42 protein-coding genes, 1 tRNA gene, 1 other RNA gene and 1 pseudogene (1 of these 45 running past the window's edge) are annotated in these 57,671 nt (G+C 59.4%); 24 read left to right on the top strand and 21 right to left on the bottom strand.

What is annotated here, in order from left to right:
- The 11 genes from BGE01nite_RS10330 to BGE01nite_RS10280 form a co-directional block, all read left to right on the top strand.
- A protein-coding gene (locus tag BGE01nite_RS10330) for an FdhF/YdeP family oxidoreductase (RefSeq protein ID WP_146850373.1) crosses the window boundary here: on the top strand, positions 1-1,923 show its 3' portion. Its footprint begins 363 nt before the window's first position; the window shows 1,923 of its 2,286 coding nt (coding positions 364-2,286); the start codon falls outside the window, past its left edge; its stop codon occupies positions 1,921-1,923.
- A 59-nt stretch (positions 1,924-1,982) separates the two neighbouring features.
- Positions 1,983-2,504 (top strand): glutathione peroxidase, encoded by a 522-nt coding sequence (locus tag BGE01nite_RS10325; protein ID WP_281292045.1) that lies wholly within the window; start codon positions 1,983-1,985, stop codon positions 2,502-2,504.
- Positions 2,505-2,571: 67 nt separating this feature from the next.
- Entirely contained in the window at positions 2,572-3,810 is a 1,239-nt protein-coding gene (locus BGE01nite_RS10320) for a phenylacetate--CoA ligase family protein (RefSeq protein ID WP_246145698.1), read from the top strand.
- A 40-nt stretch (positions 3,811-3,850) separates the two neighbouring features.
- Positions 3,851-4,528: an ABC transporter ATP-binding protein gene (locus BGE01nite_RS10315; protein ID WP_146850372.1), complete on the top strand. Its 678-nt coding sequence runs from the start codon at positions 3,851-3,853 to the stop codon at positions 4,526-4,528.
- Between the two features lie 123 nt (positions 4,529-4,651).
- Positions 4,652-5,896 carry an NAD(P)/FAD-dependent oxidoreductase gene (locus BGE01nite_RS10310; RefSeq protein ID WP_146850371.1) on the top strand — a complete coding sequence of 415 codons (1,245 nt, stop codon included), beginning with the start codon at positions 4,652-4,654 and terminating at the stop codon, positions 5,894-5,896.
- Between the two features lie 79 nt (positions 5,897-5,975).
- A complete protein-coding gene (locus BGE01nite_RS10305) occupies positions 5,976-7,109 on the top strand; it encodes a hypothetical protein (protein WP_146850370.1) in 1,134 nt (377 codons plus the stop codon).
- 6 nt (positions 7,110-7,115) lie between these two features.
- Entirely contained in the window at positions 7,116-8,222 is a 1,107-nt protein-coding gene (locus tag BGE01nite_RS10300; protein WP_146850369.1) for a tetratricopeptide repeat protein, read from the top strand.
- Positions 8,223-8,352: 130 nt separating this feature from the next.
- Positions 8,353-10,638, top strand: a complete 2,286-nt coding sequence (locus BGE01nite_RS10295; protein ID WP_146850368.1) for a TonB-dependent receptor — start codon at positions 8,353-8,355, stop codon at positions 10,636-10,638.
- A gap of 151 nt (positions 10,639-10,789) precedes the next feature.
- Positions 10,790-12,025: an LL-diaminopimelate aminotransferase gene (locus BGE01nite_RS10290; protein ID WP_146850367.1), complete on the top strand. Its 1,236-nt coding sequence runs from the start codon at positions 10,790-10,792 to the stop codon at positions 12,023-12,025.
- A 190-nt stretch (positions 12,026-12,215) separates the two neighbouring features.
- Positions 12,216-16,856 carry a M57 family metalloprotease gene (locus BGE01nite_RS10285; RefSeq protein WP_146850366.1) on the top strand — a complete coding sequence of 1,547 codons (4,641 nt, stop codon included), beginning with the start codon at positions 12,216-12,218 and terminating at the stop codon, positions 16,854-16,856.
- Positions 16,857-17,000: 144 nt separating this feature from the next.
- Positions 17,001-17,357: a glutaredoxin family protein gene (locus BGE01nite_RS10280; protein ID WP_146850365.1), complete on the top strand. Its 357-nt coding sequence runs from the start codon at positions 17,001-17,003 to the stop codon at positions 17,355-17,357.
- Positions 17,358-17,470: 113 nt separating this feature from the next.
- Here BGE01nite_RS10280 and BGE01nite_RS10275 read toward each other — a convergent pair whose 3' ends face one another.
- The 4 genes from BGE01nite_RS10275 to BGE01nite_RS10260 all read right to left on the bottom strand — a co-directional run bounded on the left by BGE01nite_RS10275 (position 17,471) and on the right by BGE01nite_RS10260 (position 19,865).
- Positions 17,471-17,857, bottom strand: a complete 387-nt coding sequence (locus tag BGE01nite_RS10275) for an ApaG domain-containing protein (protein WP_146850364.1) — start codon at positions 17,855-17,857, stop codon at positions 17,471-17,473.
- A gap of 130 nt (positions 17,858-17,987) precedes the next feature.
- Complete coding sequence (locus tag BGE01nite_RS10270) at positions 17,988-18,644, bottom strand: HAD family hydrolase (RefSeq protein WP_146850363.1); 657 nt, start codon at positions 18,642-18,644, stop codon at positions 17,988-17,990.
- 229 nt (positions 18,645-18,873) lie between these two features.
- Positions 18,874-18,963 (bottom strand) — tRNA-Ser (locus BGE01nite_RS10265).
- 248 nt (positions 18,964-19,211) lie between these two features.
- A complete protein-coding gene (locus BGE01nite_RS10260; RefSeq protein ID WP_146850362.1) occupies positions 19,212-19,865 on the bottom strand; it encodes a DUF4412 domain-containing protein in 654 nt (217 codons plus the stop codon).
- A gap of 203 nt (positions 19,866-20,068) precedes the next feature.
- Here BGE01nite_RS10260 and BGE01nite_RS10255 point away from each other — a divergent pair, with 203 nt between their 5' ends.
- The 4 genes from BGE01nite_RS10255 to BGE01nite_RS10240 all read left to right on the top strand — a co-directional run bounded on the left by BGE01nite_RS10255 (position 20,069) and on the right by BGE01nite_RS10240 (position 26,079).
- Positions 20,069-20,506 carry a SufE family protein gene (locus BGE01nite_RS10255; protein ID WP_146850361.1) on the top strand — a complete coding sequence of 146 codons (438 nt, stop codon included), beginning with the start codon at positions 20,069-20,071 and terminating at the stop codon, positions 20,504-20,506.
- Between the two features lie 103 nt (positions 20,507-20,609).
- Positions 20,610-23,666 carry a PSD1 and planctomycete cytochrome C domain-containing protein gene (locus BGE01nite_RS10250; protein WP_146850360.1) on the top strand — a complete coding sequence of 1,019 codons (3,057 nt, stop codon included), beginning with the start codon at positions 20,610-20,612 and terminating at the stop codon, positions 23,664-23,666.
- 3 nt (positions 23,667-23,669) lie between these two features.
- Positions 23,670-25,082 (top strand): DUF1501 domain-containing protein, encoded by a 1,413-nt coding sequence (locus tag BGE01nite_RS10245; RefSeq protein ID WP_146850359.1) that lies wholly within the window; start codon positions 23,670-23,672, stop codon positions 25,080-25,082.
- A 67-nt stretch (positions 25,083-25,149) separates the two neighbouring features.
- A complete protein-coding gene (locus BGE01nite_RS10240) occupies positions 25,150-26,079 on the top strand; it encodes a DUF6807 family protein (protein ID WP_170266715.1) in 930 nt (309 codons plus the stop codon).
- Positions 26,080-26,119: 40 nt separating this feature from the next.
- Here BGE01nite_RS10240 and BGE01nite_RS10235 read toward each other — a convergent pair whose 3' ends face one another.
- Together BGE01nite_RS10235 and BGE01nite_RS10230 are read right to left on the bottom strand one after the other, a co-directional pair.
- The gene (locus BGE01nite_RS10235) at positions 26,120-29,071 is read right to left on the bottom strand and encodes a protein kinase domain-containing protein (RefSeq protein ID WP_170266714.1); all 2,952 of its coding nucleotides are present in this window, start codon (positions 29,069-29,071) and stop codon (positions 26,120-26,122) included.
- A 67-nt stretch (positions 29,072-29,138) separates the two neighbouring features.
- On the bottom strand, positions 29,139-29,852 hold the full coding sequence (locus tag BGE01nite_RS10230; RefSeq protein WP_146850356.1) for an RNA polymerase sigma factor: 714 nt from the start codon (positions 29,850-29,852) through the stop codon (positions 29,139-29,141).
- A gap of 224 nt (positions 29,853-30,076) precedes the next feature.
- Between BGE01nite_RS10230 and BGE01nite_RS10225 the strand changes: the two genes are divergently transcribed.
- Entirely contained in the window at positions 30,077-32,602 is a 2,526-nt protein-coding gene (locus BGE01nite_RS10225) for a DUF7133 domain-containing protein (RefSeq protein WP_146850355.1), read from the top strand.
- 53 nt (positions 32,603-32,655) lie between these two features.
- Here the strand turns inward: BGE01nite_RS10225 and BGE01nite_RS10220 are convergent, their stop codons facing one another.
- Complete coding sequence (locus BGE01nite_RS10220) at positions 32,656-32,937, bottom strand: hypothetical protein (protein ID WP_146850354.1); 282 nt, start codon at positions 32,935-32,937, stop codon at positions 32,656-32,658.
- Between the two features lie 48 nt (positions 32,938-32,985).
- Here BGE01nite_RS10220 and BGE01nite_RS10215 point away from each other — a divergent pair, with 48 nt between their 5' ends.
- Positions 32,986-34,392 carry a DUF1501 domain-containing protein gene (locus tag BGE01nite_RS10215; protein WP_146850353.1) on the top strand — a complete coding sequence of 469 codons (1,407 nt, stop codon included), beginning with the start codon at positions 32,986-32,988 and terminating at the stop codon, positions 34,390-34,392.
- Positions 34,393-34,409: 17 nt separating this feature from the next.
- On the opposite strand, the gene BGE01nite_RS10210 is transcribed toward BGE01nite_RS10215, so the two are convergent.
- The 6 genes from BGE01nite_RS10210 to metF form a co-directional block, all read right to left on the bottom strand.
- Positions 34,410-35,153, bottom strand: a complete 744-nt coding sequence (locus tag BGE01nite_RS10210) for an ABC transporter ATP-binding protein (protein ID WP_174770045.1) — start codon at positions 35,151-35,153, stop codon at positions 34,410-34,412.
- A 6-nt stretch (positions 35,154-35,159) separates the two neighbouring features.
- On the bottom strand, positions 35,160-35,570 hold the full coding sequence (locus BGE01nite_RS10205) for a YlbF/YmcA family competence regulator (RefSeq protein WP_170266713.1): 411 nt from the start codon (positions 35,568-35,570) through the stop codon (positions 35,160-35,162).
- A gap of 55 nt (positions 35,571-35,625) precedes the next feature.
- Positions 35,626-36,321, bottom strand: a complete 696-nt coding sequence (locus BGE01nite_RS10200) for a heme-dependent oxidative N-demethylase subunit alpha family protein (protein WP_146850351.1) — start codon at positions 36,319-36,321, stop codon at positions 35,626-35,628.
- Positions 36,322-36,403: 82 nt separating this feature from the next.
- The gene (locus BGE01nite_RS10195) at positions 36,404-37,081 is read right to left on the bottom strand and encodes an ABC transporter ATP-binding protein (protein WP_146850350.1); all 678 of its coding nucleotides are present in this window, start codon (positions 37,079-37,081) and stop codon (positions 36,404-36,406) included.
- Positions 37,078-38,007 carry an ROK family protein gene (locus BGE01nite_RS10190; RefSeq protein WP_146850349.1) on the bottom strand — a complete coding sequence of 310 codons (930 nt, stop codon included), beginning with the start codon at positions 38,005-38,007 and terminating at the stop codon, positions 37,078-37,080. The genes BGE01nite_RS10195 and BGE01nite_RS10190 overlap by 4 nt, the downstream gene beginning before the upstream one ends.
- The gene (metF, locus tag BGE01nite_RS10185) at positions 38,004-38,924 is read right to left on the bottom strand and encodes a methylenetetrahydrofolate reductase [NAD(P)H] (RefSeq protein ID WP_146850348.1); all 921 of its coding nucleotides are present in this window, start codon (positions 38,922-38,924) and stop codon (positions 38,004-38,006) included. Before metF ends, BGE01nite_RS10190 begins: the two co-directional genes overlap by 4 nt.
- A gap of 108 nt (positions 38,925-39,032) precedes the next feature.
- Here metF and BGE01nite_RS10180 point away from each other — a divergent pair, with 108 nt between their 5' ends.
- The gene (locus BGE01nite_RS10180) at positions 39,033-39,899 is read left to right on the top strand and encodes a prephenate dehydrogenase (RefSeq protein WP_146850347.1); all 867 of its coding nucleotides are present in this window, start codon (positions 39,033-39,035) and stop codon (positions 39,897-39,899) included.
- 22 nt (positions 39,900-39,921) lie between these two features.
- Here the strand turns inward: BGE01nite_RS10180 and BGE01nite_RS10175 are convergent, their stop codons facing one another.
- The 5 genes from BGE01nite_RS10175 to BGE01nite_RS10155 all read right to left on the bottom strand — a co-directional run bounded on the left by BGE01nite_RS10175 (position 39,922) and on the right by BGE01nite_RS10155 (position 44,760).
- Positions 39,922-41,376 carry a sulfatase family protein gene (locus tag BGE01nite_RS10175; protein WP_146850346.1) on the bottom strand — a complete coding sequence of 485 codons (1,455 nt, stop codon included), beginning with the start codon at positions 41,374-41,376 and terminating at the stop codon, positions 39,922-39,924.
- Between the two features lie 63 nt (positions 41,377-41,439).
- Positions 41,440-41,888, bottom strand: an RNA gene (gene rnpB, locus BGE01nite_RS10170) — RNase P RNA component class A.
- A gap of 42 nt (positions 41,889-41,930) precedes the next feature.
- Positions 41,931-42,164, bottom strand: a complete 234-nt coding sequence (locus BGE01nite_RS10165) for a hypothetical protein (RefSeq protein WP_146850345.1) — start codon at positions 42,162-42,164, stop codon at positions 41,931-41,933.
- 50 nt (positions 42,165-42,214) lie between these two features.
- Positions 42,215-42,985 carry a DUF3313 family protein gene (locus BGE01nite_RS10160; RefSeq protein ID WP_146850344.1) on the bottom strand — a complete coding sequence of 257 codons (771 nt, stop codon included), beginning with the start codon at positions 42,983-42,985 and terminating at the stop codon, positions 42,215-42,217.
- Positions 42,986-43,107: 122 nt separating this feature from the next.
- The gene (locus BGE01nite_RS10155; RefSeq protein ID WP_146850343.1) at positions 43,108-44,760 is read right to left on the bottom strand and encodes an ABC transporter substrate-binding protein; all 1,653 of its coding nucleotides are present in this window, start codon (positions 44,758-44,760) and stop codon (positions 43,108-43,110) included.
- 634 nt (positions 44,761-45,394) lie between these two features.
- On the opposite strand from BGE01nite_RS10155, the gene infC reads away from it, so the two are divergent.
- The 4 genes from infC to BGE01nite_RS10135 are packed head-to-tail and all read left to right on the top strand — an operon-like array spanning position 45,395 to position 48,429.
- Positions 45,395-46,177 (top strand): translation initiation factor IF-3, encoded by a 783-nt coding sequence (gene infC / locus BGE01nite_RS10150; RefSeq protein WP_246145697.1) that lies wholly within the window; start codon positions 45,395-45,397, stop codon positions 46,175-46,177.
- A gap of 18 nt (positions 46,178-46,195) precedes the next feature.
- Positions 46,196-47,074, top strand: coding sequence for an SDR family oxidoreductase (locus tag BGE01nite_RS10145; RefSeq protein ID WP_146850342.1), 879 nt, complete (start codon positions 46,196-46,198; stop codon positions 47,072-47,074).
- A 31-nt stretch (positions 47,075-47,105) separates the two neighbouring features.
- On the top strand, positions 47,106-47,750 hold the full coding sequence (gene thiE, locus BGE01nite_RS10140; RefSeq protein WP_146850341.1) for a thiamine phosphate synthase: 645 nt from the start codon (positions 47,106-47,108) through the stop codon (positions 47,748-47,750).
- Between the two features lie 37 nt (positions 47,751-47,787).
- A complete protein-coding gene (locus BGE01nite_RS10135) occupies positions 47,788-48,429 on the top strand; it encodes a LolA family protein (protein WP_146850340.1) in 642 nt (213 codons plus the stop codon).
- Between the two features lie 43 nt (positions 48,430-48,472).
- Here BGE01nite_RS10135 and BGE01nite_RS10130 read toward each other — a convergent pair whose 3' ends face one another.
- From BGE01nite_RS10130 to BGE01nite_RS10120, 3 genes are all read right to left on the bottom strand, one after another.
- The gene (locus tag BGE01nite_RS10130; protein WP_170266712.1) at positions 48,473-54,646 is read right to left on the bottom strand and encodes an alpha-2-macroglobulin family protein; all 6,174 of its coding nucleotides are present in this window, start codon (positions 54,644-54,646) and stop codon (positions 48,473-48,475) included.
- Between the two features lie 177 nt (positions 54,647-54,823).
- Positions 54,824-55,606, bottom strand: coding sequence for a metal ABC transporter ATP-binding protein (locus BGE01nite_RS10125; RefSeq protein WP_146850338.1), 783 nt, complete (start codon positions 55,604-55,606; stop codon positions 54,824-54,826).
- Positions 55,607-55,611: 5 nt separating this feature from the next.
- A complete protein-coding gene (locus BGE01nite_RS10120; protein ID WP_146850337.1) occupies positions 55,612-56,103 on the bottom strand; it encodes a hypothetical protein in 492 nt (163 codons plus the stop codon).
- Between the two features lie 136 nt (positions 56,104-56,239).
- Between BGE01nite_RS10120 and BGE01nite_RS10115 the strand changes: the two genes are divergently transcribed.
- Together BGE01nite_RS10115 and BGE01nite_RS28950 are read left to right on the top strand one after the other, a co-directional pair.
- Positions 56,240-56,974 (top strand): DUF3313 family protein, encoded by a 735-nt coding sequence (locus BGE01nite_RS10115; protein ID WP_170266711.1) that lies wholly within the window; start codon positions 56,240-56,242, stop codon positions 56,972-56,974.
- Positions 56,975-57,143: 169 nt separating this feature from the next.
- Positions 57,144-57,671 (top strand): annotated as a pseudogene (locus tag BGE01nite_RS28950) (hypothetical protein); the annotation flags it as partial.

Below are 57,671 nucleotides of genomic sequence, written 5' to 3'. Positions count from 1 at the left end.
GCCGGCCGTCTCACGCATCCCATGATTCTGCGCGAGGGCGATACGCACTACCGCGAGATCTCCTGGGATGATGCTTTCAATCTCATCGGCAAGGAGCTGAATGCACTGGCATCACCGGACGAAGGGGTCTTTTACACCTCGGGACGTGCCACCAACGAGGCGGCCTTCCTTTACCAACTGTTTGTTAGAAATTTCGGCACCAACAATCTGCCGGATTGCTCCAACATGTGTCACGAGTCCAGTGGCGCGGCCATGAATCAAAGCGTGGGCGTGGGGAAGGGGACCGTGACGCTGAAGGATCTCGAAACGGCAGAGACCATCCTCATCATCGGTCAGAATCCAGGTACAAACCATCCGCGCATGCTCAGCAGCCTTCAGAAGGCCGTGGAAGGCGGAGCCACCATCATCGCGGTGAACCCGATGAAGGAAGCTGGCCTCACCGGCTTCATGCATCCGCAGCAGGTGAAAGGAATGATCGGCAAGGCCACGGCACTGGCAAAACAATTCCTCCAGGTGAAGCTCAATGGCGACCAAGCCTTGCTCAAAGGCATCGCCAAGACACTCATCGAGGATAGAACGATCGATGAAGCCTTCCTCAACACACACACCAAGGGCTTCGAGACCTATCGTGAGCATCTGAAGAGCCTCAATTGGAACGAGCTCGAAAGCGTCTCCGGTATCGCCAAAAGCGAGATCCAGAAAGCCGCTCGCCAATGCGCTAGCGGCGAGCGTAAAGTCATCACTTGTTGGGCCATGGGCCTGACCCAGCATAAGAATGCCGTCGCCACCATCCAGGAGGTGGTGAACATCCATCTCATGTTAGGCGCGCTCGGGCGTGACAGTGCGGGTCTCTGTCCTGTTCGCGGTCACAGCAATGTGCAGGGAGATCGCACCATGGGCGTGTTTGAGAAGATGCCTGAGTGGTTCATGGACAATCTCGAAAAGGCCTTCGAGTTCAAAGTCCCACGCCATCATGGCTGGGACGTGGTGAATGCCATCAAGGCCATGCATGAGGGCCCGGGAAAAGTCTTCTATGCACTCGGCGGTAACTTCCTCCAGGCCACGCCGGACACTGAATACACCGCCGAAGCGCTGCGCCGCTGCTCATTGACCGTTCATGTCTGCACAAAGCTGAACCGCAGCCACATCATTACCGGCCGCACGGGCTTGATCCTGCCATGCTTCGGCCGCAGTGAGATGGACTGGCGAAACGGTGGTCCGCAGTTCCTCACGGTCGAAAACAGCATGAGTGTCGTGCATCAGTCACAGGGCCAGCTCGATCCCGCATCTCCTCATCTGCTCAGCGAACCTGAAATCGTGGCACGCACGGCGGCAGCGACTCTGGGAGAGCGTTCTTGTGTCGACTGGCGCTGGCTCGTCGAGGACTATGATCGTGTTCGCGATATCATCGAGCGCGTCGTTCCTGGCTTCCATAATTTCAATGAGCGCGTGCGTCATCAGGGAGGCTTCTACCTGCCGAATGCAGCTCGTGAACTGGACTGGTCAGGCATCGGAGGCAAGGCCATCATCTTCACCCATCCGCTGGCCTGTGTGCAGCCGGAGAAGGATCAGCTTCTGCTCCAGACCTTCCGCAGCCATGATCAGTTCAACACCACCGTCTATGGCTTGAACGACCGTTACCGCGGCATCGGCAATGAGCGCCGTGTCATCTTCATGAATCCACAGGACATGAAGGATCGTGGCATCAGCCCGGTGACGCCGGTGGACATCACCAGCCACTTCAAAGGTGCCACGCGTGAGGCCAAAAAGTTCCTCGCCATCCCCTACGACCTGCCCGCCGGCAGCACCGCCGCCTATTTCCCCGAGGCCAACGTGCTTGTCCCAATCGATAGTTATGCCGATGTCAGTCTCACTCCGACTTCAAAGAGCGTGGTGATCACGGTAAAAGCTTCGGAATCGTGATGCTTTGAAGGGAGCCGTGCTATCGGTTCGTTGTTGGAAGCACCTACTTCACTCTCACCATGAAAATACTCCTCGCCGCGCTTCTCATGATCGCCACATCGCTTCTCTCCGCAGACCTCCAGAGCATCGAGCTCAAGACCATTGACGGCAAAGAGGCCTCCTTGAAGGACTATGCTGGAAAGGTGCTGCTCATCGTCAATGTGGCATCGGAGTGCGGCTACACCGGTCAGTATGCAGGGCTCCAGGCCCTGCATGAAAAGTATAAAGACAAGGGTTTCGCCGTGCTCGGCTTCCCCTGCAATGACTTCGGTGGCCAGGAGCCGGGGAGCGAGTCAGAGATCAAAACTTTCTGCACCAGTCGCTACAACGTGACCTTTCCGATGTTCTCCAAGGTGAAGATCACCGGCGGGGACAAGCACCCCTTGTATGCTGAACTCACGGGCGGCACCGACGTGCAGTGGAACTTTGAAAAGTTCCTGATCGGCAAGGATGGCAAGCTGATCTCCCGCCATGGTTCGGATGCTGAGCCCGAGGGAGGAGACATTGAAACCGCGGTGAAGAAAGCTCTCGGGCTGCCTTGACCCTGCATGCGCCCTCGCCATCGCTGCCCAAGTGGAGTCTGACCGTCCGTTCATCGACCGAGCCCGCTTGCGCGCCAACCAATGGCGCAAGCTGAGGTCCATCGTGCTCCACCTCGCCACCTCGGAAGGCTTTTACGCCCAGAAGTTCCGCCAGCACGGAGTCCGCGTGACTTCCATGAACCGGCTCGAGGACTTCATCCAGCAGGTGCCCTTCACCACAAAGTCCGAGCTTCTGCAGGACCGTCTGGAGCATCCGCCCTTTGGCACGAATCTCACGCGTCCCATTGATCAATACACCCGCTTCTGCCAGACCAGCGGCACCAGCAGCGGCCAGCCCATGGCGTGGCTGGACACGGTAGAGAGCTGGGAAGCCATGCTGGCCTGCTGGCGCAGGGTCTTTGATGGCGCTGATCTGGCACGCGGACGTGACCGCATTTTCTTCGCTTTCTCCTTCGGTCCCTTCCTCGGCTTCTGGACCGCCTTTGAGGCTGCGGCCCGGGACTACATGGTGCTGCCAGGAGGCGGCCTTTCCAGCCAGGCACGATTGGAAATGATGGCTCGTTATGGTGCCACCACCCTGTGCTGCACACCCACCTATGCGCTGCGTCTTGGCGAGATGATTGGCGAGGCCAGCGGTGTTGAGCGCATGGCTCTGCGGGTGAACAAGATCATTGTCGCCGGTGAGCCTGGCGGAAGCATTCCAGAGGTGCGTGCGCGCATTGAGCAGCTCTGGGATGCTCGCGTGTATGATCACCATGGCATGACGGAGGTTGGACCGGTGAGCTATGAGATCACCGACTATCCGCGCGATCTCATCACCATTGAGGAAGCTTATCTTGCTGAAGTCATCCATCCCGAGACTGGCGCCGAAGTCGCGGAAGGTGAGCATGGCGAGCTCGTGCTTTCCACGCTGACTCGTGTCGGCTGCCCGCTGCTGCGCTACCGCACCGGAGACTGGGTGAAGAAGCTCGAACGAGGTGGTCGCCTCATCCTCGAAGGCGGTGTGCTCAGCCGTGTGGATGAGATGGTCGTCGTGCGCGGTGTGAATGTCTATCCCAGCGCTATTGAGGCCGTCGTGCGTCAGTTCACCGAGGTGGTGGAGTTCATGGTCGAGCAAAAAAAGGTCGATGCCATGGATGAGATCGAACTGCTCATCGAGCTTAAACCCGATGCCTCCAAGAGTCTTCTCAAACGTCTCGAGGCCCGCCTTCGCGATACCTTCTCACTGCGCATTCCTGTGCAACTCGTCGAGTGTGACACCTTGCCACGACACGAGTTCAAAGCCCGGCGCTGGCGGCGTGTTTGAAGAGTGCTCCGATGCACGTTAATCCTCTGCCCCTCATCTCATGTCTCTGATCACCCTTTCCCACATCTCGAAATCCTACCGCGAACCCGGGAGCGATCAGGTCGTGCCTGTGCTGCGGGATGTCAGCCTCAGTATTGAAGGTGGAGAGTCCGTGGCGATTGTCGGACCTTCAGGCTGCGGCAAGAGCACGCTGCTGAACATTCTCGGCACGCTGGACACACCCGATTCAGGCAGCTACGCCTTGGATGGCGCGAACATGGAGAAATGCACTCCACAGCAGCTCGCGGCCATCCGCAGTGAGAAGATCGGCTTCATCTTCCAGCTGCATCATTTGATGCCGCAGTGCACGGTTTTGGAAAACGTGCTGCTGCCGACGCTGGCTTTGAAGGCACCTGCAGATGACACGCGCAAACGTGCCGAGTCTCTGCTCGCGTCCGTGGGCCTCCAGGACCGCTTGAATTGGAAACCTGCGCAGCTTTCTGGTGGCGAGCGTCAGCGCGTGGCCGTGGTGCGTGCTCTGATCAATCAACCGAAGCTGATCCTCGCGGATGAGCCCACCGGCGCGCTCGATGAGAAGAATGCCGAAGCACTGACCACTCTGCTGCTGGATCTGCAAAAGACGACCGGTGTGAGTCTCGTGCTTGTCACGCATCATCCTGCGCAGGCCGCCCGCATGAGCCGCGTGCTGAAGATTCACGAAGGCATGCTGACGAATTGAGGCGCAATCTACGCCTCCAAAATGACCTTGGATGTTCGAGCTTTGTGACATCATCACCCGAGAGTGTGATGCCTTGTTTCACATGGTCGTTGTGGCGTGAAGTCTGCTCGTTAAAGTGAGCTTATGAAACCCCTCGAAGTTGTAGTGCTGGGCGGCGGATTCGCCGGCCTCACCTGTGCCAAGGCGCTGAATGATGAGCGTGTCCATGTGACGCTGGTGGACCGCTGGAATCATCATCTCTTCCAGCCCTTGCTTTATCAGGTGGCTAGCGCGGGGCTTTCCACCACGGAGATCGCACAGCCACTGCGTGCCATTCTTTCCGACCACAAAAACGTGACCACCTTGATGGATGAGGTCACGCATATCGACCTCGCGACTAAGCAGGTGCTCATGAAGGAGCACACGCTGGGTTATGACTATCTCGTCATCGCTCTTGGAGCCAAGACGGGCTTCTTCGGTCACAATGAGTGGGAAGCTCATACCATGGGCCTGAAGAGCCTGGACGATGCCATGCGCATCCGGCGTGAAGTCTTGCTCGCCTTTGAAAAAGCTGAGTCCGCCAACGATCCCGCGGAGACGAAGAAACTGCTGAACATGGTCATTGTAGGCGGCGGCCCCACAGGTGTGGAAATGGCGGGCGCTCTCGCCGAACTCGCTCAGGTGGTGTTGCGAGATGACTTCCGTCGCATCGATCCTACTCAGGCCCGTGTGCACCTCATCGAGGCCGGTCCGCGCTTGCTGCCCATGTTCTCAGAGGACCTCTCGGAATACACACGCCGGCGTTTGGAAAAGATGGGCGTGCAGGTGCATCTCAATTGTCCCGTGAAGGATGTAGGTGACGGCTATGTGCTCACCGCCGAGGAGCGCATGGAGTCCAGGCTGGTCATCTGGGCCGCCGGTGTGGAGGCCAGTGAAGTGACCCGGACCCTGGCGGGCATTCCGCTGGATCGAGGCGGCCGCATTCAGGTGCAGCCAGACCTCAGTCTTCCTGGGCATCCAGAGGTGTTCGCGGCAGGAGATCTTGTGAGCCTCACGGATAAAAATGGCGTGAAGGTTCCTGGTGTCTCACCCGCCGCCATTCAAATGGGGCAGCACATCGCCAAACTCATTCTCGACGAACCTTCCAGAGAGGCTCGTCCAGCGTATGGCTACTGGGACAAAGGCAGCATGGCCACCATCGGTCGCAAGGCTGCCGTGGCCATGTTCCAGGGCATGCATGTGAAAGGTTTCCTCGCCTGGCTCATGTGGCTTTTCGTGCACCTCATCTTCCTCGTGGGCATGAGAAACCGCGCCTCCGTGTTCCTGCACTGGGTGTGGTCTTACTTCACCTGGCAGCGCGGTGCGCGCATCATTCTGAACAAGGACTGATCGGCGCCCAAAAGGAGTAGGGAAGGGGGCTTGCATCTTGGAGGCGCTTGGCCACAATGGCGCCCCTTTTACCAACCTCATGCCCCCCAATGAAGAAAGCCCTCTCGAGGGCAAAACCACGTTGTCTGCCAGCGAAGAGAACTCTGGTTCGGACGCACTCCTGAAGGCCGCGCAGACCCACATGCAGCAAGGTATCGACCTGCTGTCCACCGGCAAAGAAGGCGCTGCCCAGGAAGCACTTGAAAATTTTGACAAGGCCATCGCCGCAGCCCAGCAGCTCCCATGGCAGACTAACGAAAAGTATCGCTGGTTGCTGGCAGCCTGCTGGATGAACCGCGGCGAGCTGCTCAGCAACGCGGACGATGGTGCAGCACTGGCCGAGGCTGTGCGCAGCTTTGACGAGGCGATCCCTCATCTGGAAAGCCTGCCGCATGACAAGGAAGCGCAGTATCATGGCACACTGGTGATGGCCTGGATGAGCCGTTCCCACGTGCTGCGCACTCTGGCCAACCCTGATGCCTTGACAGAAGCGCTGCTGTCCCTGGGACGCGCGGAGGAGGTCCGCAAGACAGGACCTGCCTCAAATGACGTGGGCCTGCGTGCTTCCATCATGATCAATCGCGCGGCGCTGCAACTCGAGTTCACACCACCCAATGCGCTGGAGTCTCTGCAGGAGGCCGATGCATTGATCGAGCTGACCTCTCCTGATGAAGACAAGCAGCCGATGGCCGCGGAACTAGGATTGAAAGCCCGGCATCTGTTCTGCCGCGCTGTGGATACGCTGATGCAGGCAGGACCGGAAGATCCTGCTCAGGCTGAGGAATGGCTGATGCGCACCACGGACCGTATTGAGGAAGCACTGCAACTCGCCGCACGCTGGCGTGAGCAAAACGAGACGCCGGCCTTTGAGAAACTCCAGGTCGAGTTCTTCCGCTTCGGCTGCCATCTCTACCTGGTTTCCCAGCCGCACTTCCTGGCGGAGTTTGTGCTGGATGTGCTGGATGCGGAGCGGGCCTCGCCCATGCATGCAGACTCCAAGGAACTTCGGCAGGCCGGACTGGAGATGCTGGCGGGGGCCAACCAGGCTCTGAAACAGCGCGGCCCTGCCACCTTCGGAGCGCAGAGGATGGACCGCCTGGTTGAGATCATCCAGTCCTTGGACGCTGCCGCCGAGAAAGTTCAAAATCTGCCTGGGCAGGTTCTGGTGGCCTGAAGACGCATGGCCGACAACCTTCCAGCAGACTCTCCTGTCGATCAGGCCAACGATGAGCTGGCCGTGACGGCCAAGACATGGATGCAGCGCGGCATCGCGCTGCTCTCCGCCGGCAGGCAGGAGGTGCTGAAGGAGGCTTTGCATTGTTTTGATCAAGCGCTGGAACGGCGCCGCCAGCTCCCCTGGCAGACTAACGAAAAGTATCGCTGGCTCCTCACGGCCTGCTGGATGAACCGTGGTGATGTGCTCACGCGTCTGGGCGAGCCTTCAATGCTTGTCGATGCCGTGCACAGCTTTGACGAGGCCATCACGCTTCTTGAGGGCCTGCCGTTGGATGCCGATCCGCAGTATCGCGGACGCTTGGTGCTCGGCTGGATGAACCGCTCGCTCGCCCTGCGCTACCAGGGAGGCCCGGAGAGCCTGGACGAGGCATTGTTTTCGTTGTCTCGTGCGGAGGATGCCTTGTTGCAGGGGACTCGGGCACCGGACCTCTCCTTGCTTGCGTCCATCATCATGAATCGCGCCGCTCTGCTGCTCGAGTTCACACCTCCACGTGCGCTGGAAGCGCTGCAGAGCGCAGACACCTTGATCGAGCTCTGCGGCCCCACGGAGGAAACAGATGAACTGGCTTCTGAACTGGGTCTGAAGGCGCGGCATGTGTTCTGCCGCGCCGTGGCCATCCTGCTGGAGACTCCGCCCGTGGATCCCGCTCATGCGGACGAATGGCTCATGCGCGCCACGGATCGTGTGGATGAGGCCATGACGCTCACTGCCATCTGGAGCAAGCACAACACGGCTCCTGGATTCCATGTCCTGCAGTTTGAGCTCTTCCGCTTTGGCTGCCACATGTACCTCGCCTGGCAGCCGCACTTCCTCGCGGAGTTCATTTTGGATGTACTGGATTGCGAACGCGCATCGCCCCTGTTTTCCCATTCGAAGCAGCTTCACGCCGCGGGCATGGAAGCTCTGACCATGGCTGCTGAAGTATTGAAGCGCCGCGGGCCTCTCGACCTTGGATTGAAAAAGGTGGATCGATTGATCGAGATCATCGCTGAATTAAATGCTGCTGCTGAGCGGATCAAAACCAGCCAGGGCATGTTGGAGGCGGGTTAAAATGTGTCCAGGGCAAGCCTTTGTGAGGCCTGCGGATTGACCTTTGTCGCGTGTGCCAGAAAACGAAGCGCGTCGTCGGAAATCGACACTCTCAGATTTCCTGCGGCACCACCACCCGCTCACACTCCCCATGTTGAAGAAGTCCACGCCCTCGTCTCCACGTCGTGCCCGCAAGCCAGCCGCAGAAGCCCTTTCTGTCGCCTCTTTGCTTTGCGCGGCTGGCAGCGTCACCGCCCAGACCGCCCCCACTCCCGTCCCTGATCAGAAGAAGACCGAGAACACCACGGAGATCAATGAGATCATCGTGGAGGGCCGCAAGGACGTCTACAATCCACAGCGCGTGCAGTCGCCCAAGTTCACGGAGCCGGTGCGCAACATCCCGCAGGTGATCACCGTGATCCCGAAATCCGTGATCGAAGACCGTGGAGCCTTCAGCCTTCGTGACGTGTTGAAAAACACCCCAGGCATCTCCATGCAGGCAGGTGAAGGTGTGAGCGGTGCTGGCACCGGTGACAACCTCGCCATCCGTGGCTTCAGTTCCCGCAGTGACTGGTTTGTCGATGGCATCCGTGATCTCGGAACCTATAACCGCGATCCCTTCAACCTTGAGCAGGTGGAGGTCGCCAAAGGCCCAGCCTCCACCACGACCGGCCGCGGCACCACGGGTGGCTCGATCAACCTCGCCACGAAAATGGCGACGCTGGATTCCTTCAACTTTAACACGGTCTCCGGTGGCACGAATGATCTCGTCCGCGGCACCTTTGACGTGAATGAGAAGCTGAGTGACCACAGTGCGATCCGTCTCAATGGCATGTATCACGAGTCTGAAGTCGCCGGCCGCGATGTGGTCCAGCAGAAGCGCTACGGCCTTGCAGCCTCGCTCGCTTTCGGCCTTGGCACAGACACGCGCTTTACCTTGAACTATCAGCGCATCGAGGAAGACAACATCCCTGATTTCGGCATCCCATGGATCCCGCTCACCGGGAATTTCATTGGTGCCGCAAGCAGCCTTGGGAATCATCGCAACAGCCCTGCACCTGTCGATTACGACAACTTCTACGGCCGCGAAGATGTCGATTTCCAGAAGACTCAGGGCGACATGATCACGGCGATCATCGAGCATGATTTCTCCGATCACCTGCACATTCGCAATACCACCCGCTACTCGCGCGTGCACACCAACAGCTTGCTGACCGCACCACGTTTCCGCGACCAGACTCCGGGAGGTGCGGTCAACTACGATGGTACTCTGTCTCGTGAAGAGCAGCGCCGTCAGATCACGAACGAGTTCTTCACGAACCAGACCCTGATCACGGCAGACTTCAAGACCGGCGCTCTCAAGCATGATCTGGTGACGGGTTTCGAGTTCATGGCTGAGCGCCAGCTCCTGGCCACACGTGCGGGCATCACTTCCTTCACCAACATCTTCGATCCGGATGTGGATCTGCCTCTCCCCAACGGGCAGACTAACGCCGGCCGTGACAACCGGACACAATTGCCGGGTGCTGCTGAAGCCCACCTGGACACGGTTTCCGCTTATGTCTTCGACACCATCTCCATCGGTGATCATTGGCAGCTCAGCGGTGGTCTTCGCTACGACCACATTGAGGCCGAGGCACGCGGACGCGGCACCGGTGACTTCTTCGGTGGATCGTCCGAAGGCCCCACCAACACGGATGATCTGTTCAGTTGGAAAGCCGCCATCATCTACAAGCCCGTGGAATACGGCAGTATCTACTTCGGCTACGGCACCTCCTTCAATGCCACGGTCGATGGTACCACGCCTGGTGGCTTGGGGCTGAATACTCCGACGAACCTCACCAGCGCCCAGCTGGACCCTGAGGAAAGTCGCAGCTATGAGCTGGGCACGAAGTGGGACTTGCTCAAGGAGCGTCTGTCTCTTTCGGCCGCCCTTTTCCGCACTGAGAAGACCAATGCCCGCACCACCTTTGCCGGCATCACCAGCCTGGCGGGTGATTTCGTGGTGGATGGCGTCGAGATTGGTGCGTCCGGACAGATCACCAAAAACTGGCAGATCTTCGCCGGAGCTGCCCACCTGGACAGCAAGATCAAGGACTCGTCCAACGCCATCGAAAACGGCGCGGCACTGCCGAGCACTCCTGATTACACCTTCAACCTCTGGACCACCTACAACATCATCGAGCCACTGCAGGTTGGTTTCGGATTCCAATACATGGGTGAGGTGATCGGTTCCTCCACCAATACCACCCGCGTGGTGCCAGATTTCTGGACGATGGACGCCATGGTCTCTTACCGGATCAACGACCACATCAGCCTGCGTCTGAACATCTACAACCTCGCGGATCAGCGCTACATCGAGACCAGCGGCAGCACCGGCCACTTCATCCCTGGCCCCGGACGCTCCGCCGCACTCACCGCCAGCATTAAGTTCTGATCCTGCCGGCAGAGATCAAGAACCACGGCCGGGAGGGATTTTCCCTCCCGGCTTTTTTATGCTCCGAAGTCCACGAAAAGCAGGTCGGCGGGCAGTCACGGGCGCTTGCATCCCCCGGCTGCCTCGCCACTGTGGCGGCCTTTTTCCCGTCATGGCCTACATCAACGAAAACTACAACAAGCTCAAAGCTGGTTACCTCTTCCCCGAAATCGCCCGCCGCGTGAAAGCCTTCACCGAGGCCAATGCTGAGGCCGCCAAGCGCCTGATCCGCTGTGGCATTGGCGATGTGACCGAGGCCCTTCCTCAGGCCGTGCGTGATGCCATGCACAAGGCGGTGGATGAGATGGGTGACCGCTCCACCTTCCGTGGTTACGGCCCGGAGCAAGGTTATGACTTCCTGCGCAATGCCGTGGCCGAGCACGATTTCAAGGCCCGTGGCATTCAGATCGAAGCGGACGAGATCTTCATCTCCGATGGCAGCAAGTGCGATACTGGCAACATCCTGGACATCTTCGGCGCAGGCAACAAGATCGCCATCACCGATCCGGTGTATCCCGTGTATGTCGACACTAACGTCATGGCCGGAAACACCGGTGATGCGGATGAAAGCGGCGCCTATGCCGGCCTGCACTACCTGAAGTGCAATCCTGCCAACGGCTTCGTGCCAGACATCCCGAACGAGCCCGTGGATCTGGCCTATCTCTGCTACCCGAACAATCCGACCGGCGCAGTGGCCACACGCGCCCAGCTTGAGGCCTGGGTGAAGTATGCCCTGGCCAACGGCACCACCCTCCTTTACGACGCGGCCTACGAGGCCTTCATCCGTGATCCCGAGCTGCCACGCTCCATCTATGAGATCGAAGGTGCCCGCGACTGCGCCATCGAGTTCCGCAGCTTCTCCAAGAACGGCGGCTTCACCGGCGTGCGCTGCGGCATCGTGGTCATTCCAAAGGGCCTCATGGGCAAGACCAAGGCCGGTGGCAAGCAGGCCATCCATCCGCTCTGGAGCCGTCGTCACAGCACCAAGTTCAACGGCACCAGCTACATCGTGCAGCGCGGTGCCGAGGCCGTCTACAGTCCCGAAGGCAAGAAGCAGGTCGCGACCCTGATCGAGCACTACATGGGCAATGCCGCCCTCCTGGTGGAAGCCTGCAAAAAGGCCGGTCTGTCCGTCTACGGCGGTGTGAACGCCCCTTACGTCTGGGTCGGCTGCCCGAACGGCATCACCAGCTGGCAGATGTTCGACAAGATGCTCAATGAGGCAAATGTGGTCATCACTCCTGGCAGCGGCTTCGGCAGCGCTGGCGAGGGCTACTTCCGCATCAGTGCCTTCAACAGCCGCGCGAATGTGGAGGAAGTCTGCCGCCGCATCGCCGCCCTGGTTTGATCTTCTGAAAGTCTCATGAAAAACGGCTGCCTCTCCGTGAGGCAGCCGTTTTTTTGTTGGGCATGTCTCACCTTCTCAGAAAGGGGATCCGGCAACAGCATCCGCCCCTCCTCCAGATTGTCTTGATCGTTTGAGGCAAAATTGCTTAAATCGCCTGAGTCTTAGGTGATTGGCCTCATTCTGACCTTCCATGAAACCCCGTCGGTCTCCCTCATTGCTCATGGCTTTGACGACGCTGCTCGTGGGGGTCACCGTGTCTGTTTGGAATGACCAGAAAGCTCCCTCTGACTCGATTCGCCAGCCGTCCCGGCAGACGACCTACAGCGAGGGCAGTCTTTCCGACACTTCATCACTCAAACCCGAACTAAGCGCGAATGAGAAGCAGACAGCGCTTGCAGAACGGCACCAAGTCACCAAGACCAAACTCGCACAACGGATCGAGCCCCCCGTTCCCGCCTTCCGGCTCATTTCTCGACTCACCCATCCGGTGGTCGTGAAGTCTCCGTTCCCAGACGATCCCGTTCCATGGGGTGACCAGGTGGTGACGAGTTCCAGTCTGATCGATCCCGCCTCCATCCGCTCTGAGGCGCTGCTGCAAAAGGGCACGAGCTTAAGTTTTCCAGTTCCTGAAGGTGGCTGGATTTCGGGAAAGATCACCTATCGTGAAATGGAGTCCACCACGGGCCGCTTGAGCATTGCCGGCCAGTTGGCTGACAGGCCCGGCCACTATTTCAGTCTGTTCCGAAAGGGTGCTGAAATCTCTGCCATGATCCTGCTCCCAGACGAGCGGCGTGCTCTCTTGATCCAGCAAGACGAAGCCGGACGTTTGCTTTTGCAGGAGAAGCCGATCGATACCGTCATCTGTCAAAACATGCCGGCAGAGAGCCAGGAGATGGATTCAGGAAGCGACAGCGCTGCCACCCCCGCTTCCATTGCTGTCCCCCTGCTGGACAGCCGTCCGTCCGCCACGGAAGTCCTCTATCTTGATTTCGATGGCGAGGCCGTGACGGATGCGCTGTGGGCGGGCGGCAACACCATCCTGGCAGCGCCAGCAACGATCGCAGGCAGTCCGATCACTCAGGACCAGATCAGACGTGTTTGGAGCATGGTCTCTGAAAACTTTCGACCGTTCAACGTGTCGGTGACCACGGACGCCAGTCGATACTCGGGCGCGCTGGCGGGCAGACGCATGAGATGCATCATCACACCCACAAGAACCGCAAACCCCGGCTCAGGCGGCGTCGCTTATCGAAACAGTTTCTCCAGCGCCGGAATTTCGTTCTCAGCCACCATCTCATGCTGGTCGTTCAATGACTATACCGTTTCTGACATGGCGCTGACGATCACCCATGAGCTCGGACACACGCTGGGCCTCAGTCATGATGGCATTGAGGCCACGAGGAACGAGCCCGCCTACGCCTACTACACGGGACATGGCAGCGGCATCACAAGCTGGGGGCCTTTGATGGGATCCCCTTTTGGCAAGGCACTGACACAGTGGTCACGCGGGGAGTATCTCGGTGCTGATAATAACGAGGATGACGTGGCTTTGATCGCGCGCACCGCCAACAGGTTCGGCTACGCTTCCGATGACATCGGAAACACCAAGGCAACGGCCAGGTTTTTGGACCTCAGCATGACGGGCACCTTTGAGGAAGAAGGACTGGTCCATCAGGAGAACGATGTGGACTTCTTCCGCTTCCACAGCGTCGGCGGCATTTTCACCGTCGCTTGCGCGCCAAGCGCCGACAAACCCAATCTGAATACCAGTCTGGAGCTGTATGATAGCTCCGACTCCCTCGTGGAGCAGTCGAGTCCAGCAGGTGATCTCAGCAGCAACATCAGCATTCGCCTGGCACCTGGAGACTACTTTTTAAAAGTCACCGCCCAGGGCGAGGGCAGCCCAACCAACGATCCACCCACGGGATACAGCCGCTATGGTTCGCTGGGAACCTACAAGCTCCGCCGCTCGCATGCCACCCTTCTGGACCTCAGTTCGGCTAACCAACATTTCGGCATCACGGGAGGCGAGCGAAGTTTTGAAGTGTCCTCGCTCAGTGGATGGAATTGGAGCCTTGATGAAAATGCACCCTGGCTGATCAGCCAGGAAGCCAGCCATCAAAACGGTGATCAGACTTTCACCTTCACGGTTCTGCCAAATTTCACCTCATGGCCTCGCCTGGCCACACTCAAAGTGGCCAGCGGCAGTTTGACCAAGGTTCATACGATCATTCAGGATGCCATGGTGATAGGAGGCAGATGGGAGTGGGGAAGGGTGACTGCCTGGGGGGATGGCGGCCGCGCCCAGGCAAGCATGCCTGACGGATTGGGAGGGATCGTGGCGATCTCCGGCGGACGTCAATTCACCCTGGCACTCAAGGCCAACGGCACGGTGGTTGCCTGGGGGGATGGTGTTTGGTTGTCAGGTCTTGAGATTCCCCAGGGACTCACTGGCGTCATTGCCATTGATGCTGGCGAAAGCCACTGCCTGGCGCTCAAGGCCGATGGCACCGTCATGGCGTGGGGGGAGGACACTGCCGGCCAGACGAATGTTCCCGCTGATCTCAATGAAGTCATGGCCATTGCCACAGGCACCCGCCACAGTCTGGCGCTCAAGAGAGACGGAACCGTCGTTCAATGGGGCCAGGAAATCCCGATGCCAGAGGGCCTTTCAGATGTCGTCGCCATCGCAGCCGGTTCAGGGAACTCCTTGGCTTTGAAAAGAGATGGCACTGTGGTGGCCTGGGGTGACAACAGCAGACTGACGGAGGTGCCCGCAAATCTCCGGGACGTGATCGCCATAGCCATGGGTGAATCTCATGCCGTTGCCTTGAAGGTGGATGGCACGATCGCCCAATGGGGCGCCGAGATGACGCAGCCAAATCTCGACGGCATCATGGAGATCGCCTGTGGACAGAATCACACCCTCGCCTTGAAGAATGACGGCACCGTGGTGGCCTGGGGTTCGAACTTGGCAGGACAGACGAGAGTTCCCACAGGCTTGAAGGGCGTGACCTCCATTGCAGCGGGCGCGGAGCATAGCGTGACCTTGAGCAACTCGCAGCCATTCACCACCTACCCGGCCAGCCGAAGCGTGATGGCCCAGGGAGGTTTGCGCAGTTGTGCATTGACCGCCATCGGTGACTGGTCGTGGAGCATCAGTCCGGGCAGCGATTGGATCACGATCACCAGTCCACCTAACCAATCCGGCAATCAAATCCTGCAGTACACAGTGGCCCCCAATGACCTTCCGGCCCGCCGTTCCGCAGCGATCACTTTTACTAATGGCATCTTCAGCACGCGGCATTTCATCACTCAGGAGGGAAGCGGAGTGGCTGGAGTGGAACGTCCCCTCGTCATTCTCCATCGGGAGGTGCCAGCCTTGCGGACGAGCTTGCCAGACACGGCTGGAATCCTCACATTGATCGGCACGCCAACCAAAAGTGTGACCAAACTCAAGCAGGGGATTGAGGGGCAGTTTTTCGCCATCCAGCCTGGGGCGGCGGTGATCGTGACTGCTGCGGTCAAGACGGGCCATGTCTTCAGTCACTGGCAGGGAGTGCCCGCTGGCGCGCAGGTGCGCGGCAGCACAGTCGCCTTCACCATGCCTGACCACGATGTGCCGGCATTGACGGCCACCTTCGTCACCAATCCCTTTGGTCAGCCTGGCTTCGCTGCCTTTCGGACGAGGCCTCAGTTCCAGGGCTTGCTTCAGCCAGATGAGACGACAGCGCCCGGCAATAGCACAGTGGGTTATTTAGCCGCCACTTTGGTGCCCACCACGGGCAGCCTGAGTGGCAAGATTTCGATGGACGGGCTTGTCACCACCTTCACCGGCTCCCTGTATGGAGATGGATCCGTCTGGTTCAGATCAGGCACCATCATGACTTCACAACTGCCCTTTGCAGGCCGGGAACTGGCGATGACCTGGGATGCAAACGAACTGGCCATGACCGTCACCGGGCCAGACACATCCCGAAGCACCGGGCGGGCGCGGCCTCCGCTCTATTCGGCCAGCCTCCCGGTCCGCCGTGGTCTGCTGGACAGCAAAGGGGTGAAAGGTTACTACACCCTCGCCTTGCCTGCCGTGCCCCAGACTCCGGACATGGCAAACACAGCCTGTCCGCAGGGCACAGGTCAGGCAGGGCTGACGCTCCTCAGCAACGGCACTTTGAATCTGGCGGTCGGTCTGGCTGAAGGAACGAAAGTGACCGCTTCAGGCTATCTGGCCAGCGGGGACGAGATGGACTTGTTTATCATGCTCGCCACTCCCGGAGGCACCACCAAGAAGGGCAGCCTGACGGGAACGCTTATTTTTGACGAGACCCAGGCAGACAGTGATGTCAGCAGTCAGGACATGCGCTGGTTCCGTCCGGCGGCCCAAAGCAAGGCGACGGTCACCCAAGCATACTGCTCAGGATGGCCCGAAGGCATCGCCCTGGGAGCCGTGGGGGCTCTCTATGACAGCACCCTGACGGTGGGAGCGACCCTCGGCTTGGGCTCGCCCGCCCAGGCAGGAAATACCCGGCTTCTGGTGACCGGAGGCAAGCTGGCAGAGGAGATGAGCATCCCCTTCAACCTGGAGGGAAACAAATACCTCAAGCTCAATCCCAAAGACACCACGTGGAGCCTCACTCTGCTGACTGCCACGGGCATGATCAGCGGCACCTTCGTTCCCTCTTCTACCGGCCCCGCAAAGAGAGCCGTCCCCTTCAGCGGGGTGCTGCTGTCCAAGGGCACTAACCGGGGAGGCTGGGGGCATTTTCTGAGCAACCAGGCGGGGGATCTGAACCCTGAAAGCGGCAGCATAGGCCTGCAAAAGCTTCCCTGACCTCCTCACATCTTGTTGATTCTGCCAGATCTGTGGAGCATTGAGTCAGCGGCTGACTCCTGCCAAGCATGAATGGCCATCTTCCACCACGACCATCCGCTGAGTGGTGACGTAACTTCATCGATTTCCAAACAGATCCTTCCTATGAGCCAACCCAAAATCACCGCCTACCTCAAAACCTACTGCGGCTGGAGCGAAGGCGTGCGCGCCATCTTCCGCAAGTATGACCTGCCTTTCGAAGAGAAGGACATCATCAAGAACCCCGCTTTCCGCTGGGAAATGGAGCAGAAGAGCGGCCAGCCCCTCAGCCCCTGTGTTCTCGTCAATGACGTCATGCTCGCCGATATCAGCGGCGAGGAAGTGGAGCGCTACATGATCGAAAACAATCTGCTGACTCCAAGCGATGCCGCCCCGGACGCGCCCATCGACAGCGCCTGCACAGATGCCCAGCACGCCGCCATGGCAGCCGGACAGGTCGGCAAAATCAGCTTCGTGAACTAAGTTTCAGAGCCAGCCGCAAATAAAAAAGCCCGAGGTGCACAATCTCGGGCTTTTTTGCTTCAAATATTCGTCATTCGGGCTTCGTCATTCCGCCGCCGCGAATACGTCCCAGACTACGCCAGCATCGGTGGGTGCATCTCGAAGCGCGGTATGCGCACAAATACCGGCCGCCCCTGCGTGGTCGTTCCAAAAAACGATCCAGTAGCCGTGCTCTCGGCCTTGATCACATGGTAGGAGTTGTAGCTGAAGGTCTGCCCGGGCTCGAGCTTCGGAAACTGGCCCACGACTCCGTCTCCCTCGACCACTAGCGTGTCACCATCCGTGTCCCGCACGATCCATTTGCGGCCAAAAATGTTCACCGTCTCCTCCGAACCATTGTGGATAGACACATGGTAGACGAACGGATGCGGACGGTCCGGCGGGGCAGGGCGGGTGGGGTCGTAAGCGACATCATCCACCGTGGCGGTCAAACCCGGCAGGAGATCAAAAGGAACGGTCATGTGTTAGACTAATATAGTGCCTATCATGTTCCGAACAAGAAGTGGAATGTTTTGTTCAGTTTGGAACCGGGCTAGGAATGAGAGCATTTCAGTTGGGAGGATACCTGGGTGCCCCCTCCTCGGCAGGGAATCACAACTTCTCCTCGGCAAGCTCAAAGCAAATCTGTGCATAGTGGGTGATGGAGGCACAGCCCGGCTCAAAAGGGTGTAGAACGGCACCCAGATTGGCGACCACATCGCAACCAGCCCTCCGGCCGGCTTCCAGGCCTGCAGGCGCATCTTCAAAGACAAGGCATTGGTCAGGGGGCACCCCCAGGCGGCTGGCGGCCAGGAGATATCCAGCCGGATCAGGTTTGCCAATCGCCACGTCTTCCGCTGTGACCAGCACGTCAGGGATGGGCAGACCGGCGGCGGTCAGCCGTCTCCTCGCGAGTTCACGGCCTGCCGAGGTGACCACGGCCCATCGATCTCCGAGCCTCGCCAGAATCTCAGCTGCACCAGGCATGGCAATGATGCCTTCCGTGTCAGCCACCTCCTGGTCTTCAATTTCTTGGGTCTCGGCTTCAATGTCCATGCCGGGAACCGCGAATTCAGTCACTGAATCGATCGTTCTACGCCCATGCGACACCGCCAGGATCCGCGACGCATCAAAACCATGCTTTGCCGCCCACCTGCGCATCACACGGTCCACCACCGCCCGTGAATCCACCAAGGTTCCATCCATGTCGAACAAGACCGCTGCATACTTTCGTTCGAGGGTAAGGACTGAGGAGGTGGGATTTGTCATGGGCTCTTTGATGTGGCGGAGGCGGCTTTGCTGGACCGTCTCCCTCATTCCACGAACACCTCAATGCCTTGGTTTTCCACCAAAAAACTGATGATCGATTCCTCCGAGGCCGAGTCATTTTCCGGAGCATCATGGGCGTGCCATTCGAAGCTAGGCGACCAAGATGCTTTTCATCCTTTGCTCTTTGAACTCCGGAGTTCATTCCTTACCTTTTATCCTGGGCGAAGAATGGCGGACAGGGAGGGATTCGAACCCTCGGAACGTTTTACCGTTCATACGCTTTCCAGGCGTACCCGATCGACCACTCTGGCACCTGTCCTTTTTTCGCTTTCACGCCGCTGCTGGTCGGGGCAACGGGCCGCGATAGTGCTGTGGGCGGTGGGTTCTCGCAAGCTGATTTTCACAAACTTCAAAGCTTCTGTGAACTTTGGGAGCCGCCGGGGTGGTTCAGCTCTGTTTCACTCACTCTTCAGATGTGGAAATGTGGACATAAAAGAACCTTGAACAACAGACTGCGGATCTATCGTTCAAGGTTCGAGTCCTTACGGGGTATGCCTCAGGAGCTGCTTATTTGCCAGGAAGAGCTGGCATCTTCATTTCCTGGTAGCCTTCAGGAGCCTTGAAGGTGTCGTCGGTCACAGGCTCCTGCTTGGCGGAGACGAGTTCGGACACGCTCTTCTTGCCCATGACTTCCATCTCAGACTTCACGACCATGCCGGGAAAATCGCTGTTCTGAGGGACGATGGATGCCATGGGATTGCCGATGGCCTTCATCATCTTGTCCTGCAGTTCATTCAGCGCCTTGGCATCCGGGAAGTCCTTGGCCACCCAGAACTTGCCATTGCCGATCTTGCCAGACCAAGTGTAGATCGTGCACTCGTTCTCGCCGACTTTTTCGGTCTTGTCCGTGGCCACTGGCTTGGCTGCAGGCTCACCACCGAGAGACTGGGCAGCCATGGCCATCATGGCCTTCAGGCTTTCCGGGCTGATCTTCATCATCATCTTCTGCTCATGCATGAACATGCTGGTGTCTCCGCTGGCGGTATCGAGCATGAGGCTCATTTTGTCACCGATGTCCATGCGTGACTTGTCGCCCTTGGCCTTGAGGGTCATGGTGGATTCTGCGCCGTCAGTGACGACTTTCTGAACGACCACCCAGTCGGCCAAAGCGGCCTGGAAGCTAAGGAGGGCGAGAGCGGGGATGAGGAGGAGTTTTTTCATGGGATTATTAGGCTAGCGGGAAATGCCTGAGGAGGTCAAGGCAACGCACTTCCGGGGAGTGTAAAAAGAATGACACGCATAGGAGAGCCACGCCCTATTGGGCTCAGCGCCCACCTATCGCGCTCCACCACTGCTTTCGCTCATCATCTCCACCTTTCCCCTTGTCCCAGCTCGCCACTTCGTGCCATTCAGTCAACTCATTCATGTTGCCCGCCGCCCTTCAAGAGATCATCGACTTCTTCGAGCACCTGCCGGAGCCGGAGCGGCGTGAGAACCTGATCGACATGGCGGACACTGCCGCCGCCTACCAAAGGAAGCACGACCAGGACTACGAATGGTCTGACATTCGCAAGGATCAAGAATGCTCGGACACGGTAGGCGTGTTTGTTCGGCGGGATGATGGCGGCCGAGTGTATTTTTCCATCGAGCTCGGCCCGAAGGTCCAGACCCTGACCCGTGCCATGACCGCCATTCTCTGCCGTGGACTGGCTGGCTGCACACCCGCGGAGATTTTGGCCGTGAAGCCAGACTTTGTCCCACGCATTGTCGGGGCGGAACTGGTGCGTCTGCGCAGCCAGACCATCTACTATGTCCTCCGCCGCATGCAGGAGGCGATGCCCCAACTGGAAGCCAAGGCCTGACGGACCGGGTTGGAATCCCCCATGATCATGCGGCGATCCGCCATGTCTGTCACGCAAGTGGAGGGCGGTGTGAACGTACTATCTTTCGTTGTTACCACCTCGCATGAACCGCCCTTTGCTGCTTCTCGTCACTCTCAGCGCCCAAGCTGTCGCCGCCGAACCACCGGTGCCAGCCAGGATCGAGTTCAATCGAGATGTGCGGCCCATCCTTTCTGACAACTGCTTCTACTGCCACGGACCAGATCCAAAGCATCGTGAGGCTGATCTGCGTCTGGACATGCGTGATGAGGCCGTTGCGGCAAAGGCCCTGGTTCCTGGCAAGGTTCAGGAGAGTGAGGTGATCGCGCGCATCATCACGGATGATGAAGATGATCTCATGCCGCCTCTGGATTCGCACAAGAAACTCACGCAGCGGCAGAAGGACATCCTGAAAAAGTGGATCGAACAAGGCGCGGGTTACCAGCAGCACTGGGCCTATGAAAAGCCCGCCAAAGCCAGCATTCCTGCAGGCAAAAACGGTGTCGACGTCCTGGTGCAGAAACGCCTCGCCGAGATCGGCCTCAAGCCCTCGCCCCAGGCAGACAAGCGCATCCTGATCCGTCGCGTGTACTTCGACTTGTTAGGCCTGCCACCGACACCGGAGGAGGTCGCCGCCTTCGAAAAGGACGCCACACCGGATGCCTATGCGCAGATGGTCAGCCGCGTGCTGAAGAACCCGCACTATGGCGAGCGCATGGCCATCGGCTGGCTGGATGTGGTGCGCTTTGCTGACACCATCGGCTACCATAGCGACAACGCGCACAACGTCTGGCCTTACCGTGACTACGTCATCAAGTCCTTCAACACCAACAAACCCTTTGATCGATTCACTATCGAGCAGATCGCGGGCGATCTCATGCCCGGCGCGAATCAAGAGACGAAAGTGGGCTCAGCATTCAACCGACTCATTCTCACCACGGAGGAAGGCGGAGCCCAGGCCAAGGACTACGAGCAGCGCATGCTCACGGACCGCGTGCGCGCCGTTGGCAATGCCTGGATGGGCCAGACCACCGGCTGCGCCCAGTGCCACGATCACAAGTTTGATCCCATCACCACGCGTGACTTCTATTCGTTAGGCGCCTTCTTCGCGGATATTAAAGAGCCTATCATCGGTCGTCGTGAGGCCGGCATCATGGTGCTGGATGGGGAAGGGGAGAAACGGCAGGCGGATCTGACAAAGCGGCTCGCCGCCCTTCAGTCTGAGTTTGCCAAGCCACGTCCCGATCTTGCGTCAGCTCAAATCACCTGGGAAAAACAAGCCCTGGAGGCCATCACGGCGAACAGCTCCTGGAAGCCTCTGAAACCGCTCTCTGCAGCATCCACGAAGAAGAACATCGGCCTCAAAGCTGGCAAAGACGGCATTGTCCGCGGAGCCATTGATGCCAAGCGCAATGAGCGCAAGCAGAACGACGGCACGGACACCTATGTCATCACGGCCAAGCTGCCCCAAGGCACCACTGGCATCCGGATTGATGCGCTCAAGGACAAGTCTCCAGGCATCGGCCTCGCCTCGAATGGCAACTTTGTGCTCAGCGAGGCAGCCTTGACGATCGGCGACAAAAAACAGTCTGAAGGCAAAGCCCTCAAAGTTTCTCATGCCAGCGCCACCTTTGAACAAGGGGGATTCAAGGCGGCTGACGCCATCGATGGCATCTCGGACAAGAAGGAGAATGGCTGGGCAGTTCAGGGAGGCACCGGCGCCGATCAATCTCTCTACCTCGAACTCGCCGAAGCCGTCACCGAGGCAGAACAGACTCTCACCGTCAGACTTACTTTTGGTTGGGGCGAGAACCATGAGATGGCCAACATCCGTCTCAATGCCACCACCGTTCCGAAGCCTATTCGTGCTCCCGGCGCAGCCCTTCCAGCCAACGACATCGTCGAAGCCCTCCAGGTTGCTCCTGACAAGCGGGATGCTGCCCAGCAGCAGAAGCTAGCGAATGCTTACAAGCAGATCGCTCCCGAGTTGAATGAACTCCGCATGAAGGTCTCCAGCGCCGAGAAGGAGAAGGCAGACTTCGAAACCAGTGCCCCCAAATGCATCGTATCGGTCAGCGACCCCAACAAGCGCACCGTGCGCATCCTCCCGCGTGGCAACTGGATGGATGAAAGCGGCGAGATCGTGAAAGCATCTCTGCCCGGCTATCTCCCCAAGACCAAGATCGAAGGTCGTGATCTCACACGCCTTGACCTCGCTCAGTGGCTCGTCTCCAAAGACAATCCTCTGACGGCACGCACGGTAATGAACCGTTTGTGGAAGCAGTTCTTCGGCACTGGCCTGAGCAAGGTGCTGGATGATCTCGGTGCCCAAGGTGAACCTCCCGTGAATCCTGCCTTGCTCGACTGGCTTGCCTGCGAGTTCATGGATAGCGGCTGGGATCTCCAGCACATGGTCCGCGTTATCGTTACCAGCGATACCTACAAGCAGGTCTCCACCTCCACGAAGGAGCTCACAGCGGCTGATCCTTACAATCGCGAATGCGCACGCCAGAGCGCCTTCCGTCTTGAGGCCGAGCTTGTGCGTGACAATGCGCTCGCCGTGGCCGGTCTTCTGGTGCAAAAGATCGGTGGTCCAAGTGTGAAGCCTTACCAGCCCGAGAAGTATTGGGAGAACCTGAACTTCCCCACCCGTGAGTGGCAGAACGACAGCGGCGAGAGCCTGTATCGCCGTGGCATGTACACCTGGTGGCAGCGCAGCTTCACGCATCCGGCCATGCTCGCCTTTGATGCGCCGAGCCGTGAGGAATGCACCGCCGAACGCAACCGCTCCAACATCCCGCAGCAGGCTCTCGTGCTGCTCAATGATCCCAGCTATGTCGAAGCTGCTCGCGCCTTTGCAGCACGTGTTCTGACTGATTCCAAAGGCGATGCGGCCCAGCGCATCACGTGGGCATGTCAGCAGGCCTTGCAGCGCAGTCCGAATGCTGAGGAGCTCAAGACGCTTGCCACACTTTTGGATAAGCATCTTGCTGATTACAGCAAGGATGCCGCCGCTGCTGAAGCTCTGGTGAAAGTCGGTGCCTCACCTGCACCTGCAAATCTCGACAAGGCCGAGCTTGCCGCGTGGACACACATCGCACGGGTCTTGCTGAACCTGCACGAAACCATCACCCGCTCGTGATTGATGACTACCGCTGAAACACGCCGCGCCTTCCTCCGCCGTGCCTCACAGGGGCTCGGCGGAGTGGCTCTGGCATCGCTCCTGAATCCTCGGTTGACTCAGGCGATGTCAAACGGCGTGTTAGGCAAGCTGCCACTGCCGCAGAAGGCCAAGCGTGTGATCTGGCTCACTATGGCCGGCGGGCCTTCGCAGTTGGAGCTGTTTGATTACAAGCCGAAGCTTGCGGAGATGGATGGCAAGCCGATGCCTGAATCCTTCACCAAAGGACAGCAACTCGCGCAGCTTCAAGGGCAGAAGCTTGTCTGCAAAGGCCCCATGTTTACCTTTCAGAAGTATGGCAAGTGCCAGACAGAGATGTCGGAGCTGCTGCCACACATCGGCAGTATTGCGGATGAGATCTGCCTGACGCGCTCCATGACCACGGACGCGATCAATCATGATCCGGCGCACATGTTCATGAACACCGGCTCGCAGATTGCTGGCCGTCCGAGCATGGGCTCATGGATCACGTATGGTTTGGGCAGTGAGGCTGAGAACCTGCCCGGCTTCGTGGTGCTGACGTCCACGGGCAAGGGACGCAACCCTCAGCCCATCGCTGCCCGCCAATGGAGCAGCGGCTTCCTGCCATCGAAGTATCAGGGAGTGCAACTTCGTTCGCAGGGAGATGCTGTACTGTATCTCACGAGTCCCAACGGCATCACGCGTGATCGCCAGGGAGCCGACGTGGCGGCTATCAATGCGCTTAACCAAAAGCATGCCATACTGTGTGATGATCCGGAGATCGTCACACGCATCGCGCAGTATGAGATGGCCTTTCAAATGCAGGCGAGCGTGCCTGAGCTGATGGACATCCGCCCCGAAGGTCCGAAGACACTCGATCTTTATGGTTGTCAGCCGGGCGATGGCTCCTTCGCCTCGAATTGTCTTCTAGCTCGTCGTCTTGCGGAGCGCGGCACACGCTTCATCCAGCTTTATCATCGTGATTGGGACCATCACAGTTTGCTGCGTGAGGAATTGCCATTGCGAGCCAAGGAAGTTGATCGCGCCTGCATGGCGCTCATCACCGATCTCAAGCAGCGCGGCATGCTGGATGACACGCTGATCGTCTTCAGTGGTGAGTTCGGCCGCACGCCGATGGCGCAGGGAAACAAAGGCCCCATCGGCCGTGATCACCATAACAAGGCCATGTCCATTTGGCTCGCGGGTGCCGGAGTGCAGCGCGGCATCACCTACGGTAGCACAGATGATCTGGGCTATGCGGCCCAGGAAAACATCGTCACCGTGCATGACCTCCATGCCACCATGCTGCAGCAACTCGGCATCCGGCATGATGCCTTTACCTTCAAATTCCAGGGCCTGGATGCCAAGCTCAGTGGCGTCGAAGGTGCCAAGGTTATCAAAGATATTCTTGTTTGATATCGGTGGAAGCTTCCGCGGTTTCGTAACATTTGGTCGGCGAGTTCCGTCATTCCTCGCCCCATTCATGAAAAGCCTCTTCCTGCTCCTCAGTCTCGCCTCCTCCTCACTCGCCTTTGACATCACGGTTGCCGAGAAAGACCATGTCGCCATTGCCAATGAGGGCAAGGTCGTGGCCAAGCTCATGATGGCGAATGATCTCAGCACGCCGGAGAAGCATCACGAAACCTACAAGCCCTATCTGCACGTGTTTGATGCCAGCGGTGCCACGCGTATCACCAAAGGGCCGGGCTTCAACTTCACGCATCATCGTGGCATCTTCCTGGGCTTCAGCAAGATCGCCTACAACGGCAAATCTTATGACCGGTGGCACATGACGAAGGGGGATCAGGTGGTGACCAAGGTCACTCCGGGCGAAAACTCCTTCACCGCCGCCATCGACTGGCAGGGCGATACCACAGCCCCATTCCTTACCGAAGAACGCAAGTTCACCTTCACCACTCCAGCCAAGCCCTTTTATTTGGGCATCGAGATGAACAGCGCCATCAAGACAGTGAGCGGTGAGGCAGCGATCAGTGGGGATCCCGAGCACGCCGGCGCACAGTTCCGTCCGTCCGAGAAGGTGGACACCAAGACCACGACTTACATCTTCCCAGGAGAGAAGATCGATGCTCACAAGGCCAAAGACCTGCCCTGGGCCGCTGAGGTCTTCACGGTCGAGGGCAAGACCTTCACGGTCGTGATCCTCAATCATCCCGACAACCCGAAGGACACCGCTACCTCGGCCTATCGCGACTACGGCCGCTTTGGCATGTTCCCGAAGGGCACAGCCACCGCTGAGTCACCTTTTAAACTGCGCTATCAGTGGCTTGTCGCCGAAGGTGACGTGCGTGACGCAGCCGTTTTCCAAAATGCCTGGAACAACTTTGCGGGGCGCAGCGAGCCAGTGCCAGCGCTGACCATCAAGCTATCGGATCAGCCGAAGCCGAAGAAGTGAGATCAGCGCCGTGCCTTGATTGAAACACACCTCTGCTTCTTCAACGAGCTACAAGCCAAGTTCCGGCCACTCGGTCCATGAGGCTGCGACGTGGGAGAAGCAGGGCGCTGAGGATGAGGATGACCATCGCGGGAACCCAGATCAGGCACGTCTCCTGCAGTGTTCGGATTGGATTATGGCCGGTGAGGCCAACGCACATGCCCATCACAAGGGCGGGTGCGCACAGCAGAGTCCAGCCGATGAGCCAGCGCCAGATCATGCGCAGACGTCCGGCAGGACGTTCGCGGGCAGAAACAACCACGATGCCGCTGAGACCCATGAGCAACGGCGAGCCGCTGATGATGATAGCGAGCAGTTGAAAAAGAGCCGTCATTGCAGCCCCGAGTAGCGAAATCACCGCGACGGTTTTTCTGATCAGAGCGTCATTCACCCAAACATGCGCCAGGGCGCCCGCTTTCGGGAGCGAAGCCAGCCCGGCTCTTACTTTGTCGTCAGCTTGCGCGAGAAGTTCGGCGGAGGGAACGGGTTCGGTTTTGAGGATATCCGCCAGAACTGTGCGCATGGGACGGGCGAAGCGAAAATCCTGCGGCACTCCGGAGAGTTCACCGTCCTGGATGAGGGATGAGTAATGACCGGCCACATGCTGGCGGATGCTCGTTCTCAAGGTCTCGTCCGTTCCAGGCTGGTCGAGCAGCTGAATCACGTCAGGCAGTGCGGGCTGGTCGGGATAAGCTTCGGTCCAGGCCTCACGCTGGACCTCGGGATATGCGACCAAGATGAGTGCCATCAAGAGCAGGCACATCAGCATGGGAGCGAGCACGACCGCTGCGCGCACCACCTGGCTTACGGTGCTGCGCCGCTGCCGGAGGTAGGCGAGATTGCCGCAGACATGGCTGGGGCGCTCAATGCTGCCACCTTGAAGACCGCTGATGAATGCATCCGCGTGAAGCGGTCTGCTGGTGGCGGGTGAGCAGGAGGTGAGGTGATGCAGAAAAGCCTGCGGCTCCGCTGTGCGGAAGCCATCATCCGCAGCACCGGGCCAGGCACGATCCAGCAGCACCGCACGTCCACTTGTGGTGATCCACACCTGGCTCGAGGAGAGCACCAGCGGCAGTGTGCCGTCCTTCTCCGCAGCATCGTGTTCCGCGCCGAGGTCCTTTAGCCAGAAAAGCAGTTGCTGCCATGACGGGGTCTCTTTGGCCAACACGGCGGAAAGCAGCGCGCCTGCCGGTGCCTGCCACACATCCCAAAGGTTGCCCGCTGCATCGGTCACGCTCTGCAGCCAGCGCAGGCGGCCACCACGCTGACAATCACGACGCGCCACCGAAGGACCATCGCCCTCACTTCTCTCCAGAAGCACTGGCCTCCGCAGCACCGGGTCAAAGCCGCAGCGCATGCTCTCCGTGAGAATGGTTCCTGGATGAAACGGCCCCCACATGGCATTGGCTCTCTCTACGGGTGCAGGCAGAATATTTGCCGCTGCGAGCGGCCGCGTGCCCGCATCTCCACGACGCCACACACGCAGTCCGGTGAGCTTGTCATGCCAGGCCAGCTTTTCACGATGACGCAGCGCCCTAATGAAGAGCAGGAGCTGGCCGTTGGAGATGATCATCAGTCCAACCATCCAGGAGATCAGTATGATCATGTGCGCGGTCGTTTCCTCGTCGGCCCCGTAGACATCTTCTGGTGTGAGTCCTTCAAAAAGCATCCCAGGCAGCAGCGAAGCCAGTAGATAAAGGGAAGCGCGGCAGGCGGCCCTGAGAAAGTCCGGCCTCCCGCCAGCCGCAGTGCGCACCACCAGACCGAGCAGCGCTTTTCCTGGCGTCGTGCCAAAACGTGACTCCAGGCCGGCGAAGAAGAGCACGCCGACAGCGAGGCTGATCAGCGAATACCAGCCGAGAGAAATCCAGCCGGTGTCAGCAGAGGCTTCCGATCCGGGCAGTGACAGAATCTTGTCCGCCAAGTAAGTGAGCAGTACAATCAGCACCCCATCAAGGATGCCCGCGAAAAGGCGCAACCGTAGTGGTGCTGGCTCTGGTGTGATGGAGCTGAAAGGCATCAGCGCCTGCCGCATCTCCGCGTGTGAGGCGGGCCGCTTCGCCGCATCAGCAGAGAGGCAGCGCATGACCACAGCGGCAAGATCCGCAGGCACATCCAAGCGCAGCTTGGCCAGCGGCGTGATGCGGCCCTCCAGCACCGCAGCCACTGTTTCGACAGGCGAAGTCGCTTCCACAGGAGCCTTGCCCGTGAGCAGATAATACAGCGTGCCCGCTGTGGAGTAGATGTCCGCCCGTTGATCCAGCGGCTGGCCGCGGAGCTGCTCTGGCGGCGAAAACGCGGGCGTGCCCATGATCATGCCGCTGCGTGTGAGATGACTGCCGTCACCCGCTGGCTGGTTTTGAGAAATGGAGAGCCCGTAGTCGCCCACGATCGTTTTCCCATCGCTTGTGACGAAGCAGTTCGAGGGCTTCATGTCTCGATGCAGAATGCCTTTGGCATGAGCCGCCTCGAGCCCATCGAGAACACCGAGGATGGCATCCACCGCATCACGCACTGGCAGCGGCCCGCGTCGCTTGAATTCATCCCGCAGCGTGCCGCCTTCGGCCAGCTCCATGGCGATCACGGGCACTCCTTCGATCTCCTCGGTGCCGAAAACATACACGCTATGCGGATGATCGATCGTCGCCGCCAGACGCCCTTCGCGCAGGAATCGCTGGCGCTGCTCCTCGTTGTCCAGGCTTTGGTTCAGCACCTTCAGCGCCAGCCTGCGGCCACCCGCGAGTTCCTCCGCCTCATAGACGATGCCCATGCCTCCCGTGCCGAGCTTTTTTAGCAGCCGATAGCCACCGAAAACACAGGGCAGCGTGGTGATGCCGGCGCTTACGGGTTGGACCGGAAGTGTGGCAGTGCCCGCGCTCAGCAGGCAGGCGGGACAAAGCGTGGCTCCGGGTTTGATCGTCGCGCCGCATTCAGGGCAGTTGGAGGAGTTCATGGTGAGGATATGATTGGGGTTCACCAGAGTCCTTTTGAGTTCGCAGCGGCAGGTTACAGAAAAAGATTCACCGCCGCAGGCAGGCCACCAGATAGGCCAGTTCCGCATCCACCTCCGCCTCGCTTTCCACTGTCTCCGCCACCGCCGCACGGAGCAGCTCGCGGTAGCGTTTGCGCAGGCGGTGAATGGTCACTTTGAGCGCGCCCTCATTCATCCCGGTGGATTGCATCAGTGCTGCGCGGTCCTCGCTTCCCGTCAGAGCTGGAGCCAGCAGGTCAAAGCGGGCATCATCCCTTTGTTCAGCGCGGAGCTGCTGCATCGCGCGGTCCAGCATGCTATGCGCCCAGCTTTGGTCGAAGACCTCCTCGTCGCTCGTGCTCATCGCCTCCACTTCCAGGCGATACCTCTCCTCCGCCTCCAGCGCATCCAGATGCACGGCCGCCAGATGCCCACCACGGCGCAGCGCATTCCGCTTCTGCCATTCATTGCCGAGGAAGTGCTTCAAGCAGCCCAGCAGGTAAGAACGAAAGCGCCCGCGCTCCCGCCGAGCCTGAGACATGAGCTCATGCGTGAGCAGATGCTGGAAAAAGCCCTGCGTCGCATCCTCCGCGTCTGCCGCGCTCAGGCCCACCCGCCGCACAAACGCATAAATCGGAAACCAGCACCTCTGGCAAAGCTCCCCCAACGCCACCTGTGCCGCCGCCTCATCCCCGCCTGCTCTCAGCTGGGAAACGAGGCTCCAGCGCGTGGTGTCAAAGCTATGATCAGTGGTTGGGGACATGGTCAATGATTCCAGGACTCTAATGGAACGGGCGCAAATGACAACGCTGGCACCATGATGCGCGCAAGCGCCAGGCCTAACGATCAAGCCTCCGGATCAGCCGAAACCAAAAAAATAAGTCCATCATTTTGGCGGAAGCTGCGCACAAGGATATGCGTTGATCCCCTTGACCGTCAGGCTGCTAGAGCGCAGCCTGCGGTTTCCCCCCCCCCCGCACCACCCCCATGCGTCGTTCCCATCAGATTGCCATCGCCTCGATTGCCGCCCTCTCACTGCCCGTTCTGGCCGTGAACAAGAAAAATGCCGGACCGGACAAGGTCGAGCTGAAGTTCAAGCTGCCTCCACCGGCTCCGCTGAGCCCCGAAGAAGCCATGAAGACCTTCAAGGTCGAGAAAGGCTTCCGCATCGAGCTCGTCGCCTGCGAGCCGATGATCCAGGCGCCGATTGCCATGAGCTTTGACGACCAGGGACGTCTCTACGTGGTCGAGATGCGCGGCTACATGCATGATGTGGAAGGCACCACCGAGAGCCAGCCCACCGGCCGTGTCTCCCTTCTTGAGGACACTGATGGTGATGGCCGCATGGACAAGGCCACAGCCTTCCTCGATGAAGTCGTCATGCCACGCGCCGTCATGGCTGTGAATGGCGGGGCATTGATCGCCGTGCCGCCTAACTTGTTTTTCTGCAAGGACACGGATGGTGACGGCAAGGCGGATGTGAAGGACATCGTGGCCAACGACTACGGCACCTTGGGCGGTCAGCCTGAGCATATGGCGAACACCCCGGTGTGGGCGCTGGACAATGCCATCTGGAGCGCTGGCTACGGCACGCGCTTCAAGCTGCGTGGCGGCGTGTGGCAGAAGGACAGCGGTCTCGGCCGTGGTCAGTGGGGGCTGTGCCAGGACAACTACGGCCGCCTCTACTTCAACTACAACTCGGACATGCTGCGTGCGGATCTGCTGCCCACGGAAGCTTTCACCAAGAATCCTCTGCTGCGCAATGCCACCAGCATCAATGCCAAGCTTGCCGCCGATCAGAACATCTATCCTTCCCATCCGACGCCCGGTGTGAACCGTGGTTATGATCCGAAGACTTTGAGCGCTGATGGCCGCCTAACCAAACCTACCGGAACGTGTGGTGCGCTCATCTATCGCGGCGATGCTTTCCCGGCCGCCTATCGTGGCAATGCCTTTGTGCCCGAACCTTGCGGGAATCTGGTGAAGCGCTTCACCATGAGTGAGAGCGGCGGCATGGTGAAGGCCACGAACACCTACAAGGGCAGCGAATTCCTCACCTCTACCGATGAGCGCTTCCGTCCCGTCACGGCAGCGGATGGTCCTGATGGCGCTGTTTACATCGTGGACATGTATCGCGGTATCATTCAGCACCAGAGCTTCCTCACCCATTATCTGATCGCGAACATCAGGGATCGTAAACTTGAGCAGCCCATCAATCAGGGCCGCATCTGGCGCATCGTGCCGGACACGAAGGAGCGTCCGCAGCCGGTCAAGGCCAGCAAGGATGTGAAGCTGCTCTCCCACGCCAATGGCTGGGTTCGCGATGCTGCGCAGCGCCTCATCGTCGAGTCGGGCGATGCTTCCGTTGCACCGGCCTTGAAGGAATTGCTCGCCAGTGAATCTGCGATCGCTCGTCTGCATGCGCTTTGGACACTCGATGGTCTCATGGCCGCGACGCCAGATGTGATCAAAGGCGCGCTGAAGGACAAAGATGCCCAGGTCCGCGCCGCTGCCGTGCGCATTGCCACTCGCGACCTCGCACCAGACCTCATTGCCATGACGGCAGAAAAGGATGCGCTGGTGCTGGCGCATCTTGCCATCAAGCTCACGTCCCTCAATCTGCCGGATGCTGATGTGGCCACAGCGAAGCTGCTCGCGAGCAGTGGCAAGAACACCCTGATTCGTGAAGGTGCGATGACGGGGCTGCGGGGCAGGGAAGCAGCCTTCGCAAAGCTGCTCGCAGCTCAACTGACCAAGGACAACGGCGGGCAGATCATGCCGGTGATTGAGGCTCTCGGCACGCTGCTCGCCTCCGCCAACAAAGCGGGTCCATTTGAAGAGATGCTTGAACTTGCAGCTTCTCAGCCTGCCGGCGGACAATTCCAGGCTGCAGCCATCAAGGGCCTTTCCAGCAGCGGTGGAGACACGAAGACCAAAGCACCTGTGAAGCTGCTTTGGCTGGATGCAGAGCCAGGCTCCCTGAAAATACTGAAGGCAGCGATGAGCGACAAGGCCAGTGCGAAACTCTTCGCCAGTGTCGAAGCCCGTCTCGCCTGGGTCGGCAAGCCTGGCGCGCCGAAGCCTCCGGTGATCAAGCCGCTGACGGAAGAGCAGACTGCTCTCTTTGAGAAGGGCAAGACCATCTACCACACCCTCTGCGCCGCCTGCCACCAGCCTCATGGTTTCGGTCTCGATGGCCTCGCACCGCAGTTGGTGGACAGCGAGTGGGTGCTTGGCAAGCCTGAGGTGCTGGCCCGCATCGTCATGCACGGTCTTGCCGGTCCTGTGAAGGTCGCTGGCCGCACCTACAACCTCGCCATGCCACCGCTGCCCCAGCTCACCGATGAAGACATCGCCGGTGTGCTGACCTACATCCGCCGCGAATGGGAGCACACTGCGTCAGCTGTTGATGCCAAGGCCGTCACCACCATTCGCGAGCAGGAGAAAGGCCGCATGGCCATGTGGACGGAGCTTGAGTTGAAGAATCTTGGCAAGACAACTGCTAAAAAATAGTTAGGCCAAACGAGCACCCGTTCATGCGTCCGGCGGTCACACGACTGCCGTGATCATGGATGGCTGCGGGTGATGCCCAACGAGAGGATCTCGGTGATGCCGCCAGGAAGATGCACGCGCACATGAATGATCTGCCCATCGGTGTTAACCGGCACTTCAAAGGTTTGCCAACCGTTGCTGGCTTTGACTTCGAAGGTCGCGCGATTTGCCGGAACGAAGTCCTTCCCCTCACTCAAGCGCCAGGCGATGGCTGCGGGTCCCGAGGTCTGTCTCGATTGAAGGAAACGGATCCCTAGCAGGAACATTCCCGCAAAAGATGCAGTCGGATAGTGCATGCGGCCATTGCTAGGAGCAGGGGGTGAAGTGACGTTTGTTGAAGCTACATGCAGTCCCCTCTTTTTCTGAACCGTCGCGCCATGCTGAGCCGCTCCTCGCAGGGGCTGGGTGCCGTTGCGCTCGCTCCGCTTCTGCGACCTGCCATGGCGGCACCCACGGCAGGGGTGCTTGAGAAACTGCATCTGCCACAAAAGGCGAAGCGGGTGATCTGGCTCACCATGGCGGGTGGTCCGTCACACTTAGAGACTTTTGATCCGAAGCCAAAACTCGCGGAGATGGATGGCAAGCCGATGCCGGAATCCTTCACCAAGGGGCAGCAGCTGGCGCAGCTTCAAGGCAAGCCGCTGATGTGCTTCGGACCGCAGCACAAGTTCGCCAAGTTTGGCAAGAACCAGACGGAGATCTGTGACCTGTTTCCGCAGATTGGCAGTGTGATCGATGACATCTGCCTGATCCGCAGCATGACCACGGACGCGATCAATCATGATCCAGCGCACATGTTCATGAACACGGGTTCGCAGATCGCCGGACGTCCGAGCATGGGTGCCTGGGTGACCTATGGTCTCGGCACGGAAGCTTCCGATCTGCCTGGCTTTGTGGTGCTGACGTCACTGGGCCGTGGCGGACAGAACCAACCCATTGCCGCACGGCAGTGGAGCAGTGGTTTTCTGCCCTCCAAGTATCAAGGGGTGCAGCTTCGTGCGAAGGGAGATCCAGTTCTCTATCTGACGAATCCAAACGGCATCAGCCGTGACCAGCAAGGCGCGGATGTGGCGGCGATCAATGCGTTGAACCAACAGCATAACACGCTCATTGATGATCCTGAGATCGCCACGCGCATCGCGCAGTATGAGATGGCTTTCCAGATGCAGGCCAGTGTGCCGGATCTGATGGATCTGAGCAAGGAAGGGGCGAAGACGCTGGAACTCTATGGCTGCCAGCCAGGTGATGGCTCCTTTGCTTCAAACTGTCTGCTGGCCCGTCGTCTGGCGGAGCGCGGCACGCGGTTTATCCAATTGTATCACAAAGACTGGGACCACCACGGTGGCGTGAAGGAAGGTGTGGCCCTCAAGGCTGAGGAGATCGACCGGGCTTGCATGGCACTCATCACGGATCTCAAGCAGCGCGGCATGCTGGAGGAGACGCTCATCGTGTGGGCCGGTGAGTTTGGCCGCACACCGATGTCCCAGGGCGGCAGTGGTCGTGACCATCATAACAAAGCCATGTCCGTCTGGATGGCCGGTGCTGGCATCAAAGGCGGTCTCGTGCATGGTGCCACGGATGATCTGGGCTATGCTGCGGTCGATAAAGTCACCACAGTGCATGATCTGCATGCGACGATGCTGCATCAGCTTGGCATCAAGCACGAAGCCTTCAGCTTCAAGTTCCAGGGACTCGATGCGCGCTTGAGCGGAGTCGAAGGGGCGAAGGTGATCAAAGAGGTACTGGTGTAGGCAAGCCTAACCAATAATCACCACTTTAAGCTCGTCACCGGCTTCCGCTCATCGTTGCGGTGTTCCTTGATGATCTGGCCGTCTTTCAGATGCAGCACGCGGTCTGCCATGTCCGCCATGTCAGCATTGTGTGTGATGATGACGGCGAGAGTGCCGAGTTCACGATTGATGCGCTCCACAGCTTCCAGCACGGTGATGCCGGTGTTCACATCGAGGGCGCCGGTGGGCTCATCGCAAAGGAGCACTTCAGGCTTTTTGGCAATCGCGCGGGCGATGGCCACGCGCTGCTGCTCACCGCCGCTGAGCTGACTGGGGAAGTGATCCATGCGGTGCTCCATGTTCACCATGGCGAGCGCATCTTCCGGCTTCATGGGATCTCGTGAGATATCTGTGATCAGCGCCACATTTTCGCGAGCGGTCAGACTCGGGATGAGGTTGTACAACTGGAAAACGAAGCCCACGCAGTTGCGCCGGAACTGGGTGAGAGTGCGCTCGTTGCCATCGGTGAGGTCCCAGCCCTTGTAGCGAAGCTGGCCGGTGGTCGGCACATCGAGGCCGCCGAGGATGTTTAGCAGGGTGGACTTGCCGCTGCCGGAGGCGCCCAGCAGCACGACGAGCTCGCCCTGCTTGAAATCGAGGTCCACCTTTTGCAGCGCGACGACGTCGAGCTCGCCGGTGTGGTACACCTTGCGCAGTCCACGAGCCTCAAAGATGGTCATGATGAGCGGGGGCACGCCGATGACGGATCCATGATCCGTCATTCAGGATTACTTACAGCCGCAGCCACCACCGCAGCATCCGCTGCCCATGACTTCCTCAGCCGCAGGCACGCTGCCTTTTTCAAGCGTCTTAGCGATGAAGGTATTCAGCGTGTTGGCCAGATTCTGGAGCTTGTCTTGAGCGGCCATGAAGCTCTGGATGCCTTCGTGCTGGTCAGCCTTCTCTTGCAGATCCTGAAAGCGGTTCACTTCAGCAGGCTCCAGCTCGGCACCGCTGCGGTGACGCTGCTCCAGGCTGCGGCCGAGGGTCATCACCTCGCGATAGAGGGACACGCCGCCTTCATCCGCCAGGAAGGTTTCCGCAGCATTGCGGGCGGACTGGATCTCTGGATCTGCGACGATGCTGGCGCAGAGGGCTTCAATTTGGGCGGAAATGGCAGGGGCGAGGGCTGTGGACATGATGCGCGAAGCTATCTCGGGAAACGCCGGATGTCGAACGCTGGGCGCGATTTTCTTATGCCAGAATTGCGTTCCGACACTCATGCAGGCCTTTGTAGCGGGCGAGGGGCTCGGGCATGGTGATCAACGCCCGGCGGATGCGTTCACGGAGCCCAGGCAGGGCAGCCACCTGGTCCAGCCGATGGCAGGTCACCCGGATACCAAAAAGGATGCAAAGGGTCTGGGGCAGCCGCGTGAGGAATTGATGCTCTAGGCGGATCCAGGTTGTCTCAGGACGGGCATCTGAGTGCAGACGAAGTCTTGGAAGGGAGGGGTGATGGTTGAGCTCAGCATCCGCCGCGAGCCCCCAGTTTTCCCGCTCCCAAGCAGCCTCGGGCTTGAGCCGGGAAAGGAAACTCTGGATGCCAGGGCCGATCTGCTCTGACAAACCGGGCACGGGCGAGTGCACCGCACTCATGGGCAGGCCGATCTTGTCCCGCAGCGACCATGAGGATGGGAAGATGACCTCCCCGGCAATAGCTCGCGGTTCCTGCTGAGTGTCTGCTGACATGATGACCCAGTCTGGCTCTGGAGCAGCACTGAATGAGTGCATCCACTCTAGCGCCTCGGCGCGTGATTCCTCACCTTCGGGAAGGTAAGCAGTGTAGTCCTGCGGCGCATTCTCCAGCCAGTACTGACGTTGAGCATGGACGGCGCCGCTCGGATCCCAGTCGCTCCAAAATCGCGAGGCATCTCCGGGTCGCAGCCCCATGGACAGCCTATAATCAGCCTCCGGAAAAAGACGATTCCAATCCGGAGTCACAACACGGTTAGTTAGGCTGAAGGTTGGACGGCTACTCTTCCACCAGTTTGCCTTCCTTGAGGATCAGGCGCCGGTCACCGCGCTTGGCCAGGACCTGATCATGCGTGACGACAACGAGTGTCTTCTTCGCTTCATTCACGATCTGGAGGAGCATGTCGATCACACCTGAGCCAGTGGAGGCGTCGAGGTTGCCGGTGGGTTCATCGGCATAGAGGATGCCCGGATCGTTGATCAGCGCACGGGCGATGGCCACGCGCTGCTGCTCACCACCGCTGAGTTCGGTGGGCAGATGGTCCAGGCGTTTACTAAGCCCCACTTTGTCCAAAAGCTCACGGGCGCGCGCCTCGGCCTTCTTGCCACCGATCATGGCTGGCAGGCAGACATTCTCTAAGGCCGTCAATTCAGGTAACAAAAAGTAGTGCTGAAACACAAACCCCATCGTGGTATTGCGCATCTGCGCACGTGCCTTGGCCGGGCCGTGATAGAGTGACTTGCCATGGACCAGCACATCTCCCTGAGTGGGCTTTTCCAACCCGCCGAGCACATAGAGCAGGGTCGTCTTGCCCGATCCCGACTGGCCGCAGAGGAAGATCTTCTCGCCCGCCTGCACCTGCAGGTCGACCCCACGCAGCACCGGCAAATCATGCCCACCTAAATGATAAGTGCGGTGGACATCCGTTGCGGTCAGAGGTGCAGCAGTCTGGCTCATGAGTGGGTGATTTTCTGGTCTAAGGCCATGCGGCCGAGAGCAAGGGAGCCAAGCAAACCAGAGCGGCTGCCGAGACCTGGGGAGACCACGAACTGGTCGATCTCCTTCCCAAGCTGCGGGATGAGCAGGTAGCCATTGAGATGGCTCATGAGCTTGCCGCGGATGAGCGGGATGAGCTGCGGCTGCTCCATGACACCGCCGCCGAGGATGATGCGCTTGGGAGAAAGCGTGAGGCAGATGTTCATCAGCGCGTGCGCCATGGCATCAGAGATCTCTTCCCAGGCTGGATGCTCCAGAGGTAGTGTATCTGCGCGCACGCCCCAGCGTTTCGCGATGGACGGGCCGCAGACATAACCTTCGACACAGCTTTTGTGGAAAGGGCACTGGCAGTCGCGCTGCACGGCGAGACTGTTCACGGGTGGAGGCACGGCGAGGTGGCCGATCTCAGGATGCAAGGCACCATGAAGAAGCTGGCCATTCACCAGCACACCACCACCGACACCTGTGCCGACGGTGATGTAAACGAGAGGGTCAATGCCCTGACCTGCGCCCCAAAGGTATTCACCGAGCACAGCGGCATTCACGTCGGTATCGAAACCGACCGGCACCTTGAAACGGTGCTTCAGACGCGTGACCACGTCTGTGTGCTGCCAGCCTGGTTTCGGTGTGCTGGTGATGAAGCCATAGCTCTCGCTCTTCGGGTTCAAATCCACAGGACCGAAGCTGCCCACACCCATGGCTTCGAAAGGTCCATGCTCCAGCTTCATCTTGGAGAACCAGCGGCAAACACTTTCCAGAGTTTCTTCCGGCGTCGTGGTATCGATGCGATGCGTGGCGAGGATCTCGTGAGGACCACGGCCGATGCCGCAGACGAATTTCGTGCCACCTGCTTCAATGGCGGCGATGAGAGGTTGTTGAGAACTCATGCGGAGCGGACTGCAGAAGAATCACGGATGCCCAGGCTGGCGTAGATCTCACGGGTAGCGTGGGATTTGTTCAGGGTGTAGAAGTGGATGCCATCCACACCGTTTTCGAGCAGGTCGCGGCACTGCTCGGTGGCATAGTGCACGCCCACGCGCTGGACAGCGGCCTCATCATTGCCAGCACGCTGGATGGCGCGCAGCAGCTTGGCGGGATAACGGGCACCGGCGGCCAGATCCGCCATGCGCTTCATGCCGCTGGCACTGGTGATGGGCATGATGCCGGCGATGATGGGGATGGTGATGCCAGCGAGGCGGCAGCGATCACGGAAGTCCAGGAAGTCGTGGTTATCAAAGAAGAGCTGGGTGCAGATGTAGTCCGCGCCTTCGTCACACTTGGCCTTCAGGTAGTCCATTTCCAACACTCGGTTAGGCGTGTTAGGGTGGCCTTCAGGAAATCCGGCGACGCCGATGCCGAATCCGCGCTTGTCGGGATGCGCGCCGCTTTCATTGAACTTCTTGATGAAACGCACAAGGTCGGCGGCCTGCTGGAAGGCATCTTTTTTGCGGTCGTAACCTTCCAGGTTGCGAGGAGGATCACCACCCAGGGCCAGGATGTTGCTCACGCCAGCCTCGGCATAGCGCTCGAGGATGGAGGCAATGTCAGACTCGCCATGACAGACGCAGGTGAGATGCGGCACGGGGTCCAGAGTGGTGGTCTTCTTGATGCGGACGACCAGGTCATGCGTCAGCTCACGGGTGGAGCCACCCGCGCCATAGGTCACGCTCACAAAAGAGGGCTTGTAGGCCTCCAGTTCGCCGATGGTCTGATACAGGGCCTCAAAGGCCTCGTTGGTCTTGGGCGGGAAAAATTCAAATGACAGCGTCGGGCGCTGCTGGTTGAGAATATCGGCGATGTGCATTCAGGGAGGGCGGGAGGTATAGAGGCGGCCTTAGCAGGGTGCAAGATCAACGGGCTTGAAAGGCTCGTTTGCATCGGCGAACGGCCCAGCTACACCTCCGCCCCTCCCATGCCCAGCGAACGCATCCTTTCCCTCTACGGCCCCGGTCTCCTCGGAGGCTCGGTGGCGCTCGCCGTGCAGGAGCGGATGCCGAAGGTCAAACTGCGCTTCTGGGCGCGACGCGAGTCGGCTGCGGAGGCCATCCGGGCGCGAGGGATCCAGGCAGAATTCTTCACGGATGCCGCAGCGGCCGCGGCTGGAGCCTCACTGATCATCCTCTGCACGCCGGTGGAAACCATGGCCGGACTGGCGCAGCAGATCGTGACGGCGGATCTGGCGGAAGACTGCCTGATCACAGACGTGGGCAGTGTCAAAGGCAGCGTGGTGCGGGCTGTGGAGCCTGTCCTTGGCCACCGTTTTATCGGTAGTCACCCCATGGCGGGATCTGAGAAGACAGGTGTCGAGGCTGCTCGTGGGGATCTGTTTCAAAACGCTGCCTGCCTGCTGACTCCCACGGATCTGACCAGGCCTGAGGATCTGCAGCGTCTGCGGAACTTCTGGGTGGCCCTGGGCTGCCGCCTTCTCGAATTTGGACCGGACGAGCATGACGTGAAGGTGGCCCGCATCTCTCATCTGCCGCACATGATGGCCGCCATCACCACCCTGGCCGCGCTGCGGGGGGATCCTGAGGCTGTGAAATGCGCTGCTGGAGGTTTTCGCGACACCACCCGCGTGGCGGGAGGCGACCCTGGTCTTTGGAATGGCATCGCCATGAGCAACCGGCCAGCTCTCATCGCCCAGCTTCGTGAGGCTTCGGTGGCTTTGGGCGAGCTCATGCACATCCTGGAAGGCCAGGACGAAGCTGCCCTGCGCCAGTTTTTGACAGAAGCCAAGGCCCTGCGAGACACCCTGGTGCCCGTGAAGCCGGTGATCTGAGCAGGGCACTGAGCCTGACGGATCAGTTGTCGACGGCGGGAGCTGCGGCTGCTTTTGAGGCAGCCTTCTTCTTCCGTTCCTGCCTGAGTTCTTTTTTGGACTTGGGGGTAGTCTCGGGCTCGCTAGGCGGCGTGGGGGTGGCTTTGCTAGCCTCCATTCTCTTACCCTTACCCTTGGCCTTCTTCATCTTGTGCTTCGCGCCGAAGGCAGGTGCTGTGAGTGAGGTGTTCCAATCGTCCCACAAGCGTTTGAGTTCAGCGGCTTTTTCTGGCTGCGCGGAGGCTAGGTTCTTCGTCTCGCCGATGTCAGCAGCAAGATCGAACAGTTCAGGCTCGCGACCTGCCTCGGCTGAGACGAGCTTCATATCACCGTGGCGGACAGCCCACATGTTGTCGATGCGCCAGTAGAGCGTGGGATGAGGGCGCTCACTGTTTTCACCTTTCACAAAGGGGAGGAGGTTCACGCCATCGAGCTTCCACGCAGGATCCACCGTGCCTCCGGCTGCAGAGACGCAGGTCGGCAGCACATCGAGCTGGATCACGGGGCGGTCTTCGATTTTGCCTGCGGGCAGGGTGCCCTTCCATTGCATCAACCAAGGCAGGCGAATGCCGCCTTCCCAGCAGGTGTGCTTTTTGCCGTGCAGGGGACCGTTCGCCTCGCCACGATCATTCGGCGAACCGTTGTCACTGATAAAGTAGATGAGAGTGCGCTCCTCCAGCTTCAACTCACGGACCTTCGCGAGGACCACACCGACAGCATCGTCCATGGCGGCAAGCATCGCATCAAACTGCCGGCGCTTCGGATCGCTGATGTGGGTGAAGCGTTGCAGATACTTCTCCGTGGCTTCATGGGGTGAATGCACGGCATTGAAGGGCATGTAAAGAAACCAGGGAGCTTCTTTTTTGCTGGTGATCCACTCGGAGGCGCGGGCGGCGAAGGCATCGGTGGTGTAGAAATTCTCCGGTGCCTTTTGCGGTTCGGCGGAGATCTTTGAATCGATCAGTCCCTTCGGTGTGAAGTAAGAGCCGGGGTTGCCGAAGACACCGAAGTAGTCGTCGAAGCCGCGTTTCATCGGCAGATAAGCTGGATCGTTGCCGAGATGCCATTTGCCGACGGCTCCCGTGGCGTAGCCAAGCGCTTTCATGCGGTCGCCGAAGGTCTTCTCGGCGATCGGCAGGCCCTTCTCGGCGGTCATCATGTTATTCTCATGACCGAAGCGCTGCTGGTAGCGCCCGGTCATCAGACCCGCACGCGAAGGCGAGCAGAGCGGCGCGGAGACATAACCGTTGGTGAAGCGGATGCCGTTGGCAGCGATCGAATCAATGTTCGGCGTTGGCACCTCCTTGAACCCGTAACAACCGAGCTCGCCATAGCCGAGGTCATCGGCATAAAAGAGCAGGATGTTAGGCCGGGATTCCGCGGCGGACGCCGAATGCAGAAGGACGGCTGAGGAAAGAAGGATGAGGAGTGCTTTCATGAGGGGTGGCCAAGCGCCATTTCCCCTGAGAACGTTGCCATCCTTCGTTTCCAACAAAAAATAGAAGTGGGTCGGCCTTCATAAGCCGGATTTTGTGCCTGCGACCTTTCGGCCTCAGGTGTGATCATTTATCTGACGACTCCTCGCGGAGCCGACTCCTGCTGACGCAGGATGCAACTATTACCCGGAGCTATCCATCCTGCCGCCGAAGCGACAGGACTTGTGGCCAGGCGGGCCATTTCTCCTGTTCTGTCTTGCACCGCGTGGGGTTTGTCATGCCTCCTTCATTACTGTCGGAGCGGTGGGCTCTTACCCCGCCTTTTCACCCTTACCCTCCTTTGCTCTTGCGAGCTCCAGAAGGCGGTTTGTTTTCTGTGACACTTTCCATTGCCCTGGGTTGCCCCAGAACCTCCAACGCTTGCGCGCGGCACGCTGCCTTATGGTGTCCGGACTTTCCTCTCGTCCGCATCCTGCCGAAGCAGGACCGACGAGCGACCACTCCGGCCGACCCAGCGCTTCCGTAATGCTTAAATGTGCCGAGGAAAACACGAATTTCACTTCTCCGCGTCTAACAGGCGAACGGTATGCCAGGTGCGCTGACCACAGGCAGGGCAGGGAAGCCATGTGCGGGGATGACCGCCCCCTTTCCAGCGGATGCCGCCCAGATCCCAGATGGAGCGGGCATGACCACAGGGGCAGCAGGCATGCCAGCGACGGGATTCCGCCTCCATGCTGGCCGCCCAGGAAGCGGGCACCAGACGAGTCACGAGCTTTTGAAAAGCGCTCATGAGCCAGGATGCTGACTGAAACCGCCTCTGAATGCAAGCCTCGAGACTGATCACCAGAGCAGCAGCGTGGCCGCAGGACCGTCCTTCACGGTCGAAGCGGCTTCCGTGCGCACCACGGCCTCAATCTGCTTCGCCCACTCGCGGCAGGCTTTGCGGAAGTAGGTGTAGGTCGTGTAGTCGTGCACGTAGAGGATGATGCCGGAGCGGTTCTGCTCCGCATCCGCGAACTCATAGAGCACCTGCTTGGTCTTGAAATCCATGAGCCGCCCCTCGATGGCCATGTTGCCTTTGAGCTTATGGGAGACAGCGGTTTCTGCTCCAGGCCAGAGCAGGATGTTGATGCCTTTGCGCACCAGGCCTCCGATCACGGGGTTAGGATTGAACTCAATGATCGCCACTTCGAGCACAAGAGAATCAGCATCCGCAGCGGGAACGACTTCGCGATTACCAGGTGGTGCGCTCTTGAAAGCTTTCACGATCTCCTCGTGAAAGTAGTCTCCCAGCTTGCGCACATTCTTTTGCCGGGACTTCTCAGTGACCTCGATCTTGGAGAGGGTGCGCGACATCGGGCGCAGGTGGTCAAGGCCCACAGGAGAAATGTAGATGCGTTTGCGCTTTTCGGCCTCCGTCCAGGCTGCGGCGTCCTTGTTGCGCCAGTCGCGAAGGAATGGGGACTTGGCAGCATCCGTCTTGATCAAGGCATGCTGGTTCACCAGGAATGACGATGGCTCGGCAGGGAAAGCCTTCACCAAACGCTGGGTCGAGCGGCAGGAAGCTCCCGCAGTAACAAGAAGGAGGGCGAGAAGGAGGCGAGCAATCATCAGGCCGTGGAGGGGAATGAAGATATGCAAATTACTACGTCATTCCCTGTCTGGCTGGTGAAAAGAATGTCATTTTGAGACAACCTTTCTCGACACCCGGCATGCCACAGGGAGCGTCTGTTTCAGCGCCCCTGGCGGGCGAGTTTGGCTGCGAGCTCATAGTTTCGCCTCACCTGGGAGCCAAGCTGACGGGAGAGCCGCGTCTCCGCCACCTTGTTTCGCGAACGCAGAATCTGACTGATGTCTCCCAGGGCCAGATCGTAGCGAACCGGGGCGAGCTCATGGAAAACCGTGGTGGCACGCGGAGGGAAGTTGCCACGCGCCAGATGCTTCCAGGCGGTCTTCTGCTCCTCATGCGTATCCACGCACAGCACCCGAAGCAGAAAGCGCAGAGAACTGAAGGCTGAGGCCGTCCAGGGAGCGTGATAGACAAAGGCACGAGCCCTGTCATAGGGCATGACCTGCGCGTCACTCATCAGCGCGAGGCGGTCCGGCGTGTAGAAATCACGGCGGACGGGCAAACGGCGGAGTGCCAGCTTTTCCGGACCTCCTGGCGTGCCTGCCCGATAACCCCAGAGGCGCTGCCCGGGTTCACTGAGCACGAATTCCATGAAGGCAGTGGCCAGCTCTGGATCTGGCGCGCCACGCATGAGGGCGATCGGGTCCACACTGATGGAGGTGCCCCCGACCGGCATGATGAACCCGACACGTGAGGTGCCATCGGCACGCTTCACAGACTCCTCGGCCGACCGGCCATAGAAGTCGATGCACATTCCCGCTGCGGCGTCACCGCGCAGCACATCCAGCGGGATCTTCGTGGAAGTATCGCTAAAGTAGCGGGCATTGGCGCTGATGCGCTGGATCAGAGCCAGCCCAGCAGTCCAGCCCTGTTGCACGGCGGTGTCTTCGATTTTCGCCGGTGGGATCCTGCCCGGGTCCATCATCAACTTGGTCAGGGCATTCTGCATTTCCTGCTGGATGAGCATCTCAAAGGCCTTCACCACCGAGCTGCTGCGGCCAGGATCTGCCAGAGCCACCATGCCCTGCAGCTTGGGATCGGCGAGATCACTCCAGTTCTCAGGATCCTTCTCGATGCCGAGCCGGCGCAGAACATCACGATTGAAGACAATGCCGAAGCTGGACAGGCAGGTACCGCACCAGCGGTCCCTGGCATCGCGAAAAGGCTCGCCGCTGAGGTTTTCGGGAATGATCGCATCCGTGAACCAGTCGGGATGTTTTTTTCGCAACGCTGCCAGGCCGGTTCCTGGACCGACCTCCGCCACCAGCGTGCCAGCATCTGCCTGGATCTGGAAGTCAAACCCGCCGCCGCCGAAAAACAGGTCGATACCGATGCCCACGTTGGAACGCAGGAACTCCGCCCGTGCCGGGTCATTGGGAGCGGCCCTGGCATTCAGGCAGGCCTGAGCGACCTCAGGCGTCCAAGGCTTTTTTAAATTCCGGGACCAGTGATGTTGAAAGGCAGCCGTGTAGTCGGACTTCATCATCATGGCGATCTCCGATGTGCCGCCGGGAACCCGCCAGTCGATAAAGATGGTTTGGCCGGTCTCCTCCTTCCAACTGCGGGCAAAGGCGCGCCCGAACTCCTCGCGGATCAACTCATGGTGCGGGGTGAGGATGACCAGACGCCGGTCAAATTTAGCGGGAGCGGTGCTCTCTCGCGGCTTGAGCACGAACGGCCCCAGCAAGGTCACCAGCATCGCCAGCAAAATGGCGGCTTCCTTTCGCCAGGTGAGGAGGAACGGAAGCGAGCGCATGGGCGATGTGGTGGACCTATCCAAGCGTTGATACAACCAATCGGCAAGCATCGTTAGTGCCGCTCCGGCTGGATGTGCCGATTTCGCCTCGGTAGATTATATCGGAAATCGTCTTGCCGAGTGCTAAGAAAGTGGTTAATCTTGCGTTAAGGAGTGCGTGGCTTCCGGATTGTTTGCTTGATATCCGGCTTTCGCCCTTCCTTCGCGCCTTTCTTTACTGCATGATTTTTGTCCCTCGTTTTCACACCATCCCGCATGATCGGGACCGGGAGAAAACGTCCATGCTGCCGCGAGTCCGTACGGTCTGATATGTTTGAATTCTACCGTACTGTCCGCATGAAAACTTTTCAGGGTGCTGGTTCTACCGGCCTCTTGAATCCCGAATCCATCCAGGAGGTCTACTATTAGCAATCCATTCCAGAATCTGAGCAGCACCCAGTACGGCGGCAGGCCGGGCCAGGGCAATCAAAACCAGCAGCCCGCACGTCCGGCCGGCACTCCGCCACCCGCAGGTGCCCCAGCAGGGCCTCCAGGAGCAGGCGCACCGCGTCCAGCAGGAGCGCCTCCACTGGGACCGCGCCCACCAGGAGCTGGCGGCTATCAGGGTAATGGAGCTGGTGGATATCGTCCTCCCATGGGAGGTCCCCGTCCGCCGATGGGCGGTGGTGGCCCGAACCGTGGCGGCCGGCCGAACAATGGCCGCTATGTCGACCAGACCCGCATCAATGAGCGCATCCGTGCGCCCAAAGTGCGCGTGGTTGATGGCGTGAACCATCAACAGTACGGTGTGCTGCTGACCTCCCAAGCCATTCGCATGGCCAAGGAGCGTGGCCTTGACCTCGTGGAAGTGGCGCCAAACGCCGAACCGCCGGTGTGCAAAATTGTCGACTACGGCAAGTACAAGTACACCCAGGAGAAGCACAAGAAGGAAGCTCACAAGCACCAGAAGGGCGGCAAGGTGAAGGAAATGAAGTTCCGCATCGGCATCGACCCGCATGATTATCAGATCAAAATCCTCCATGCTGAAGATTTCCTGGCAGAAGGGCACAAGTGCCGCATCCAGCTTCAGTTTCGTGGTCGTCAGATCGCCCATCAGGAGCTCGGTCACAAGCTTGCCAAAAAGATCAAGGAAGACCTCCTGACCATGGGACATGTCGACCAGGAGCCGAAGATGGCCGGTCGTAACATCAACATGCAGATCAGCCCGCTGCCTGAGCAGCAGCGCCATCGCAAGTTCAAGACCCATCTGAAGGGCGTGACGGAGCATAAGGACCCTCACTACCAGCACGGGCACGATCCTCGCGAGAACAAGCATGACGAAGAAGACCATCACGATGACGATCATCACGATGATCACAAGAGTGACGGTCAGTCGCCACCAGCTGCTCCCCCGGCCGAACCCGCTGCTGAGAGTTAATCTGTCTGCGCGTTGAGGATGAAACTCCTGATCACGGGCACCACCGGGCGTCTAGGTGGTGTTCTGGTCAGGCACTATACCTCGCGTTATGATCTGTTGACGCCAGGACGTGACAGGCTGGATTTGTCCAAGCCCGAGTCCATGACCACCGCTTTGCGGGACATGGACTTTGACCTGCTCATCAACTGCGCAGGGATCACCAGTCCGGATGTCTGCGAGCGTGAGCCTGAACTTGCCGCACGCATCAACGCTGAGGCACCGGCGGTCATGGCCACAGAATGTCAGCGCCGCGGGGCACGCATGATTCAAATCAGCACGGACTATGTCTTTGATGGTGAGACCGAAGACCTGCTGGATGAGACTCTGATCACAAATCCCGTCAATCACTACGGGCGCACAAAGCGCGATGGAGAAACCACAGTGCTGCGAGAGTGCCCGGAGGCACTGGTAGCGCGAGTCTCATGGCTCTTCGGCGGTAGCAACGGGCCCAGCTTTCCCGATCAAATCCTCAATGAGGTCAGGCAAGGAAAGAGTCTGCAGGCCATCGGTGACAAATGGAGCGCGCCGACCAGCGTGCATGACATCGCCTCCTGGCTGGAGTTGCTCTGGCAAAAAATGCCTTCCGTTTCGGGGCCCCTCAATCTCTGTAACAGCGGTGTGGCGACCTGGCAGACCTATGGGCAGCAGGTGGTCGATTTCGCGGTCGAGCTGGGACTTTTAGCCGAGCGTCTCGAGGTGAAGGGAAACCGCTTGGATGATTTCCCGAGCTTCATTGCACGCCGGCCACGGCATACGGTGATGTCGAATGCTCGTCTGGCAGAGTTGCTCGGGCATCCCGTGCGCTCCTGGAAGGAGGCTTTGCGGGAATGGCTGCAGAGTCTGTGTGCCGGTGCTTGACCATGCGGCGACTTCACAGCAGGTGAGAAGCATGCCCGACCTCTCCGCCTCTCTTCAGTCCCTGCGCGCTGCGCGACTCTATGGCATCGTCGATCTTGGTTACGTCAAACCGGAGAACGTGGTGACCATGACACGGGCGCTTGCTGAAGGTGGTGTCGACATCCTGCAACTGCGAGCCAAGGGCGCGACACCGGCGGAGGTGGAATCGCTCGCTCGCTCCATGCTTCCTGTGACCCGTGAACTCGGCGTGCCCTTGGTCATCAACGATCATCCGGAAGTGGCTGCCATCGTCGGCAGTGAAGGCGTGCATGTCGGCCAGGATGACGACTCGGTGGCGAAGGCGCGTGCCATCGTCGGTCCCGAGATCTTCGTGGGCAAGTCCACGCACAGTCTGGATCAGGCTGTGGCGGCTCAGGCTGAGCAGGCGGACTACATCGGCTTTGGACCTCTTTATGCCACTGGCACCAAGCCTGACTATGTGCCGATCGGTTTGCAGGACATCACCCGCGTTCATGAGCTGGTGAGCCTCCCGATCTTCTGTATCGGCGGGGTGAATGAGGCGCGAGCTTCTGAAATATTGCAGGCTGGCGCACGTCGTGTGGTCGTAGTTTCAGCGTTCTTGCTCGCCTCCGATGTGCGCGCTGAAGTGAAGCGTTTGAAGGCCTTGCTGCCTTGAGACGTCACATTGTCCTCCATTTTCCTCAGTATCTTCCATGCGCCCGTTTCTCCTCGCCCTCGTCATGCCAGCCCTCGCATGGTCGCAGGCCGTGACTCTTCCCAAACCGACTGAGCCGATTCCTGCCGTCATGATGGACTGGGCTGCGGCCCAGAAGGATTTGCCAGACATGGTGGTGAGCTTCCGGCAGACGCGCAATCTGCCCGCGCTGAAACAGCCCGTGGTTTCCGAGGGGCGCTTCTGGCGCTTTCAGGATGGTGCGTTCCGTTGGGAGCTCGGTGACACCTCTCAAGCAGTGACCGTGCTGGTGCATGATGCCCGTGAGTTTCGGGTGAAGGAAGCACCGGACGCCCCATGGAAGGAGCTGGATGAAAACGACTCCCGCTACCGCATGTGGGCGCGCTTTCTGAGCGGCCGCGAGGCCAGTCCGGATGAGCTGAACCGGCACTTCCTGGTCAAGGAAAGCGAAGACACGCCTGGCATCTCCACCATCACGCTGCGGCCCAAGGCTCCGTTTGTGAAACGTCACCTGAAGCAGCTCGATCTCCAGATCAACCGCGGCAACAAACGTCTCGTGCAGCTGCGCATTCTTCAAGGCGATGGTGCAACGGTGCTCATGCAGTTTGACGAGCCCAAGCCGGTCAGTGCCGCTGAAAAGACTGCGGCACTGGCACGTTAATCAAAAGTTGGTTGGGCATGCGGGTGAGGACACCCCCCCCGCATCACTCCTCCACGATCTTGGCCTTCCACTCGTCAGAGTTGCCTTTGAGTTCCGGGGCATACATGGCCTCGATCTTGGTGGGCAGGGCGCTGAAGCGGCCGGGGATCTCGGCCTTCACGCGATAGCGCAGATTGTGAGTGCCCTTGGGCAGGCGGTCGGCAAAGAAGGCCACGCGTTCATCGCGATACTCCTGGTAACTCGCCAGCCCATCGTAGTTCCAACCGCTGCGAACCTCGACAGGCTCGAAGCCTGCAGGCTTCATGTCCTCGATGAGCACGTACTCATAGTCGTTCTTGCTCTCGATGCTCAGCTCGACTTCGATGAGGTCGCCACTCTTGATGGCAGCATCGCTGGCGACTTCCTCGCGGCGATATTTCAAACCTTGTTGGGTCACCACCTGACCACGCGAGCCGGCCACCTGCTGATCAGGCTTTTCTTCGATGAGCTTGTAGAACTTGCGGCGAGCCTTCACCTCGAGTCCTGCGGCGGGAATCATGTCCTCCTTGGAGAACACGGTGAGATAAGCGTTCGCATACAGAGGGGATTCACCCAGCTTGCGCAGTTCCACCGTGTGCTCGCCAGTGCTGAGATCTTCACCACTGAGAACAAAGGTCCCGTTGAAGCTGAAGAGATTCTCCTTGGTGATCTCCACTTTCGTCCGGGATTTGCCGTCGACCAGCAACTCCACGGTTTGCTGAGGTGCGGATTCACCGCTGGCCTTCACGAAGTCTGCCATCGCCTCGATGACCGCAGCGGTGTCCTTCGTGCTGTTCCAGTAGGTGCCGTTGCGGCGGTTGTTGAGCAGATACTTGGCGATGCGTGCCGCAGTCTCGCCTTTCGGTTCGACGGCGCTCAGCAGGCGCAGGAAGATAGCCTGGGTCTCGATGGCATCATCCCACCAGTACCACCAGCCACCCTGCGGCAGTTCCAGCCAGGCGGTTTGGTTCTCATCATCCTGCTTCAGGAACTGGCGGAGATTACGCAGGCACATGTCACGACGGTCTTTCTCGCCGACAGCATGGCAGGCCATGCCGAGCAGGGCCACGTTGTAGCGTGAAAGGTTGTTCCGCTTCTCATAGAGGAAGCCGCGCATCTCCTTGTTGCCCTGGCCGTGCTCCACCAGGGTGCAGTGAATGAGGGCATCGAGATGATCCGGGCTGCTCTTGTGATCCTTGTGCTTCTCTGGAAGCTTCAAGCAGCGGAGTTCTTCGGCTTCATGGCTCTTGAGATAGTCCAGGCCCTGACGCACGGTGCCGTCGTTGACATCCAGGCCAGCCTTCTGCGCGGCTTTCAAACCATGCAGTACCAGTGCGGTGATATGAGGTGAAGATTCACGGCCACCGGGGAACCAGCCCCAGCCACCATCTCCATTGCGCATGGCTTCGAGACGCTTCAAACCGGTCTTGGCCATCTTCATGACCTCGTCTTCATCGAAGACGGCTTCTTTCAATTTACCCTCGCGATCCTTGCCCTGCCAGCGTTTGGCACGCTTCGCGGCATCGCCGATTTCCTGGGCATTGAGGTTCGTGCGCTTTTCACGAATGGTCTTCAGATCCACGCCGAGGTTTTTCAGCACATTCAGCGTGATGACCGTCGGCACGAAGCGATTCAAAGTTTGTTCGGTGCAGCCATAAGGATAGTCAGCGAGGTAGGGCAGGGCATCCACGAGTGCCATGGCCAGCGTGGGTGAGTAGCGCACTTCCAGGCGTGACTGCTCAGGCTTGCGCTCCGCAGGCACTTTGACGGTGACCTTGCCACTAGCTTGATCGGGTCGCAGGGCCAGGCTCCAGGAATCTGTCTTCAGCATGCCGTGCGTGTAGGCGGGGAAGGTCATCTCCATGGCGTCGCTGTCCTTTTGCGCCAGCGCTTTCACGCGGATCTTTGCCTCACCTTCGGCCACGACTTTCACGCGCCAATCAATGCGGGTTTCACTGTGGGCAGCAACTTCACGTGGGGCGGGAGTTTTGGTCTCGGCTTCGATGAACTCCAGGACACCGCCTTCGAGTTCGAGCACGGCCTTCACCTGCTGCGAAACATCCATTTCGTTATGCACGTTCGCGGAGATCACGACCTCGTCCTTCTCCACAAAGAAACGCGGAGCTTGCAAGCGAACCATGAGATTTTTTCGCGTGATCACCTCCACGCCAGCCTCACCGACCTGCGTCAGCGGTCCCATGACCCAGGAGCGCAACTTCCACGTGGTGAGGTTCTCCGGCAGGTTGAAGTTCAGCTCGCCCTCGCCATTCGCATCGGTCTTGAAATCTGCCACCCACACCGCGCTGTCAGCGAGGTTGCTGCGGATCATGGGCTGTGGTCCGTCCTGGCCACCCTCTGGTTCTGGCGCTGGTGGGGGTGCGGGCGCTACCTCTGCAGCCATTAAGGGCGCAGGTGGCGGCGGTGGTGAGCCAGGTGCAGCCGCAAACTCGTCTGCCGCCATGGACATCGGGGCTGCAGCCTTGAGTCCCCGGCTTCTTCCGAAACCGCCACCTCTCGCGGCACCTCCAGCGAGTGTCACGACACCTTCGTCATCGGCCGTTGCACTTCCAAAGGCGCCGAGAAACTCCATCGAGAGCTCGCCCTCGCGCAGCAGCCTGGCTTCCATGCGGCGGAGTGAGTCGTTGACCTGCGTGTAGTGACTGCGCTTCCAGCCCCAGAAGAAGGGGCGGATGTCCTCCTGGTTGCTGCCGCCGGAGATGTACTCCAGCGCCTTGTCATAGGCCGTGAGCACCACCTGACCTGTGAAGGGATTGCCGTTGGCATCCTTGACCTTCACTTTGACCTTGGAGCCTTGACCCGGAAGATAGGTTTCTGCATCCGGCGTCAGTTCCACGGTGGCGATGCGCTTCTGCGGAGGCACGATGATCTGGCGGGTCAGCTTGTGCAAACGCGCACCGCTGACGGTGTAAGCCTCAATGAAGATGTTAGGCTGATCGGCCTCATCGAGCTTGAAGCGATGGGTGATGCTCTTGCCTTCCAGTTTGAGCCAGACGGGCTCGGGATAAACGCTGTTCTGGGCGCGCAGGAACAAGGCCACGGTGCTGCCCATGCGGTTGGTATTGATGGTCACCTCAACCTCCTCACCAGGAGCATATTCTTCCTTCTCCGTGAGCAGTTCCAGATCATCAAAGCGGAAGTCACGGCCTTCATTGAAACCCTGACCACGAACGGTGAGGAAGGTGGAGCCTTCGATCTCATGTTTCGCCTCGTCCTTGAGCTTCACCGAGACACGATACTGGCCGCCCTGGGCAAAGGTGAGCTTCTCCTGAGCCGCAGGCTTGTCGCTGGTGAGGCTGATCTGCACTGTGTGCACCGCTTCTTCAGCTGGAGTGCCGTCTTTGCCATAGGTCACGCGGTAGAGCACGACCTCACCCGTGGCCTTGACCTCGCGGCCGTCCAAAGTGCGCGCATGAACATTCACCGTGCCTGAGTCGCCGGCATTGTAGTAGCCACGGTCCGTGGACACATAGACTTCAAACGGACGACGGGCGGCGAGCACGCTGCCTTTACCAAGGATGGTTCGGCGCGACTGGTCCGTGACCTCGGCATCGATCTCATAGCGATGATCTTCATTGCCATGCAGTTCCTTGGCGAGAGTGGTGTCCACCTTCACGGTGAAGGTGCCGTCAGCATTCAGCGGTGCCTCGCCTTCGGCCACGAGTTCTGGCGGATCGCTCTGCCAGCGGAACCATGGCCAGCGGGGAACGCACATGCACCAGCGTGAAGAACCTGGATACCAGTCATAGTAGGTGGCCTGCCAGCCATAACCGGCACCAAACAACCAGTCCCAGCGTCCTATGGGGAACCAGCGGTCGGTGTGTGCGCTGCGCTGCACTTTGTACTTCACTTTACCCTGCTTCACCGGACCACCGAAGTAGTATTCAGCCTTCACCTTCACCTCAAAGGTATCTCCCAATGCCACGGGTTTTTCCGGGGCTTCCACCTTCACCTCGAATTCCGGTTTCTTGTATTCTTCGACACGGAAGGAATGATCGCCCAGATGCTCGATAGTCGTCCCCCCCTTCGACGCTATCGAAAACGAAATGCCGTACTCGCCTAGTGTGGCATCGTCAGCCAGTGAGAGCACGTCATTGACCGCGCCGGAATCATCCGCCGTGTAAATCTTCTTGGCGATTTCCTCGCCGCGCGGGTCTTGAATGCGGACCTCCACGTACTTGCCAGCAAACTTGTTCGTGTTCAGCTTGGGATCATAGCCCACGAGGCGAGCCCAGGCCTTCCATTTTACTTCCTGACCGGGACGATAGACCGGACGATCGGTGATGGAGTAGAGGCGAGTCTGCTCGCCGAAGCTATCACTGCGATCATAGAAATAGGCGGACTCAAAACCATCAAAGGCCAGTCTGCCGTCCGCCGTGGTGGCGCGGATGAGCCACTGATGATCGTTCAAGTTTTCCTTCACCTTCACCACGCCGTTTTTGTCAGTGGTGGCTTGGAAATCCTTGAAGAAATACAGCATCTTTTCCCGCTTCAGCAGGCCGCCCCGGCCCCACTGGGTGCGGTAACCAAAAAAGCGTACCGTGGCACCGGCCACAGGCGCACCGGTCACTGCGTCCGCCACGAAGTAGTGCAGACCATTCGACTGACTGGTCCTCACAATGACGGTGCCTTCCAGCCACACCAATGCGCGCGTCCAGTGACCGCCTTCAAAGGTGCCTTCGACAAGATAGGCGCCTGCGTCTTTAAGCGGAGTTGGCACTTCCACGCGCTTGTCCCAATGGTTGGCACGCGGCTCCAGATCCTGCGACCACTCAGCGACGGGTTTGCTGAGATACTTGTCACCGCCTTTGGCGAGCAAGCGCTGGCCGATCGTGTTCAGATTGGCCCGCTGCCAGTCAAACTCACCAGGCTCGCTGCGCAGATAGGCCTCGGCATCGGCGAGCAGCTTTGCCACATCCACCTTGCGTGCGGCGAGGCTGACTTTCGTGGCATTGCGAAAGACGAGCTGGAGCTTCGCCTCCTGGTCGGCCGGGAAGGATTGCTGAGGCTCGAAGTGGCCCCAGTTGCCGGTGACCTGCTCAATCCGCTTACGGAGGTTCTCCTTGCCAGCCGTATCGGTTTCGAGCTCGAAAGCCTTCTGCAAGGCCTCGACCGCACGTGGATGCTGACGGCGATTCAGCAGTTCCTGGGCAATGCGCTCCCAGGCCTCCTTGCGTGAGTAAGCAGGTGCCTGAGCGTCCTCTGCGATGCCCTTCCAGATGGTCAGGAAACTCCACTCCGGCGGCAAAGTAAACCTCTTCGGTCCAGTGGCGAGTTTGGCAACGGTCTCATCATCCTTCAGCGTGTGCAGTGTGGCGATGCTGCTCTTGGAGTCAGCAGCGTCATCGTTTTCGCCAAATCGGAAACCATATTCCGCGAGAGTCTGGACTGAGAACCAGCCGGTGGCCACTTCCACAAGCTCACGGCGGGCTTTGAGTGCTTCATCTGCACTGAGCTTGGTGCGCTCGGCTTGCAGCCAGCGCAGCCGTTCACCATCATTCTTCGCGGCCTCCCATGATGCAGGCACCTGGAAAAAAATAGGGTCACCTTTCTCATCCACGGGATAGCCGCTGGCAGGTGAGTCGAGACCGCTCTCATCATCGTAGTCGGGCAGGGTGGTCAGATCCGTCAGAGCCAGGAGCGACCACGCATTGAAAGCGCCGTGATGCCCCTGCATCAGAGTAGTCGTCAGAGCCTGAATTAAGGCGCTGCTCTCGGCGGTCTCGATGTCGGCGGGCAAAGCCTTCCAGGCAGCCTCCAGCAGTTGCAAGGAACGCACACGGTCCTTGAGCTCGGTGCCCTTGCGGTTGTTCCAGTTATCACTTTTACCGCGAACAAACTTTCCGTCCACGACCTCGCCGTAATGGACAAGCTGAGTGAACCAAAAACCTCCCACGGACAACACCTCCCAGGATTTGGCATGTGCCTTGACCGTTGCCTCGATCACCTCCTCCTGCTCCGGGTAGGCACTGAGGTTGCCCAAGGCCTCCAGCGTCGCGACCATGAGTTCCCCGGAGACATCGGGTTTGGCGAGCGCCGCCTTGCCGAGGTCCGCCGCCTCGCGATGGTTGCCCTGCTCGGTGAGCTTCCGCACCTTCGCGAGGGACTCGGCGGCTGTTTGAGCTGGGGCAAGGGAGATGGACACGGCGGCGAGGAGGAGAGAGAGGAAAAGGCGTTTCATGACCGTGAGGTGGTGACGATGAAGCATGACGGGAGACAAAGGCCTGCCTTGGGGCGTTCACAGTAAAGCGGATGTAAAAGGGCAGGTGCCATACTCCTATGGTAGGAAGCATGGCATGAGGTTGTCGAGCGTGTTACGCCCGGGAATCCAGATCAGCCTGCGCTATAGCATCTTTGCTCAAAGCTTGGCGACACTTGTGCCACCATAGGCCTCGGCGATCTTCTCCTGCGTGAAGTGCGTTGCCACGTCACCAAAGGTGATCTGGGTCTTCTTGATGAGCAGCACGTCATCATAGTAACCGGTGACGGTTTGCAGATCATGATGACTGGCGATGAGCAGCCGCCCTTCCGCGGTGAGTTCTTTGAAGAGGCGGCTCAAGTTGTCTTGCGCCGGTTTATCGAGACCGGTGAAGGGTTCATCCAGCAGAAGAACGTGGGCTTCCTGCGCCAAGGCACGAGCGATGAAGGTGCGCTGCTGCTGGCCACCGGAAAGGGCGCTGATCTGGCGATCTTGAAGATCCAGCAGGTTCATGGCGGTGAGAGCGCGCTGCACGATGTCACTGTCATGCTTCGAGTAGCCACGCCACCAGCCGAGGTTGGGATAACGTCCCATCTCCACCAGGCCGCGCACGGTGATGGGGAACTGCCAGTCGACATCTCCCCGCTGCGGAAGGTAGGCGATCTCATGACTGCTGCGGGTGAGAGGCTGGCCGCGCCAGATGATGCTGCCGCTTTCCATGGGCAGGAGGCCTGCGAGCGACTTCAGCAGCGTGCTCTTGCCGGCGCCATTGGGACCGATGAGCGCGATGCTGCGTCCGCATTCGGTGGCGAAGTTGATGCCATCCAGCGCCAGCACCTCACGATAACTCACACGGAGATCACGTACCTCCAGGCGGTGATGGTGGGCATGCGCGCAGCCGCCGCCCCAGCAGACGTGTTCTTTGGGAGTGGATGCAGACATGGACATTACCAGATAAGAGTGAGGATTTCGCTCAGCGTGGGGCCGCTGGACCAGCGGGTTTCACGGCGCGTCTCGAAACCTTCAGGTTCGATCTCGACCGTCAAAGCCGTGTCAGGTGTGCCTTCCGGCCACTTGGCCTCCAGGCTCAGCTCGTTGCCGTCATGGGAGACTTCGACCTTGGCTTTGACCTCGACCACCGCTTCGGAGAGATCCAGTTTCGTGAGCAATTCCTCGCCGTTGCTCTTCAGGCTGACTGAGAGCGGCTTGTGCGCATAGCGCAGGCGGATCAGGGCTGGAACCTCCACGTGCTTGTGCTCGCCCTCGGGGTGCTGATCGCCACCTTTGACCTCCTGGGTGCCGTGCTGCGCCTGCGCCTGAGGCACGTCCTCATTCTCCGCATGCCGGGGCGCATTTCCCGTGAGCTGCACGAGCGGCACGGCCAGCAGCCCAAAAAGCAGGCCGAGGACGAAGATCTGGATGGGGGGGAAACCGCGCATTGGTTGCAATAAGTCGAAGAGATGGCTTGCGACGTCAACCTCTGTCACGCAATCCTGAGGCTCTCAATTTTGCAGTCTTTTCGTTTTTCACGACATGCCCGGACTTCTCCCCCCACTGCTTCGGATAACCGGCCTGATGGCCCTGGTTTTGTTGACCTCCTGCGGCACGACCAACCGCCTGCTCAAGGCCAAGCCCGCCAAGCTTTCCGCCTTCTTTGAGCAGCCCGAGAAGGCCATGGACACCCGCAAGCAACTGCCCTTTCACAAGCTTTGGATGACCACAGACAAGGAACTGGAAGCCGGGGTCATCAAGAAAACCAAGCTCTATGTGGCACCTGTGACTCTTCAATATTTGCGCCCCATCCAGAAGCCTCTCGTCAAAAAAGAGGTGCAATGGGGGAGCATTGAACGCCGGGAAAACGAGATGGCGCTGCGCCTGCGCAATGAGTTCGCCAAAGCCTTCCTCCGATCACCGCAGTCCCGTTACAGCATCGAGCAAAAGCCCGGGCCCGACACGGTGACCCTGGAGCTTGCCATCGTGGAACTGAACCCCACAAGTCCGAAGGGCAATGCGGTCAAAACGGCGCTCAAGTTTGTCGTCGGCCCCGTGGCGGGGTTGGGAGGCTATTTCACCAAAGGCAACATGGCCATCGAAGGGAAGGTGAGAGATTCGAAAAGCGGTGGCCTGTTCCTCCAGTTTGCTGACAATGAGGCCGATAAAATGACCTTCTACAGTCTGAGGGACTTCAAACCGTATGGTCACGCCACTCAGGCCATGCTCAAGTGGTCTGAGCAGTTTGAGTTGATGACACGCACACAGCCCGGACAGAAGATCAAGGACACGTCCTTCATCACGCTGATGCCGTATTGACCGTGAAGCGTGGATAAAAGTTGTCCACGTTTGACCAAGCTTGGCAAGGGGTGGCGGCATTTCCCGCCGTGATTTTGATTCGTTAAAAGGTGATTTCGCTGCGATTCCCTACTTGCATGAACAGGGAGTAGTTCGCTATTCTGAAGGAAAGAACCTTTTTTGACCATTCATGGATCCCAAACAGCCACCTTCTGACCAGCCCCAGCCTCCACCGCCCCCAGGAGGACCACAGCCGATTGGTTATCCTCCTGGTTATCCCATGCAGCCTGGCATGATGCCGCCGCCCGGGTATCCGATGGGCTATCCTCCAGGCTACCCGATGCAGCCTGGGATGATGCCTCCTCCAACGGGAGCGATGCCGCAAGGGTATCCACAGCCCATGGGCTACCCGCCAGGCTACCCGCAGCATCCGATGGGTTATCCAGGGCAGCCGATGGGCTACCCTCCAGGTTACCCGCAGATGCCGATGCCACAGCATCCTGGCATGATGCCGCCTCCACAGGGCATGCCCATGCCTGCGCCCGCTCCAGCAGTTCCTACTCCAGTTCCGGCTTCGGCCCCTGCGCACATGGCTCCGCCAGCGCCAGCAGTGGCACCCGAGCCCACGCAGACGCAGCCTTATAACTTTTCTCCTCCCGTCAGCCTGGCTCCTTCGGACAGTCATGAGACTGTCGCTGAGGATGCAGGCCTTCATCAC

This window comes from Prosthecobacter gellanilyticus (assembly GCF_007992435.1).
In the GTDB taxonomy this organism is placed as follows: domain Bacteria; phylum Verrucomicrobiota; class Verrucomicrobiia; order Verrucomicrobiales; family Verrucomicrobiaceae; genus Prosthecobacter; species Prosthecobacter gellanilyticus.
The sequence above is the reverse complement of the archived record's forward strand: the minus strand, read 5'-3'. Positions and strand labels throughout refer to the sequence as shown.

Coding starts and splice junctions, on each gene's coding strand:
- BGE01nite_RS10325 (WP_281292045.1), top strand. CDS start 1,983: ATGAAAATACTCCTCGCCGCGCTTCTCATGATCGCCACATCGCTTCTC.
- BGE01nite_RS10315 (WP_146850372.1), top strand. CDS start 3,851: ATGTCTCTGATCACCCTTTCCCACATCTCGAAATCCTACCGCGAACCC.
- BGE01nite_RS10310 (WP_146850371.1), top strand. CDS start 4,652: ATGAAACCCCTCGAAGTTGTAGTGCTGGGCGGCGGATTCGCCGGCCTC.
- BGE01nite_RS10305 (WP_146850370.1), top strand. CDS start 5,976: ATGCCCCCCAATGAAGAAAGCCCTCTCGAGGGCAAAACCACGTTGTCT.
- BGE01nite_RS10300 (WP_146850369.1), top strand. CDS start 7,116: ATGGCCGACAACCTTCCAGCAGACTCTCCTGTCGATCAGGCCAACGAT.
- BGE01nite_RS10295 (WP_146850368.1), top strand. CDS start 8,353: ATGTTGAAGAAGTCCACGCCCTCGTCTCCACGTCGTGCCCGCAAGCCA.
- BGE01nite_RS10290 (WP_146850367.1), top strand. CDS start 10,790: ATGGCCTACATCAACGAAAACTACAACAAGCTCAAAGCTGGTTACCTC.
- BGE01nite_RS10285 (WP_146850366.1), top strand. CDS start 12,216: ATGAAACCCCGTCGGTCTCCCTCATTGCTCATGGCTTTGACGACGCTG.
- BGE01nite_RS10280 (WP_146850365.1), top strand. CDS start 17,001: ATGAGCCAACCCAAAATCACCGCCTACCTCAAAACCTACTGCGGCTGG.
- BGE01nite_RS10275 (WP_146850364.1), bottom strand. CDS start 17,857: ATGACCGTTCCTTTTGATCTCCTGCCGGGTTTGACCGCCACGGTGGAT.
- BGE01nite_RS10270 (WP_146850363.1), bottom strand. CDS start 18,644: ATGACAAATCCCACCTCCTCAGTCCTTACCCTCGAACGAAAGTATGCA.
- BGE01nite_RS10260 (WP_146850362.1), bottom strand. CDS start 19,865: ATGAAAAAACTCCTCCTCATCCCCGCTCTCGCCCTCCTTAGCTTCCAG.
- BGE01nite_RS10255 (WP_146850361.1), top strand. CDS start 20,069: ATGTTGCCCGCCGCCCTTCAAGAGATCATCGACTTCTTCGAGCACCTG.
- BGE01nite_RS10250 (WP_146850360.1), top strand. CDS start 20,610: ATGAACCGCCCTTTGCTGCTTCTCGTCACTCTCAGCGCCCAAGCTGTC.
- BGE01nite_RS10245 (WP_146850359.1), top strand. CDS start 23,670: ATGACTACCGCTGAAACACGCCGCGCCTTCCTCCGCCGTGCCTCACAG.
- BGE01nite_RS10240 (WP_170266715.1), top strand. CDS start 25,150: ATGAAAAGCCTCTTCCTGCTCCTCAGTCTCGCCTCCTCCTCACTCGCC.
- BGE01nite_RS10235 (WP_170266714.1), bottom strand. CDS start 29,071: ATGAACTCCTCCAACTGCCCTGAATGCGGCGCGACGATCAAACCCGGA.
- BGE01nite_RS10230 (WP_146850356.1), bottom strand. CDS start 29,852: ATGTCCCCAACCACTGATCATAGCTTTGACACCACGCGCTGGAGCCTC.
- BGE01nite_RS10225 (WP_146850355.1), top strand. CDS start 30,077: ATGCGTCGTTCCCATCAGATTGCCATCGCCTCGATTGCCGCCCTCTCA.
- BGE01nite_RS10220 (WP_146850354.1), bottom strand. CDS start 32,937: ATGCACTATCCGACTGCATCTTTTGCGGGAATGTTCCTGCTAGGGATC.
- BGE01nite_RS10215 (WP_146850353.1), top strand. CDS start 32,986: ATGCAGTCCCCTCTTTTTCTGAACCGTCGCGCCATGCTGAGCCGCTCC.
- BGE01nite_RS10210 (WP_174770045.1), bottom strand. CDS start 35,153: ATGACGGATCATGGATCCGTCATCGGCGTGCCCCCGCTCATCATGACC.
- BGE01nite_RS10205 (WP_170266713.1), bottom strand. CDS start 35,570: ATGTCCACAGCCCTCGCCCCTGCCATTTCCGCCCAAATTGAAGCCCTC.
- BGE01nite_RS10200 (WP_146850351.1), bottom strand. CDS start 36,321: ATGGGGCTGCGACCCGGAGATGCCTCGCGATTTTGGAGCGACTGGGAT.
- BGE01nite_RS10195 (WP_146850350.1), bottom strand. CDS start 37,081: ATGAGCCAGACTGCTGCACCTCTGACCGCAACGGATGTCCACCGCACT.
- BGE01nite_RS10190 (WP_146850349.1), bottom strand. CDS start 38,007: ATGAGTTCTCAACAACCTCTCATCGCCGCCATTGAAGCAGGTGGCACG.
- metF (WP_146850348.1), bottom strand. CDS start 38,924: ATGCACATCGCCGATATTCTCAACCAGCAGCGCCCGACGCTGTCATTT.
- BGE01nite_RS10180 (WP_146850347.1), top strand. CDS start 39,033: ATGCCCAGCGAACGCATCCTTTCCCTCTACGGCCCCGGTCTCCTCGGA.
- BGE01nite_RS10175 (WP_146850346.1), bottom strand. CDS start 41,376: ATGAAAGCACTCCTCATCCTTCTTTCCTCAGCCGTCCTTCTGCATTCG.
- BGE01nite_RS10165 (WP_146850345.1), bottom strand. CDS start 42,164: ATGAGCGCTTTTCAAAAGCTCGTGACTCGTCTGGTGCCCGCTTCCTGG.
- BGE01nite_RS10160 (WP_146850344.1), bottom strand. CDS start 42,985: ATGATTGCTCGCCTCCTTCTCGCCCTCCTTCTTGTTACTGCGGGAGCT.
- BGE01nite_RS10155 (WP_146850343.1), bottom strand. CDS start 44,760: ATGCGCTCGCTTCCGTTCCTCCTCACCTGGCGAAAGGAAGCCGCCATT.
- infC (WP_246145697.1), top strand. CDS start 45,395: ATGGGAGGTCCCCGTCCGCCGATGGGCGGTGGTGGCCCGAACCGTGGC.
- BGE01nite_RS10145 (WP_146850342.1), top strand. CDS start 46,196: ATGAAACTCCTGATCACGGGCACCACCGGGCGTCTAGGTGGTGTTCTG.
- thiE (WP_146850341.1), top strand. CDS start 47,106: ATGCCCGACCTCTCCGCCTCTCTTCAGTCCCTGCGCGCTGCGCGACTC.
- BGE01nite_RS10135 (WP_146850340.1), top strand. CDS start 47,788: ATGCGCCCGTTTCTCCTCGCCCTCGTCATGCCAGCCCTCGCATGGTCG.
- BGE01nite_RS10130 (WP_170266712.1), bottom strand. CDS start 54,646: ATGAAACGCCTTTTCCTCTCTCTCCTCCTCGCCGCCGTGTCCATCTCC.
- BGE01nite_RS10125 (WP_146850338.1), bottom strand. CDS start 55,606: ATGTCTGCATCCACTCCCAAAGAACACGTCTGCTGGGGCGGCGGCTGC.
- BGE01nite_RS10120 (WP_146850337.1), bottom strand. CDS start 56,103: ATGCGCGGTTTCCCCCCCATCCAGATCTTCGTCCTCGGCCTGCTTTTT.
- BGE01nite_RS10115 (WP_170266711.1), top strand. CDS start 56,240: ATGGCCCTGGTTTTGTTGACCTCCTGCGGCACGACCAACCGCCTGCTC.